This is a genomic window from Rhodanobacter thiooxydans (assembly GCF_021545845.1).
Classification (GTDB): Bacteria; Pseudomonadota; Gammaproteobacteria; order Xanthomonadales; family Rhodanobacteraceae; genus Rhodanobacter.
Genome location: NZ_CP088923.1, coordinates 112915 through 170585, shown reverse-complemented (window position 1 = coordinate 170585; position 57671 = coordinate 112915). Strand labels below are relative to the sequence as shown.

Genomic DNA, 57671 nt, shown 5'->3' with positions numbered 1-57671 from the left:
ACTGCTGTGGGAGCGCCGTGCGGTGACCCACCACGAGCGGTTGACCGAACACATCACCGCTTACAGCCCGACCACGCAGGCCGCGCTGCACCAGCTCGGCCAGGGCGACCAGCAGGCCGCTGCCGGTGTGCTCAACGACATCATCACCCAGCAGGCCTACCAGATCTCGTTCAACGAGGTGTTCCACGCGCTGGGCTGGATCTTCCTGGCGCTGGTGCTGGTGATCTGGCTGGCCAGGCCGCCGTTCACGCCGAAGGCCAGACCGGTCGCCGGCGGCCACTGAAACCGATGGCAATCACCGGAACGAGCACGGCCCCGAACGGGGCCGTGCTCGTTCAACGGATCGGCCATGCGCCAGTCAGATATCGAAGGCGACACCGACCAGCGCCATCGTCTCGCCGGTGTTCGGGCGATGCAGCCCGCCGTTGGAGATGTGTCGGATCGCCACGCTGAAATGCTTCGCCTGCCAGCCCAGCGTGCTGACGAACTGGTAGTGGCTGGAGAGCGCGTGGGTGGCGTGGTTGGTGGCGGCCAGTTGCTCGCTGAAGAACAGCGGCTGGTACCAGTCGCCGGCGTCGCCGAAGTGGAAGCGTGCACCGGCGGCCAGCAGCGCTACCGAATCGCGCATGGTGTAGCGGCCGTTGTCGTTCGCCAGGCGGCGACCATCGATCCAGCCGAGCGAGACATCCGGCGACCAGCTGAAGCGGGTCGTGCCGATGCGATGCCCGTCGAACACCGCCTCAATGAAGGCGGTGTTCGCACCGTGACTATTCGAGTTGCTGCGGCCGGCCTGCACTTCGAACCGGGTGGCGGCCGCCGGCAGCGCGGCGGTGACCAGGGCCAGCACAAATGCGCTGCGGATGAGGGGATGGAGAGACATGGGGGGCGACCTCGCGGTAGTGATTCTTTTTGTGTACCGCATAGTTTACTAAGCAGTCCGTGCCGGGCGAAGCCCCGACCTGGGTCGATTTCGGCAACAGATTGTTGCGCCCACGATGTCAAAACCCCGGCACGATGGCCGGGGTTCGGTGATGGCACGGTCAGGACGGTTATTTTCTGCTGCCCGCCGGCTGCAGGGTCGGGCTGTCCAGATCCAGCGCGGTCGACTGCAGCAGCGCGGCCTGCGGATGCGCCTTGCGGATGTCAGCGGCGAACAGCACGGCGTCGCCGACCACCACCACCGTGCCGGCGCCGGCGGCCAGGTGCCGCTTCGCGTACTTCTCGATCTGCTTCGGCGTCACTGCCTGCACCCGCGCGACGTACTTGCCGATCTCGTCCAGCGGCACGCCGTACACCGCCAACTCGCCAACCTGCCCGGCCAGGCCAGTGGTGGTTTCCAGGCTGCGGCCGTAGCCGCCGATCAAGGTGGCCTTGCGCGCGGCCAGTTCGTCGACGCCGATGCGGCTGTCGCCGAGGCGCTTGAACTCGCCCAGCATCAGCTCGACCACCGGCGCCGCGGAAGGGTTCTTGGTCTGCGCCGAGGCCAGCCACAGGCCGGCGTCGCGCAGCGGTTCCAACCGGCTGGTGGCGCCGTAGGACAGGCCGCGCTTGATGCGGATTTCCTGGTTCAACCGCGCCGAGTACGAGCCACCGAGCACCGCGTTGGCGAGCGTGCCCACGTAGTAGTCGCCGTCGCCGCGTGGCGGCGCGGCATGCGCCGCCACCACGCCGGCCTGGCCGGCGCCGCGTTGGTCGATCAGCAGCATCCTCGGCAGCTGGCTGGCGGCCCTGCCCGCCGGCCGCGCCGGCAGCGGCGTGGTCGGCTTGCGCCAGTCGCCGAAGCTGGCCTGCGCCAGTTGCTGCGCCTGCGCCGGGGTGATGTCGCCGGCCAGCACCAGGATCGCGTTGTCCGGCCGGTACAGCGCCGCGTGCAGCCGCTGCACGTCGGCGCGGCCGATGCGCGCGATCGAGGCCGGCGTGCCGCCGCGCGAATGGCCGTAGGCGCCAGCGCCGAACACGCCGCGGCTGGCGGCGAGCGAGGCCAGCGCAGTGGGCCGGCTCAGCGTCAGGCGCAGGTCGTCGAGCGCCTGCGCCTGCGCCCGCTTTAACTCCTCGGCGCTGAAATCGGGCTGCCTGACCACCTCGGCCAGCAGGCCCAGCGCCTGCGGCAGTTTCGGCGTGGTCACGGTGATGCCCACCGCGCTTTCGTCCCAGCCGGCGGCGGCATCCAGCGAGCCGCCCAGCGCCTCGGCGGCGGCGGCGATCTGCGGCGCGCTCCTGCCGGCGGCGCCCTTGGTCAGCAGATTCGCGGTGAGGTCGGCCAGGCCGGCCAGCGCCGGCGGATCCATCTCGCCGCCGCGGCGTACGATCAGCTGCGCAGTGACCAGCGGCAGGCCGCCGCGGCGCACGCTGACCACCTGCAGGCCGTTGGCCAGGGTCTGCGTCGTCGGCGTCGGCACGCTCAGTTGCGGCGCGGGGCCGGGCGCGGGCGGCGTGGCGGGAAAGTCGGCAGCCGCCACGTTGCCGGTGGCAACCAAGATGGCCGTAAAGACGGCCAGACGGCAGGCGTTCTTGCGGCAGCTCATTTCGCTTCTCCCGATGCCTTCGCTGCGCCGGCGGGTTGCGGCAGATAGTCGATGGTGACGCTGTGCGCGCCGGTCACGTACTTCTGCAGCACGCAGTGCACGTCCTGCTCGGTGACTTTCTGCAGGGTGGCCAGGTCGGTGTTGGCGTGTTCCGCGCCGCCGTCGATCAGCGTCGCCTGACCCAGCGCGAAGGCCAGGCCCTGCGCGGTCTGCCGTTGCTTCAGCTCGCTGGTCAGCAGCTGCGTCTTCACCTTGTCCAGCTCGGCGGCGGGGATCGGCTGGGTAGCCAGCCAGATGATCTCCTCGTGCAGCAGCTTCTCCGCCTCCGCCGGCCGGTGGCCGCTGGCAAGGATCGCGTAGGCGGTGAACAGCCCTGGCCCGACCCGGCCGTCGGCGTCGGCGCCAGCCTGCTGGGCCACCTGGTGGCGGTACACCAGGGACTGGTACAGCCGCGAGGAATCACCCTTCGCCAGCAGTGCAGCGGCGACCTTGAGCGGGATGCTGTCGGCCGTGTCGGAAGCCGGCGGCAGCAGCCAGGTGATCGCCACCGCGGGCAGCGGTGCGGTCTCGCTGGTGACGGTGTAGCGCAGGTTCTTCCCGCGCTTCGGTTCCCACACGGTGACCTGCGGGATCGGTGCGGCCGGTTTCGGGATCCAGCCGAAGTACTGGTCCACCCAGGCGTCGAGCTGCTTCGGGTCGAAATCGCCGGCGACGATCAGGGTGGCGTTGTCCGGCCGGTAGAACGTCTGGTGGAACGCGATCACGTCCGGCAGCGTGGCCGCGTCCAGGTCCTCGATGCTGCCGATGGTCGGGCGCTGGTACGGATGCACCGTGTACGAGTGCGGGTCGATCGCGTTGAACAGCTTGCCGTATGGATTGGCCAGCACGCTCTGGCGGTATTCCTCCTGCACCACCGCGCGCTCGGACTTGAAGTTCGCCTCGTCCACGTTGAGGTTGGACAGCCGCTCGGCTTCGGCCCACAGCAGCGTCTGCAAATGATTGCTGGGCACCACCTCGAAGTAGTTGGTGACGTCGTCGCCGGTGGAGGCGTTGTTGGCTCCGCCCACGTCTTCGGTGAGCCGGTCGAACTGCTCGGCGTGCATGTGCTTGGTGCTCTTGAACATCAGATGCTCGAACAGGTGCGCGAAGCCGGAGCGGCCCTGCGGGTCGTCCTTCGAGCCCACGTGGTACCACACCTGCACCGCGACGTTCGGGCTGGCGTGATCCTCCACGCTGAGCACCTGCAGACCGTTCGGCAGGGTGCGCTGGTGGTATTGGATCGGCGGAATGGTCAGCTCGGCCGCGATCAACGGCGACGAGGCCAGCGCAGCCAGCAGGACGAGCGGAGCGAGCAAGGCAGCCGGACGCAGACGCATGGGCGGTCCCTTCGTTGGAAAGGGTCAACCTTAGCAATTCCGACGCAGCTACACAGCCACGGGTCGGATCACGCCGCCTGGGTCCCGCCCAGCGCCTTGAGCCGCTTCTTCTCCGCCTTGCGTTCGCGGCGCGCCGCCTTGCGGATCTTGCGGTCGTGGTTCCACAGGTAGATCGCAGGCGTGCTCAGCAGGGTCAGCAGCTGCGACACCAGCAGGCCGCCGACGATGGCGATACCGAGCGGCTGGCGCATTTCCGAGCCGATGCCGAAGCCGATCGCCAGCGGCAGCGCCGCGCCCATCGCCACCAGGGTGGTCATGGTGATCGGGCGGAAGCGCACCAGCGCCGCCTCGCGGATCGCTTCCGGCGCGGGCAAGCCGCGTTCGCGTTCGGCCACCAGGGCGAAGTCGACCATCAGGATCGCGTTCTTCTTGACGATGCCGATCAGCATCAGCACCGCGATGATCGCCATCAGCGAGATCTGCGTCTGCGTCACCAGCATCGCCAGGAACGCGCCGGCGCCGGCGGCCGGCAGGGTGGAGAGGATGGTCAGCGGATGGCCGAGGCTTTCATAAAGAATGCCCAGCACGATGTACATGGCCAGGATCGAGCCGAGCAGCAGCACCATGCCGTTGGACTGGGCCTGCTTCAGGCGCTGGTTGGCGCCGGTGAAATCCACCCGCATGCCGGCCGGCAGGCGCGCGGCGTAGGCGGCCTGCTCGACCAGCTTCACGCCCACGTCCTGGGTGACGTCCTTGGCCAGGTTGTAGCTGATCGTGGCTGCTTCCAGCTGGTTGTGGTGGCGTATGCGCAGCGGACTCAGGTTCGGCGCGATGGTCGCCAGCGCGGACAGCGGGATCATCCGTCCCTGCTCGTTGCGCACGCGCACGTCGAGAAGCGACTCCGGGCTCACCCGCTCGGCCGCGCCGGTGCTCAGCACCACCGCGTACTGGTTGATGTCGGAGTAGATCTGCGACACCTGGCGCTGGCCGAACGCGTTGTACAGCGCCGAGTCGATGGTGCCGACGCCCACGTGCAGGCGCGCGGCCGCCTCGCGGTCGATCTTCAGCAGCTGCTGTTTGCCGACCTGGTCGAAGTTGCTGCTGACGTCGCGGAACTCCTTCATCGCGCGCAGCTGCCGCACCATCCTCAGCGCCCACGGCTGCAGGTCGCCGCCGTTGGTGCTGACCAGCTGGAATTCGTACTGCCCGCCCTTGTCGCCGCTGCCGCCGCCGCCGAGGAACTGCGCGGCGCTCACCGAGACCTTCACGTTGGCCAGCTTGTCGTACTGCTTGGACAACCGCTCGACCACCTGCTTGATGCCCTCGCGGCGCTCGCCCGGCCCGCTGCCGCGCGGTTTCAGGTCGACAAACATCTGCGCGTTGTTGCCCACCGCGCCGCCACCACCGCCGTCGCGGCCAAGCATGGTCAGCTGGTCGAGCACGGCCGGATCGGCCTGCATGATCTTGGCCACCGCCAGCGCGCGCGCGGTCAGCTCGGCCGGCGAGATGTTGGCGTCGGCGCTGATGTCCACCTGCAGCTGGCCGGTGTCCTCGTCGGGCATGAAGGTGCCGCCGGCGGTCTTGGCCACCGCGAAGCCGAGCACGAAGGTCAGGATCAGCAGGGTCAACGGTTGCCAGCGCATGATCCGGCGATGGTGCATGGCCCAGTCCAGCGCACGCTCGTAGATGTGCAGCAGCCGGCGGTCGAAGCGTTCCACCGCCTGCTCGATGCGCCCGGGCTGCCTGGTGTGCTCCGGCTCGTGGCTCAGCAGCCAGGCGCACAACGCCGGGGTGAGCGTGAGCGAGACCAGCGCCGAGATCACCACCGCGGCGGTCAGCGTCACCGAGAACTCGCGCAGCAGCATGATCAGTATGTTGTTGCCGAACAGCAGCGGCGCGAACACCGCCACCAGCGACAAGGTGATCGAGACCACGGTGAAGCCGATTTCGCGCACGCCGGCCAGCGCGGCCTCCATCGGTGGCTCGCCGCGCTCCATGTGGCGCACGATGTTCTCGATCACCACGATGGCGTCGTCCACCACGAAGCCGATGCACAGCACCAGCGCCACCAGCGACAAGGTATTGAGCGTGTAGCCCAGCGTCCACATCACCACGAATGCGCCGGCCAGCGACAGCGGCACGCTGAGTGTGGCGATCAGCGTGGGCCGCAGCCGGCGCAGGAACACCAGCATCACCAGCACCACCATGGCGATCGAGATCAGCAGCGCCACCTGCACCTCGTGCAGCGCCGACTTGGTGGTCTGGGTGAGATCGAACACCGGCGTCATCGTCACGCTGGACGGCAGCGAGGCGCGCAGCTGCGGCAGGCGCGCGCGGATCGCCTCCACCGTGGCCACCGCGTTCGCCTCCGGCCGCTTGCTGATCTGCAGGCCGACCGCGCGCGCGTCGTTGAACCAGGCCGCCTGGTATTCGTCCTGCTGGCCGCTGTAGACCTTCGCCACGTCGGACAGCCGCACCGGCGTGCCGTTCCTCACCGAAATCAGCAGGCGGGCAAACTCGGCTGGCGTCTGCAGGCTGTCGCTGGCGCTCACCGTCATCTGCGTATGGCCGTCGCTCAGCGTGCCCTGCGGCGAGGTGACGTTGGCCGCGCGCAGCGCGTTGGCCACGTCGTTGGTGGTGAGGCCCTTGGCCGCCAGCGCGCCGTTGTCCAGCTCGATCCGCACCGCATGCGGGGTGCCGCCGAACACCTGCACCTGGGCCACGCCGTCGATCTGCGCCACCGCCGGCTTCAGCATGGTGTCGGCAAGATCGAACAGCTGGTCCTGTGGCAGGCCGGTCGAGGTCAAGGTGAGGAACAGGATCGGGATCTGCGAGGTGTCGAACTTGAAGTACTGCGGCAGCGACGGCATGCCGGTCGGCAGGTCGACCGCGGCCGCATTGATCGCCGCCTGCACGTCGCGCGCGGCGCTGTCGGCGGTGCGGTCGAAGGTGAAGCGCACCATCACCGAGGCCTGGCCCTCGCTGGCGTTGCCGTACATCTCGTCGACGCCGGGAATGCGCCCCAGGTGCCGCTCCAGCGGCGCCAGCACGGTGTTCGCCATGGTCTGCGCGCTGGCGCCGGGCTGGCTGGCCACCACGTAGACGCCGGGGAAATCCAGCGACGGCAGCGCCGCCACGCCGAGCAGCAGGTAAGCCCACAAGCCGGCCAGCATCAGGCCGAGCGCGAGCAGCGAGGTGCCGACCGGACGGCGGATCAGCGGGGCAAAGATGTTCATGGCGCTTCCGCCCGCGCGCGCGGCGGGCGTGGGGAGGTCGGGGAAGTGGCGGGCAGTCCGTGCATGCCCACTTTATGCCCTTTGGCACGTCCCGGTGTATGTGCCTGAAGTCCACCCCGTGCCGGAAGGCAGGGGTATCCGGTTTTCTGTAGGAGCGCACCTTGTGCGCGATGCCCTTCGTAACGTGGCGAAGAGCATCGCGCACAAGGTGCGCTCCTTAGATCTTGATGTCCGACCTGTCAGGGTCGAGCATTCCCGACGGATCATCGGGGGAACCGGGGCTATTTTGGCAGCGCCGGCATCTGCTGTTGCACCTGGCGCTGGCGCCGGATCTCCGCGCGCAGCTGCTGCCGCGCCGCCTTGCGCTCGCGATGGTCGTGCTGCCACAGGTAGATCGCCGGGGTGCTCAGCAGGGTCAGCAGCTGCGACACGAACAGGCCGCCGAGGATGGCGATGCCCAGCGGCTGGCGCATTTCCGAGCCGTAGCCGAAACCGATCGCCAGCGGCAGCGCCGCGCCCATCGCCACCAGGGTGGTCATGGTGATCGGGCGAAAGCGCACCAGCGCCGCCTCGCGGATCGCCGCCGGCGGCGACATGCCGTGGTCGCGCTCGGCCACCAGCGCGAAGTCCACCATCAGGATCGCGTTCTTCTTGACGATGCCGATCAGCATCAATACCGCGATCACCGACATCAGGGTCAACTGGGTATGCGTCACCAGCATCGCCAGGAACGCGCCCATGCCGGCGGCCGGCAGGGTGGAAAGGATCGTCAGCGGGTGGATCAGGCTCTCGTACAGGATGCCCAGCACCACGTACATCACCAGGATCACTGCCAGCAGCATGATCAGCGCATTGTTCATCGCGTCGACCAGGTTCTTGTTGTCGCCGCTGTACTTCCTGTGCACGCCCGGCGGCAGCTGCGCGGCGAACATCGCCTGCTCGACCAGCTTCAGGCCATCGGCCTGGGTGACTCCCTTGGCCAGGTTGTAGTTGATCGCGGCCGATTCGAGCTGGTCGAAATGGCTGATGGTGACCGGCGCGATGTGCGGCTGGATCTGCGCCAGCGCGGACAGCGGAATCATCCGCCCCTGCGTGTTGCGCACGTAGGTATTGAGCAGGGCGGCCGGGCTCAGCGACTCGGCGCTCTCGGCGGTGATCACCACGCGGTACTGGTTGATGTCCGAGTAGATGGTGGAGACCGGGGTCTGCCCGAACGCGTTGGCCAGGGCGGTGTCGACCTGGGCCACGCTCACGTGCAGCCGCGCCGCGGCGTTGCGGTCCACCTGCAGCATCTGCTGCTTGCCGATGCTGTCGAAGCTGGTGCTGACGTTGCGGAACTGCTTCATGCCGCGCATCACCTGCGCCAGCTTGAGGGTGGGCTGCTGCAGCGGCACGCCATCCACGCTGTCGAGCTGGAACGCGTACTGCCCGCGGCCGCCGCCACCGCCACCACCGCCGCTGATGAACTGGTTGACCGAGAGCGACACGTCCAGGTCCGGCACGTTCTTGAAGACCTTGTCCAGCCGGTCGACCACCGCCTGGGAGCTGACCTGGCGGTCGCCCGGCCGGTCGCCCGGCGGCTTCAGGTCGACGAACAGGCTGGCCTGGTTGCCGACCGCGCCACCGCCGTTGTTGCTGCCGAGGAAGGCGGAGACGTCGCGCACCGCCGGGTCGGCCTTGACCTTCGCCGCCACCTCCTGCGTGCGCCACGCCAGCAGCAGCGGCGAGACGTTGGCGTCGGCGGTGATGCTGGCCTGCAGCAGGCCGGTGTCCTCCTTCGGCATCAGGCCGCCGCCGGCGGTCATCGCCACCGCCACCGCCAGGCCAATGGTGAGCGCCAGCAGGATCAGCGGCTGCCAGCGCATGATCCGGCGATGGCGCACCGCCCAGTCCAGCGCGCGCTCGTAGCTGCGCAGCATGCCGCTGTCGAAGCGTTCGGCCAGGCGCTCCAGCCGCCCCGGCACGCGTGCGCCCGCCGGCTCGTGCGCCAGCCAGGCGCCGCACAGCGCCGGGGTCAGCGTGAGCGAGACCAGCGCGGAGATCACGATGGTGGCGATCAGGGTCACCGAGAACTCGCGGATCAGCATGGTGAACATGTTGTTGCCGAACACCATCGGACCGAACACCGCGATCAGCGACAGGGTGATCGACAGCACGGTGAAGCCGATCTCGCGCACGCCGGCCAGCGCGGCCTGCAGCGGCGGCTCGCCGCGTTCCATGTGGCGCACGATGTTCTCGATCACCACGATCGCGTCGTCCACCACGAAGCCCACGCACAGCACCAGCGCGATCAGCGAGAAGATGTTCAGGGTGAAGCCGAGCATCCACATCGCCACGAACGCGCCGGCCAGCGACAGCGGCACGCTGAACATGGCGATCACGGTGGGTCGCAGCCGACGCAGGAACACCAGCATCACCAGCGCCACCATCGCGATGCCCATCAGCAGCGCCACCTCCACCTCGTGCAGCGCCGACACCGTGGTCGGGGTGAAATCGAAGATCGGGGTGATGGTGGCGTCGGCCGGCAACACCCCGCGCAGCTGCGGCAGGCGCGCGCGGATCGCCTGCACGGTGGCCACCGCGTTCGCCTCCGGCCGCTTGTTGATCTGCATCACCACCGCGCGCTGGCCGTTGAACCACGCCGCGGCATACTTGTCCTGCTGACCGCCGCTGATCGTCGCCACGTCGGCCAGCCGCACCGGCACGCCGTTGCGGCTGGCGATCACCAGCGCGGCGAAATCCCGCGCCGTATGCAGCGCGTCGTTGGCGCTCACCGTCATGCGCATGGCGCCGTTGCTGAGCGTGCCCTGCGGCGAGCTGACGTTGGCGGCGCGCAGCGCATTGGCCACGTCGTTGGCGGTAACGCCCATGCCCACCAGCGCGCGGGTGTCCAGCACGATGCGCACCGCGTGCGGCGTGCCGCCGCCCACCTGCACCTGGGCCACGCCGGGAATCTGCGCCACCGCCGGCTTCAGCAGGGTATCGGTGAGGTCGTACAGGCGATCCGGTGGCAGGCTGGAGGAGGTCAGCGAGACCAGCAGCACCGGAATCTGCGAGGTGTCGAACTTGAAGTAGCCGGGTGGGCTGGGCATGCCGGGCGGCAGGTCCGCCGCCGCCGCGTTGATCGCCGCCTGCACGTCGCGTGCGGCCTTGTCGGCGCCGCGGTCCATGTTGAAGATGACCTGGATCTGCGCGGCGCCTTCGCTGGCGCTGGAGGCCATCATGCGCACCCCGGGAATGCGCCCCAGATGCCGCTCCAGCGGCGCGACCACGGTGGTGGCCATGGTCTGCGCGCTGGCGCCGGGCATCTGCGCGAACACCGCCACGCCGGGGAATTCGATCGACGGGAACGCCGCTACGCCGAGCAGCAGGTAGGCCCACAGGCCGCCCAGCAGCAGGCCGATGGCAAGCAGCGAAGTACCCACCGGGCGGCGCACCAGCGGTGCGAAGACGTTCATGCAGCCACCCCGGTCCATGGGCGTGGCGAATGGGCCGTGAGCACGGCCCGAGGCTTGGCGAGAGTTCCCTTCATGTCGGCTTTATGCCAGCTGCCGCCTCCCTTGTGTATGTGCCTGAAGTCCACCCGCCTGCAGGAAACCCGCGGCCGGGCTTCCTGCATGCATGGCACGGCTCAGCGTGCCGCGGGGCTGTAGCGCAGGGTCAGGAACGCGCCGCGACCGGGCTGGTTGAAGTACCACACGGTCTCGTAGCGGTGGTCGAACACGTTGGCCAGCCGCGCCTCCACCTGCCAGTCCGGCGCGAAATGCCAACTGGCGCGCAGGTCGGTGGTGGAGTAGCCGCCGAGCCGGTGCCGGTTGGCCGCATCGTCGAAACCGCGCCCGGCGGCGAAGACGGTGGCGCCGACGCCGAAGGCGCCGAAGCGCCGGTCCAGGTCCACCCGCGCGGTGTGCTCGCGCCGGCGCGGCAGCAGCTTGCCGTCGTTCGCGCCGCCGTCTTCGTTGCGCGGCTGCAGCCAGGTCAGGTAGCTCTGCAGCTGCCAGCCGGCGAGGTTGGCGCCGAGCTGGCCTTCCACGCCGCGGATGCGGGCCTTGCTCACATTCCGCGGCACCCAGTTGCTGTCCAGCGCGATCAGCTGGTCGATGCGGGTCTGGTAGGCGTTCAGCGCCCAGTTCCACGTATCCTGCTGCTGACTCAGGCCCAGTTCGGCGCTGCGCGACTTCTCCGGCCTCAGCTTCGGATTGCCGCTGCCGTACGGGTAGTACAGGTCGTTGAAGGTCGGCGCATGGAACGCGCTGCCGTAGCTGGCGGAGAGCTTCAGCCCACCGTCGAAGTGATAACCCCATGCCGCCGCGCCGGTGTTGTGGTTGCCGAACTGGCTGTTGTGGTCGCGCCGTGCCGACAGCTCCACTTCGTTGCGGCCGAACGTGCCCTGGTACTGCGCGTAGCCGCCGGTATCGTTGCGGTGATTGGCGAGGAAGCCGGTGTCGCTGTCGATGTGTTCGCCCTGCCAGTCGATGCCGAGCGTGAGTAGCTGGTTGCTGGCCACGCTGATGTCGTTCTGCCACGACGCCTGGTTGCGCCGCGAGTAGATGTAGCCGACGAAGGCCTGGTTCTCGTAGTTGTCGTAGCGGTCCAGGTTCTGGCCCACGCTCAGCGTGGTCTTCCACGCCTGCAGCGGGTTGAAGCTGAGGTGGCTGCCGGCGACCTGCTGCACGGTGCGGCTGCGGTTCTGGTAGCTGCCGTCGTAATGGATCTCGCCGAGGCTGCGCAGCCAGGTGCCGCTGAGCTCGGCGCCGTTGTCCCAGCGGTAGCCGCCGCCGGCGCTCAGGTTCCTGTTGCGGAAGGCGTCGCGGTCCGGCTCGTCGGCAAAGCAGCCGGCGAAGGCCTCGGCCGCACCGACGCGACAGGCGTTGATGCCGCGCGTGTACTGCGCGCCGACGCTGAGGTGGTACCAGGCATGCTCGTCGCCGCCGGCCAGGCCGGCCTGCCCGCGCAGCAGATGGTTGCTGCCGGTGGTCACGCTGAACGTGGGTTGCAGGCCGCCGCCCGGCGTACCGCGCCGGGTGAAGATCTGGATCACTCCACCGATCGCGTCGGCGCCGTACAGGCTGGAACGCGGGCCGCGTACCACCTCGATGCGCTCGATCTGCTCCACCGGAATCTGCTCGAACGCCGCCAGCCCGGCGCTGACCGAGGCCACCCGCACACCGTCGACCAGCAGCAGGGTGTGGGTGGAGTTGGTGCCGCGCATGAACAGCGAAGTCTGTTCGCCGTAACCGCCGGTGTTGGCGAAGCTCAGACCGGGCAGGCCGGCCAGCAGATCCGGCACCGACAGCGGCTGCAGCCGCTCGATGTCGGCGCGGGTGATCACGGTCACCGAGGACAGCGCGTCGTCGGCGGTGATCGCGGTGCGCGTGGCGGTGACGATCACCGGGCTCAGCGACGAGGCGTCGTTCTGGTCGGCCGCGTGGGCGGCCAGCGTGCAGCCGAGCAGCGCCGCGGTCAGCAGGGTCTTCTTCATGTTCGTTCCTCTACGCCGTGCACCCGCGCACGACTCATGTGTCCAATGAGCTGGCGACAGGCATGGGAGGAAGACGGAACGACGGGCGGGCAGGATCGACCGACACGTGGTTCGGCCTCGCCCACCGCGAGCCACCAGGAAAGCGTTCCGGCCGGTCTCCGGGCTGGCGAGTGGCGTGCGGCGATCCGCATGCCCCGAGCGGCGCCTTCCCGTGCCATGCACAGTGGCGTCCGCCGCTCGTGATCTCGCTTACCGTTGCGGGGGCAGCGCCGGCCTTGCAGTGCGTTTGCGCACCACGCACCGGCTTCCCGTTTCATCCCTTGGGCGCTGGGCCGTCGGGACACCTGAACCGCGCTACTTTAGCTTCGGACGGCTATTTGGGCAATGCGCTCCTACCCGCTTTTCCCGCCGACCCAGCTCTGTTGCACGCGGTATTCCGCGTCCAGCACCACCAGGTCGGCGCGGTAACCGGGCGCGATGCGGCCGTGGCTTTCGCCCAAGCCGAGGAACTCGGCCGGCCAGGTGCTGGCCATGCGCACCGCCTCGTCCAGCGGCAGGCCGAGCATCTGCACGGTGTTGCGCACGGCGCTGGCCATGTCCAGCGCGGAACCGGCGAGCACGCCGCCGGCGGTCTGGCAGATGCCGTCCTTCACGATGATGGTTTCGCCGTTCAACACATAGTCGGGGCGGTCCGCACCGACCGGCGGCATCGCGTCGGTGACCAGCAGCATCTTGCCGCGCGGCTTGGCGGCGATCGCCACGCGCAGGCTGGCCGGATGCACGTGGTGGCCATCGACGATGAGGCCGCACCAGCTGCCGGGGTCGTCCAGCGCCGCGCCGACCACGCCGGGTTCGCGGCTGCCCAGCGGAGTCATCGCGTTGAACAGGTGGGTGAAGCCGCGCACACCCGCGGCCAGTGCGACGCGGGTGGTGGCGTAGTCGGCCGCCGTGTGGCCGGCGTTGACGAGCACGCCGGCGGCAGTCAGCCGCGCAATGACGTGGTGCGGCACGCGCTCGGGCGCCAGCGTCAGCAGCCGCACGCCGCGGTGCGGTGCGCACAGCATGGCGAGTTCTTCCTCGCCGGGCACGTGGAACCACTTCGCGTCGTGCACGCCCTTGCGCTCAGGGGCGAGGTACGGGCCTTCCAGATGGATGCCGAGCAGGCCCGGCACGCCTTCCTCGAACGCCTGTTCCACTGCGGCCAGTGCGGCGCGCATGATGTCGACGCTGTCGCTGATCAGGGTGGGCAGGAAGCCGGTGGTGCCGAAGCGGCGATGCGCGGCGCCGATGGTGCGGATCGTCTCCACCGTGGGCGCGTCGTTGAACAGCACGCCGCCGCCGCCGTTGACCTGCACGTCGATGAAGCCGGGCAGCAGCATGGCGCCGCGCAGGTCGTGTTGTTGCGCGGTGCGCACGCGCGGGTCGGATGGCGGCAGCAGGTCGACGATGTGCGCACCGTCGAGCAGCACGGCGAGGTCGTCACGCCAGCCGTGGGCGGTGAGTACGCGGGCGTGGGTGAGCGACTTCATGCGTGATCGACCATGGACGCGAAACCTCACGTAGGAGCCCGCTCGCGGGCGATGCTCTTGCTTTTGCGAATCCCGAATTCCGAATCCCGAATCTCGGCTTTCAAGGCATCGCCCGCGAGCGGGCTCCTACCCATGCCATCGGATCAAACGGTTTCGGTGACCTTGTTCAGATGCGGCGGCAGGTCGGGGTTGAAGCCGCGGCGCAGCGCCAGGGCGCTGGCCGCGCGGTAGAAGCTCTGGATGGTCAGCAGCGGCGTGCACAGCGCCGGCAGGCCGCCGGCCACCGGCAAGCTGCCAGCGCCATGCAGCCCGGGCGCGGCCACGAACACCTGCGCGCCGCGGCCGCGGAATTCGCGCGCCACCGCCAGCGTGCTGTCCAGCGTGTCGTCGTCCTGAGCGAAGCACAGCACCGGAAAATCCGGGCCGACCAGCGCCATCGGGCCATGCTTCACCTCGGCCGCGCTGAACGCCTCGGCGTGCAGGCCGCAGGTTTCCTTGAACTTCAGCGCCGCCTCCAGCGCGATGCCGAGGCCGTAGCCGCGACCGACCACGAACAGGTTGTGCGCCCCGGCCAGGCCATCGACCAGCGCCGACCAGTCCGCGTCCCAGCCGGCGCGCAACGCATCCGGCAGCGCCTGCAGGGCGGTGCCGAGTTCGGCGTCGCCGCGCCAGCGCGCGCACAGGTGCAGCACCGCGGCCAGCGCGGCGATATAGCTCTTGGTGGCCGCCACGCTGCGCTCGGGGCCGGCGTGCAGCGGGATCACCGTGTCGGCCAGCGCCGCCAGCGGCGAATCGGCCACGTTCACCAGCGCCACCACGCGCGCGCCGGCGACCTTCGCGGCCTGCGCATTGCGCAGCAGGTCGGGGCTCTTGCCCGACTGCGAGATCGCGATGAACAGCGCGCCCTGCCAGCGCTGCTCGGCCGCGTACACCGAAGTGACCGACGGCGAGGCCGAGGCGGTGACGATGCCCAGCTGGGTCTCGAACACGTACTTGGCGTAGGCCGCCGCATGGTCGGAGCTGCCGCGCGCGCAGGTGACGATGAAGCGCGGCGGCTGCGCGCGCAGCTCACGCGCCAACGCGGCCACCACCGCCTCGTTCGCGGCGAACTGGCGCGCCAGCACCGCGGCCGACTCGTGCGCCTCCTGGAACATCAGAGTGTCGCGGGCGTCCATGGCGTTCCTTCAGTCGGTCTGCAGTTCGGCGACGAAATCGTAGATGTCGCCGCGGTACCAGGAGCAGGTGAACTCGACCACGCGGCCGTCGTCGAGGAAGCTGCGCCGCTCGATGTTCAGCCCGGCGCTGCCCACGCCGACGTGCAGCAGCCGCGCCTGCTGCGCGTTCAGCGACACCGCGCGCAGCCGCTGCAGCGCGCGGCGCGGGCGTGCGTTGAGTTTTTCCAGCGCCTCGTACAGCGAGTCGTGCACCAGCAGCGGGTCGGGCAGCACGCTGGCCGGAACCACGCTGCGCTCGATCGCCAGCGGCTCGTCCTGGCCGTAGCGCACGCGGTGCAGGCGCACCACCAGCGAGCCGGGCGACAGGTTCAGTGCCATCGACTCCTCCGGCGTCACCTCGCCGATGCCGCGCTCGAAGAATTCCGAGCGCGGCGACAGGCCGCGCTCGCGCAGGTCCTCGGTGAAGCTGGTCAGCCGCGACATCGGCTTGACGATGCGCTCGGCGATGAAGGTGCCGGCGCCGTGGCGCTGGGTCAGCAGGCCTTCCTCGACCAGGCCGGCGATCGCCTTGCGCACGGTCACCCGCGACAGCTTCAGCGTCTGCGACAGATCGCGCTCGCTGGGCAGCGCCTGGCCCGGCTCGATGTCACGGTGCCCGATGATGTTGCGGATCGCCTGGCGCAGGCGCAGGTAGGCCAGCGGCTGGTGCGTGGCCGGGTCGTGGCAGATCCGGCGGTATTCGTGGGCAAGGGCGGCTTCCATGCGCGAACGATACCAATAGCGAACCACTGGCCGCAAGCCGCCCGGTACGTCTCTCGACCCTGGAGTGCCCGGCGGCTCGAATCCGTCTGCATGAGCCTGGTTCGCCTCGGCGGGCGGACCCGAAGTGCCCCACGGACTTGGCTAATCCCAGCGATTACGGCCCGTAGCCTGCACTCGGGACGAACGGGATGGCGAGTGCGCCCGCGGCTGCCCGATCGAGCCTCCGCATGAATTCGTATGCAATGCGGTAGTCGATCTGGTATTTCACTGGTACGATCAAAGCCAACCCGGGCAAGCGCGCCACCGGCCGCCCTGCCCACCATCCGGCATCGAGTCGAGGTAATCGCGTGACTGCTTCCTCCCAAACGGTCGAACCGTTCGACCTGGTGATCTTCGGCGGCACCGGCGACCTCGCCGTGCGCAAGCTGCTGCCCGCGCTGTTCCACCGCTTCCTCGACGGCCAGATCCCCGGCAGCAGTCGCATCGTCGGCGTCGCCCGCGAGGCGCTGGACGACGCCGGCTACCGTACGCACCTGCGCGAGGCGATGATCGGGGTGTGCGCGGCGGCACAGCTCGACGTGTTCCTGCAGCAGGTGTTCTACCACCCGCTGGATGCGCGCAAGGACGAGGGCTGGGACGACTTCGCCGCGTTCATGCGCAAACAGCCCGAGCACGTGCGCGTGTTCTACCTGTCCACCTCGCCCGAACTTTTTGTCGACATCTGCACCCGGCTGGGCCACTACCAGCTCAACCAGGGTGCCTCGCGCGTGGTGCTGGAGAAGCCGATCGGCCGCGACCTGGCCAGCGCGAACCAGATCAACGACGCGGTCGGCAAGGTGTTCAGCGAATCGCAGACCTTCCGCATCGACCACTACCTCGGCAAGGAGACGGTGCAGAACCTGCTGGTGCTGCGCTTCGGCAACGCGCTGTTCGAGCCGCTGTGGAACGCCGGGCACATCGACCACGTGCAGATCACCGTGGCCGAAACCCTCGGCGTGGGCCACCGCGGCGCCTACTACGACCGCGCCGGTGCGCTGCGCGACATGGTGCAGAACCACATGCTGCAGCTGCTGTGCATGGTGGCGATGGAGCCGCCGTCCTCGCTGGCGCCCGACGCGGTGCGCGACGAGAAGCTGAAGGTGCTGCATTCGCTGAAGCCCATCGACGACAGCAACGCCGCCCAGCTCACCGTGCGCGGCCAGTACCGCGCCGGCGTGGCCGAGGGCGCCAGCGTGCCGGGTTACCCAGAGGAGCTGGGCAACAGCAAGTCGAACACCGAAACCTTCGTCGCGCTGAAGGCGGAGATCGCCAACTGGCGCTGGGCCGGCGTGCCGTTCTACCTGCGCACCGGCAAGCGGCTGCCGAGCCGGGTGTCGGAAATCGTGGTGACCTTCAAGCCGGTGCCGCATTCGATCTTCAGTCCCGACTCCGGCACGCTGTCGCAGAACCGGCTGGTGCTGCGGCTGCAGCCGGACGAGGGCGTGAAGCTGTGGCTGACCATCAAGCATCCCGGCCCGGGCGGCCTGCGCCTGCGCCACGTGCCGCTGGACATGAGCTTCGCCGAGGCGTTCGGCGTGCAGCAGCCCGATGCGTACGAGCGCCTGCTGCTCGACGTGGTGCGCGGCAACCCCACCCTGTTCATGCGCCGCGACGAAGTGGAAGCGGCGTGGCGCTGGGCCGGCCCGATCCTCGCCGCCTGGGCCGACAGCGGCGAGGCGCCGCGACCGTATACCGCCGGCAGCTGGGGGCCGAGCGCCGCGGTGGCGCTGATCGAGCGCGACGGCCGCACCTGGAACGAAGACAGCGAATAGGCCGCGTTTACCGATGCTTCACCCGATCACCCCGATGCCTGCGGCAGACTGGCCGTCCCCTCACCACGATGCGCGCGGCCACGCCTGGGTGCCCGGCGCGACAGTTCTGCCATGACTCCCCACCTGAACGTCACCACGCACAGCTTCACCGACTGCAAGGCGCAGGCCACGGCGCTGGCTGAACGCGTCGCCGAGCGCCTGCGCAGCGGTGTGGCCGAACGCGGCCATGCCGTGCTGGCGGTCTCCGGCGGCAGCACGCCGAAGGATTTCTTCGACCGCCTCGCGCGCGAGCAGCTCGACTGGGCCCGGGTGCAGGTGACCCTGGTCGACGAACGCTGGGTGCCTGATACCGACGAGCGCTCGAATGCACGGCTGGTGAAGGCGCGCCTGCTGCAGCACGCCGCCGCGGCCGCGCCGTTCGTGCCGCTGTATACCGGCGATGCCGCCCCCGAAGCCGGGCTGGCCACCGCCGCGGCGCGCATCGACGCGCTGCCGCTGCCGTTCGACGCGGTGGTGCTGGGCATGGGCGACGACGGCCACACCGCCTCGTTCTTCCCCGGCGGCGACCACCTGGCCGAGGCGCTGGACCCGGACGGCCGCGCCCGCGTGCTGCCGATGCGCGCGCCCGGCGCCGGCGAGCCGCGTATCACGCTGAGCCTGCCGACGCTGCTGGAAACGCGCGCGCTGTACCTGCTGGTCGCCGGCGAGAAAAAGCGCGACCTGCTGGCCGACGCGCGGCTCGGTCTCGGCGCCGCGCAGCATTACCCGGTGCGTGCGGTGCTGACCCAGCAGCGCGTGCCGGTGGCGGTGTACTGGTGCCCGTGACTACCACCAACGGCATCCCCGTAGGAGCGCACCCTGTGCGCGATGCTCTTGCGGTTGCCTTGCCACACCACAGGCGGGCTGCGCCCGCCGTTCGCGCACAGGGTGCGCTCCTACCTGACCGGAACGAATCATGACCACGCTCCATCCCGTCGTCGCCGAAGTCACCGAACGCCTGCGCGAGCGCAGTCGCGAGACGCGCGCGGCCTACCTCGCACGGATCGACGCGGCGGACCGCAGCGGGCCGCGCCGCGGGCACCTGTCCTGCGGCAACCTCGCGCACGGCTTCGCCGCCTGCGGCACCGAGGACAAGGCCGCGCTGCGCAGCGGCCAGCACGCCAACCTCGCCATCGTCACCGCCTACAACGACATGCTGTCGGCGCACCAGCCGTACGAGCGCTACCCCGCGCTGATCCGCCAGATCGCCCGTGACGCCGGCTTCACCGCGCAGGTCGCTGGCGGCGTGCCGGCGATGTGCGACGGCATTACCCAGGGCCGCGCCGGCATGCAGCTGTCGCTGTTCTCGCGCGATGTGATCGCGCTGGCCACCGCGGTGGCGCTGTCGCACGACATGTTCGATGGCGCGCTGTTCCTCGGCATCTGCGACAAGATCGTGCCGGGACTGCTGATCGCCGCACTGAGCTTTGGCCATCTTCCCGCCGCCTTCGTGCCCAGCGGCCCGATGCCCAGCGGCATCCCGAACGAGCAGAAATCGAAGGTGCGCCAAGCCTTCGCCGACGGCAAGGCGAGCAAGGCCGAACTGCTGGAAGCCGAAGCCGCTTCCTACCACGCGCCTGGCACCTGCACCTTCTACGGCACCGCGAACTCCAACCAGATGCTGATGGAGATCATGGGCCTGCACTTGCCCGGCGCCAGCTTCACCCCGCCGGACACGCCGCTGCGCGACGCGCTCACCGCCGAGGTGGTGCGCCGCGTCGCCGACCTCAGCGCGCTGGGCGACCATTACCTGCCGCTCGGCCACCTCATCGACGAGCGCGCGATCATCAACGGCGTGATCGGCCTGCACGCCACCGGCGGTTCCACCAACCACCTGCTGCACCTGGTGGCGATCGCGCACGCCGCCGGCATCCAGCTGCGCTGGGATGACTTCGACGCGCTGTCCGGCGTGATCCCGCTGCTGGCGCGCGTGTACCCGAATGGCTACGCCGACGTGAATCAGTTCCACGACGCCGGCGGCATGGCGTTCCTGATCGACCAGCTGCTCGGCGCCGGCCTGCTGCACGCCGACGTGCAGACCATCTTCGGCACCGGCCTGGAAGGCTACACGCGCGTGCCGCAGCTGGACGAGGCCGGCGACATCGCCTGGCTGCCGGTGGCCAAGCAGAGCGGCAACCGCGGCGTGCTGCGCGGCGTGGACGAACCGTTCCGCGCCGACGGCGGCCTGCGCATGCTCGACGGCAACCTCGGCCGCGCGGTGATCAAGGTCTCCTCGGTACCGGACGACCGCCTGCTGATCGAGGCGCCGGCGATCGTGTTCAACGACCAGGACGAGGTGGCTGGCGCGTTCAAGCGCGGCGAGCTCAACCGCGACTTCGTGGCGGTGGTGCGCTTCCAGGGTCCGCGCGCGAACGGCATGCCCGAGCTGCACAAGCTCACCCCCACGCTGGCGCTGCTGCAGGACCGCGGCCACCGCATCGCCCTGCTCACCGACGGGCGCATGTCCGGCGCCTCCGGCCGCGTGCCGGCGGCGATCCACGTGACCCCCGAGGCGGTGGCCGGCGGCAACCTCGCCAAGATCCGCGACGGCGACCTCATCCGGCTGGACGCGGCGAACGGACGTCTGGACGTCCTGATGGAAGCGCACGAACTGGACGCCCGCCTGCCGCACGTCGCCGACCTGTCCGGCGAGCACAGCGGCATGGGCCGCGAACTGTTCGGCCTGTTCCGCCAGGCAGCCGCCAACGCCGACCTCGGCGCCGGCGTGCTGTGAGCTCGTGCCCCTCCCCTGCGCAGCAGGGGAGGGTTGGGGTGGGGTCGCTCTTGACCTATCCCGCCAACCTGAGCAACCCCCTCCCAACCTCCCCCTGCTCTGCAGGGGGAGGAGCCAACAGTCCGGAGCCCACGTGACCAGTCCCATCGAACACAAGCAGCAGCAAGTCGAAGCCCTGATGCGGCTGGCGCCGGTGATTCCGGTGGTGATCATCGACGACGCGAGGGCCGCGGTGCCGATGGCGCGTGCGCTGGTCGCCGGCGGCATCCCGACGATCGAGGTCACCCTGCGCACGAGCGCCGCGCTGGACGCGATCCGCGCGATCGCCGCCGAGGTGGAAGGCGCGGTGGTCGGTTGCGGCACCGCGCTGTCCGCGCGCGACCTGGCGGCTGCGCAACAGGCCGGCGCGCGCTTCGCCGTGTCGCCCGGCACCTCGCCTCGCCTGCTCGACGCCGCCGACGACAGCGAACTGCCGCTGCTGCCCGGCGTGGCCACCGCCAGCGAGGCGATGGCCCTGCTCGAACGCGGCTACCGGCATCTGAAGTTCTTTCCGGCGGTACCGGCCGGCGGCCACAAGCTGCTCGGCGCCTGGGCCAGCCCGCTGCCGCAGATCCGCTTCTGCCCCACCGGCGGCATCAGTCTGGCCAGCGCGCCGGATTTCCTGGCCCTGCCAAACGTGCTCTGCGTGGGCGGCTCCTGGCTCACTCCCGCCGACAAACTCGCCAGCGGCGACTGGGCCGGCATCGAGCAGCTGGCGCGCGAGGCAGCGGCGTTGCGCTGAGTCCGCTGGCGCGCGATACCGGGTAAGGTGCGTTCCTGCACACGCTCGCCGATCCCGCGGCGGCCCCGGCAAGGAACCATCACGTTGAACATCGGACCGCTGGCACTTTCGTCGGCCGTGCTGGCGCTGCTGTTCGGCGTCATCGCTGCGCTTGCCACCGTCGGCTTTCTGCGCCGACGCGGCCATGCCGACGCCGGCAACGCGCTGTACCTGGCACTCGGCTTCGGTTTGCTGGTGGCGCGCATCGCCTACGTGGCCGGCTGGTGGCCGCAGTATGCGCAGCAGCCCTGGAGCATCTTGAACATCCGCGACCAGGGCTTCGACCGGATCGCCGGTCTGCTCGGCCTGCTGCTGGCGACGACCTTGATCGGCTGGCGCCGGCCGCCGCTGCGCCGGCCGCTGGCCGCCGGCGTGGCGGTCGGCATCGCGGCCTGGGCCTTCGCCGGGCTGGCCGCGTACAAGCTGGCCACGACCACCCATCCCGGCCTGCCGGCCTTCGTGCTGAGCGACCTGGACGGACGCGAGGTGCCGCTGCAAACGCTGCGCGGCCAGCCCACCGTGATCAACCTGTGGGCCACCTGGTGCGGGCCGTGCCGGCGCGAGATGCCGGTGCTGGCCGAGGCGCAGCGTACGATGTCGCAGGTGCGCTTCGTGTTCGCCGACCAGGGCGAATCGGCGGCGGCGGTGCGGCAGTTCATGCAGGTGCAGCGGTTGACGCTGCAGCACGTGCTGATCGACGGCAACCTGCAGCTGTCGAACCAGTACAACGTGCGCGGCTACCCGACCACGCTGTTCCTCGACGCCGACGGCCGCCTGCGCGAGCTGCACATGGGCGAGCTGTCGCGCGCCACGCTGGCCGAACGACTGCAGCGGATCACCCCGCCCCCCACGCACTGACCGGCGTCCGTGGGGGCGCACCCTGTGCGCGATGCTTTCCGTCACATGACGAAGAGCATCGCGCACAGGGTGCGCTACATCAGTTCAATTGGCCGGCTCGGCGTCCAACCTTGCCATCACCGCGTCGGTGACGCGCGCGCAGCGCTGGCCCATGAACGGGAACGCCCCGCTCATGGTTTCGGCCAGGCTGCCGTGCAACGACGTGCGCAGCAGCCGGCGCGCGCGATACAGGCGGGTTTTCACCGTCTCCGGCTTGATCGCCAGCAGATGGGCGGTTTCCTCGACCGAACACTCCTCCACCTCGCGCATCATGTAGACGGTGCGGAATGCCGGCGGCAGGTCGTCGATGGCGTGTTCGAGCAGGTGGCGGATCTGGCTGCGGGCAGCCGCGACGGCCGGATCCTCGCTACCGAATTTCGAGGGGAACTGGATGACCTGGTGGGTATCGTCCACCGCCGCGTCGACCTGCTCCAGGTCGACCATGGTGTGCCGTTTGCGCAGGCGCCCGCGCGCCTCGTTCAGCACGATGCTGGTCAGCCAGGTCAGCAGGGTCGAGTCGCCTCGAAACGAATCCAGCTTGTGATAGGCACGCATATACGATTCCTGCAGCACGTCTTCCGCTTCCGAATCCTCGCCGAGCACCGCGCGCGCCACGCGGAACAGCCGCTGGTTGCAGCGCTGCATGATGTGGCGGAACGCCTCGCGATGGCCGTCGCGGACCAGCGCCACCAGCGCGTGATCGTCCAGTGCGGCGACATCGACGGGTGAAACATGGGCATGGGCTGACATGGCTTTCTCCTTTTACACCTGATCCGATGCATCGGGGTGACTTGAGGTTCCCGGGTCAGAGCCTGTGAAGAAAACCACTCCCTGTGGTTTTCTTCTATCGCGAGTCCGGTACACGCCCGGACTCGCTCACGCGAATCAGGCACCTGCGTGCCCGATCCGCGACCGGCCATCCCTGGCCGGCTGAGAGGTTGAATAGCCACAACCTCTCAGCCGGCCAGCGTCGCCAGGATCTCGCCACGCCGCGGTTCCCGCGCAAATTCGCCGAGCAGGCGCCGGGTCTGCATCGACACCCCGTGCAGGCGCACCCCGCGCGAGGACAGGCAGTCGTGGCTGGCTTCGATGATCACCGCCACGCCGCGCGGCTGCAGCACCTTGGCCAGCGTGTCGGCGATCTCCACGGTGAGCCGCTCCTGGATCTGCAGGCGCCGGCCGAACGCCTCGACCAGCCGCGCCAGTTTGGAGATGCCGACCACGCGCTGGTTCGGCAGGTAGGCGATGTGCACCACGCCGCGGATCGGCGCCAGGTGGTGTTCGCAGGTCGACTGCAGCGGAATGTCGCGCAGGATGACCAGTTCGTCGTAGCCGCCGACTTCGCCGAAGGTGCGGCTGAGCAGGCTGGCCGGATCCTGCCGGTAGCCGGCAAACCATTCCTCGTACGCACGCACCACGCGCGCCGGAGTGGCCAGCAGGCCTTCGCGCGCGGGGTCGTCGCCGGCCCAGCGGATCAGCGTGCGCACCGCGGCTTCGGCCTCGGCGCGGGTCGGGTGCGGAGTTTCGGCCGCTGCAGGCAGCATGGCGCGCAGGGCAAAAGCCTGGTCAAGGTCGAGCATCGGAGAGCCTTTTTCGGTAGTGGTCGACCATCCGATGAACTGGATGCGCCCGAGGTTCCCGCGCGCGCAGCCGATTCACCCGGAACCTCTCGCGGGCTGATCGCATCCCATGCGCACTGGTACGTCTATAGCGTGCATCCGTTCGCTGGCGCTACCCATCTGAAGGAGTGATCACCATGAACAAGACCGTCTTCGCACTCGCCCTCGCGTTGGCCTTCGGCGGCACCGCCGCCGTGCAGGCGCAGCACGCCCCAGCCACCCCCGCGCACAGCATGTACGCCTCGCAGATGAACTGGTTCGGCGGCGGCACCTACAGCGGTGCGCCCGCGCTGAACGTCACCGCCGCCCTGGTCGAAGCCGGTGGTGGCGCCAGCCACTTCGACTTCGCCACGGCGCTGGTTTCGATGCTGGGCCAGGACACCGTCAACGCCGAAGTGGCCAAGCTCACCAAGCAGTACGGCAAGACCGCCACCGACAACTTCATCGCCGGCATGACCTTCGCCGTCAATGACGGCCTGAAGCGCGCCACCGAAGCGGGAGTGAAGCTGCCGGCCGCGCCGGCCGACCTGAAGGGCGCGAAGCTGGCCAGCACGCTGGTGACGGCCGGCACCACCACCGACGGCACCTGGTGGTCGGGCTATCTGTTCGACAAGGCCCTGTCGCACGACATCCACGTGCAGGTGATGCAGGACATCGACGCGAAGTTCGGCCATGGCGCCGACGAGAACACTCACAAGATCCTCAACCAGGCGATGTACGACGTAGCGCAGGCGCTGAAAGTGAAGGGCGTGAAGCTGGCCTCGCTGCACTGAGCCGGTTCGTTCGACGGCACTGTCCCGGGCACCTCGCGTTGCACGCAACGCGGGGTGCCCGATGACTCAGGCCACTTCCTGCCAGTTGAAGTACCGTCGATCAGCGATGCCCAGCAGGTCAAGATCCTCGCTGGTGTCGCCGTAGGCGTAGACGCAGTCGAAGTCGCCGGGGTCGTACTGCTGCAGCACCCGCCGTGGCTTCTCGGCGCCGACGCACTGGCTTCCACGATAGCGACCGCTGTAGCGGCCATCGACCACTTCCAGCTCCGAGCAGATCAGCGCCAGCCCGTGCCGGCGGCACCAGTGCTGCAGATAGGCGTCGAGCCCGCCGGAGACGACCACGACCACGTCGCCCTGCGCCTTGTGCCAGGCGATGCGTTCCATCGCCTGTTCGCGCAACACGCCGGGCAGTACCTCGCGCGCGAACCGCTCACCGGCCTGGTCCAGTCGCGCCATCGGCTCGTCGCGAAAACCGAAGCGCACCACGTGCGAGCGGATCGCATTGCTGGAAACGAGGCCGAGCTTGTAGCCGATCACCACCGGCGCCAGCAGCCACTTGCCGACAGCCAGCCGCCGCGGCGTCACCGCGAAATGCATGAAATCGGCAAACATCTCGCGGGTGGTGATGGTGCCGTCGAAATCGAACAAGGCAAGATTCATGCGTCGATACCTCCTTTCGTCATCGGAAGTTCCTTCTCACCAACGCCAGCCATAACGCTTTTCGCGTATCTCGTGCATCGGTCCGCATACCCGCATAACTGCCCGTAGGAGCGCACCCTGTGCACGATGCTCTGATGCCGGGCAGAGCCAAGAGCATCGCGCACAGGTGCGTACCTACATCAGCGCGACGGGCAACGACGCGCGATCAGTGCCTCGACTCATCCCTCACCGGCTTCACGTACGTTCCGAACAACTCGTCGATGCGCCGGTATTCGTCGTACCAGGAATCGGCATGCACGAAGCCGTGGCGTTCCAGCGGGTACAGCGACATCCAGAAGTTCTTCTTGTGCAGTTCGATGAAGCGCTGGTACAGGCGGATCGAATCCTCGGCGAACACGTTGTCGTCGATCAGGCCGTGCTGGATCAGCAGCGGGTCCTGCAGCTTTTCCGCGTATTCGATCGGCGAGCTGGCCCGGTACGCCGCGGGATCGAGCTGCGGATCGTTGAGGATGTTCGAGGTGTACTCGTGGTTGTACAGCGTCCAGTCGCTGACCGGGCGCAGCCCAGCGCCGGCGGCGAATTCGCCGGGCGCGCGCAGCAGCGCCATCTCGGTCATGAAGCCGCCGTAGCTGCCGCCGTAGATGCCCACGCGCCGCGGATCGACGCCATGGTTTTTCACCAGCCAGGCCTTGCCGTCGAGCAGGTCCTCCAGCTCCGGGTGGCCCATCTGGCGGTAGATCGCGGTGCGCCAGGCGCGGCCGTAACCTTCCGAGGCGCGGTAGTCCATGTCCAGCACCACGTAGCCCTGGCTCACCAGCAGGTTGTGGAACATCTGCTCGCGGAAATAGTACGTGGACGACAGCTTGACGTTCTGCAGGTAGCCGGCGCCGTGGACGAAGATCACCGCCGGTCGCGAGGCGGGCGCATCGGTTTCATTGGCCGGGCCGTAGTACTTCGCGTAGATCGAGCCGGCGCCGTGCGAGGACGGCACCTCGACGATCTTCGGCGCGATCCAGTCGTGCGCCAGGTAGGCCGGCTTCATCGTCCGGGTCAGTTCGCGCGGCGTGCCGCCGGCGGACGGCTGCACCGCCAGTTGGGCGAACAGGTACGGCGCGGAATGCAGCACGGCCAGCTGCGTGCCGTCGGGAGACAGCGCGAAGTCGTCCATACCCTGGTAGTTCGTCACGCGCGCCAGCTCGCCGCCGGCGGACGGCACGCGGTAGACGTCGTAGCTGTACGGCGCCACCTTGTTGGTGCGCAGGTAGAACCAGCGACCGTCCTCGCCGAGCTGCGGATGGCTCACCTCGAACCGGCCAGTGGTCAGCGCCTTCGGCTTGCCGCCCAGCGGCTTCGCATACAGCTGCGACCAGCCGGTTTCCTCGGACAGGTACCACAGCGTGCGGCCGTCCTTCAGCCAGCCGAAATCGTTGAAATTCCAGTTGATCCACGCCGGGTCGGTGAGCCGGTGCTGCGGCACCAGCGCGTGCCTGTCGAAGTCCACGCTGGCGATCCAGCGGTCCTTGTTGTCGATCGCGCGCAGCTGGATCGCCAGCTGGCCGCCGTCGTCGCTCCACACGATGCCGCCGCCACCAATGTCATCGGTGCCGGCGATGATGCGCACCGCGCGCACGTCGGGCGCCTTCAGCGCCTTCGCCTCGTCCTGCTTGCCGGCCTTTTCCAGCGCGGTCACGGCCTGCGCACGCAGCGCCTTGAGCGGGTCGTCCTTGATACCCGGCAGGCCGTCGGTCTTCAGCGGGTACTGCTGGTGCCCACGCAGGTCCAGCAGCAGCAGCGACTGCGGCGCAGGATCGTTGCGCCCGACGTAGATGCGCGCGTCCTGCGGCTCGGTATAGCCGCTCTCGGTGACGTAGTGGTTGACCTTGGGCGCCTCGCCCTTGGCGTAGTCCCTGGGCACGGTGACCAGCAGCATCCAGCGGCCGTCCGGCGACAGTTCGGTATCCACCGCAGCGATCTTGTCGCCGAGGTAAAACGGTGGCGGCGCACGGCCCGGGTCGGCCGCATCCTGCGCCTTGTCCTCGTCGCGCGCGGCCTGCTTGTCGGCCTTGATCTCGCGCAGCGTCTTGAACAGCTCGAGCTGGCGCCTGCCCAGCGCATCGGGCTGCTTCGCCTGCGGATCGTCGGCGAATTTCAGGATCGCCGCCGGCGCCGCGACGCCGCTGGCCAGGTCGTAGCTGTACCAGTCGTTGCCGGTGCGGTACTGCAGCGCGCGGCCGTCGACAGAGAAGCGCGGTGCGACTTCGTCCTGCGGCGTGCGCGTGACCTGGCGGCGCCGGCCGCTGGCCAGGTCGACCACGAACACGTCGCCATGCAGGATGAAGGCGGCATGCCGGTGCGCGCGGTCGAACACCGCCGGACCATCGGCCTGCGCCCGCTCGGTCGGGTCGAGCTTCACGCTCTGGCCGGTCGCCGGGTCGACCCGGTACAGGTCGCGCAGCGGGCTGCCATCACGCTTCATCGAGTAGTACACATGGCGTCCGTCCACGCTCCAGTACGGCTGCTCCACCGCCTGGCCGATCCAGTCGGGGTTGGCCATCACGGTTTCCAGGTCCAACGGCGTCGACGCCGGCGCGGCGGCGGCCGGCGCAGCAATGAAGGCGACGAGGGCGGCAAGCAGCAAACGACGCATGGGTTCTCCCCTGGCAAAAAGGCCAGCATACCCGAGCCGGCCGCAGGTACGCGGCCACCCTGCCGATAGTCAGCGGTCGTCGGCTGCAATGGCGGCGGCGCGTTGCTACTCTCCCGGGCCTCCACGTCTTTCCATGGAACCCGCCATGCGCCTCGCGTCCTTTGCCGTCCCCCTGCTGCTCGCCGCCGGCGGCACCATCGCGGCCCAGCTGCCGCCCGTGAATCCGTCGCCGAAGCCACCACGCGAAATGGCGCTGATCGGCGAATCGCAGCCGCTGCCGCCGCCGACGCCGCGGCAGGCCGCGTCCAGCGAGTTCCACGGCGTCAGCGTGGCCGATCCGTACCGCTGGCTGGAAAACCCGGACGCCCCGGCGGTGCGGCAATGGATAGCCGCGCAGAACGCGTACACCGAGGCGACCCTGGCCGCGATGCCGCAGGGCAAGGCGCTTACCGCGCGGGTGCAGCAGTTGGCGATCACCTCGACCACGCGCTCCGGCCCGACGCTGGCCGGCGGCACCTTGTTCTACCTGCAGCAGATCCCGCCGCAGCCGCAGCCGGTGCTGATCGCACAGGCCTGGCCGGACGGCGCGGCGAAGGTGCTGGTGGACCCGAACGTCGAGCACGGCGGCACCGCGATCACCGCCTACTGGCCGTCGCCGCGCGGGCGCTACCTCGCCTACGGCACCGCCGAGGGCGGCAGCGAGCTGACCACCATCCGCGTGCTCGACGTGGCCAGCGGCAAGACCCTGCCCGACACCCTGCCCTGGGCCGGCGGCGGCACCACCCCGCAGGGCCTGGCCTGGGACGCCGACGAGCACGGCTTCAGCTACGTGCGCTTCGCGCCGCCAGCGGCCGGGCAGGAAGTGGAACAGTTCCACGCCACGCTGGTGCACCACGCGCTGGGCCAGGCCGCCGCGACGGACCACGTGGTGTTCGGCCAGGGCTATTCGAAAACCGCCGAGTACGTGCTGGTGAATGCGCCGGCCAGCGCGCAGGCCGCGGTGCTCACCTACGACGGCGATGGCGGCCCGGCCGAAGTGTTCCTGCAGCACGACGACGGCTTCGCCCGCGTGCTCGACCGCCACGCCAACGTGCGCACGGCGGCTTGGGTGAATGGACGTCTATATGCCGCCGCATTCCAGGATGCGCCGCGCGGCCGCATCGTGGCCATCGGCAGCGACGGCAAGGCTGTGCCGGTGCTGGCCGAACGCGCGGGCGCGATCCAGCAGATCGCCCCGCTCGGCGACGGCTTCCTGGTGGTGCGCAGCTGGGGTCCGGACTGGTGGGTCGAGCAGTACGCCGCCGGCGCGAAATTCGTGCGCCGGCTGCCGCTGCCGCCGCACGGCATCGGCATCGGCGACATCGCCGCCGAATCCGGCAGCGACAAGGCGCTGGTGAGCTACAGCGGCTGGACCACACCCACGCGCTGGGCCGAGTACGACGGCAAGAACGGCACGCTGAAGACCGTGTTCGAGGTGAAGCCTGCCGCCGACTACTCGAAGGTGGTGGTGCAGCGCATCGACGGCAGCTCGAAGGACGGCACCAAGATCCCGGTGACCGTGCTGTCGCTGCAGGGCACCACGGCGAACGGCAAGCGGCCCACCATCCTGTACAGCTACGGCGGCTTCGACCTGCCGGTGAAGCCCGGCTTCATCGGCGCCAGCCTGGCCTGGCTGGAACGCGGCGGCGTACTCGCCTACGCCAACCTCCGCGGCGGCAACGAGAACGGCCAGCCATGGCACGCGCAGGGCCAGAAGCTGCACAAGCAGAACGTGTTCGACGACTTCCACGCCGCCGCGCTGGCGCTGATCGACGCGCGCTGGACCGACCGCGGCCATCTCGGCATCCTGGGCGGCAGCAACGGCGGCCTGCTGATGGGCACGCAGATCGTGCAGCACCCCGGCGACTACCGCGCGGTGGTGGCGCGCGTGGGCATCTACGACATGCTGCGCCACGAGACCCACTTCGCCAACGGCCCGTACAACATCCCCGAGTACGGCAGCATCGCGGACCCGGCCCAGTTCAAGGCCACCCTGGCCTACTCGCCGCTGCAGCACGTGCAGGCGAACACCGCCTACCCGGCGGTGCTGCTCACCACTGGCGAAAACGATCCGCGGGTGGCGCCATGGCAATCGCGCAAGTTCGCCGCCGCGCTGCAGAACGCCAGCTCGTCGACGCAGCCGATCCTGCTGCTGACCCGCACGAACGCCGGCCACGGCATCGGCGCCCCGTTCAGCCAGCGCGTCGGCGACACTGCGATCGGCCTGACCTTCTTCGCGCACGAGCTGGAGCTGGACATCGAAAAATAAACCACCCACCCGTTGTAGGGGCCGTTGGCGGGCGATGCGGTTGCCTTTGCGAATCCCGAATCCCGAATCCCGGTTTTCAAGGCATCGCCCGCCAGCGGGCTCCTACGCGTCGAGGCGGGGAGCAGGACTGCTACGATGACACCCGTCTTCCACCATCGATCCATGCCATGTCCCTGCCCACCGTCGAACACGAAACCGGCCCTTCGCCCCGCTACAGCGTGATCTGGCTGCATGGCCTCGGTGCGGACGGCAACGACTTCGCGCCGATCGTGCCGGAGCTGGTGGACCCGGCATGGCCGGCGTTGCGTTTCGTGTTTCCGCATGCGCCGGTGCGACCGGTGACGATCAACAACGGCATGTCGATGCGCGCGTGGTACGACATCATCGGCTTCGACGCGCATGCGCGGCAGGACGAAGCCGGCATCCGCGTCTCGATCGCCGCGGTCGAGGCGCTGATCGAACGCGAGCACGAGCGCGGCGTGCCGAGCGGGCGGATCTTCCTCGCCGGCTTCTCGCAGGGCGGCGCGATCGCGCTGGCCGCGGGGCTGCGCCATGCGGAAAAGCTGGCCGGCATCGTCGCGCTGTCCACCTACCTGCCGATCGCCAGCGCGCTCGCCGCCGAGCGCAGCGCGGCAAACGCCGCCACGCCGATCTTCTGGGGCCACGGCACCGCCGACCCGGTGGTGGTGCTGCCGCGTGGCAGCGCTTCGCGCGATGCGCTGCTGGCGCTGGGTTACGCGGTGGACTGGCACACCTACCCGATGGCCCACGCGGTCTGCGCCGAGGAGATCGACGACCTGCGCCGCTGGCTGGGCCAGCGGCTGACGTAAGCGCGACCGCGCTGCGGCATACTTGCCCGCATGCGCGAACCCACCTCCCGCCGCGCCGCACGCGGCCGCACCGAACAAAGTCCGCTGCCGGACTTCTGCCAGCTGCCGGCGCTGTTCGCGCTGCTGGTGGTCGGTGCGCTCACGGTCACCGTGATGTGGCTGGCTCGCGACGACCCGCGCGACTGGTCGGCCTACAGCGTCGGCATGCTGTTCGCGACTCTGCTGGGCATGGTGGCGGCGGTAGTGCTGTGCGCGCTGCGGCCATGGCTGCAGCGCCTGCCCGGGCACCTGCCGTATGCGGGCGTGTGGCTGCTGCTGCTGCTGATCGTGCTGCTCGGCAGCCTCGCGGCGCACTGGTTCGACGGCGCGCTGCAGATGCACCTGGTGCGCGGCAGCCTGCCCGTGTTCGTGTGCGACAACCTGTTGATCACCGCCCTGCTCGGCGCCGCGATGCTGCGCTATTTCTACGTGCTGGCGCAGTGGCAGGTACGGCTGGCAGCAGTGAGCCGCGCGCAGGTCGAAGCACTGCAGGCGCGTATCCGCCCGCACTTCCTGTTCAACAGCATGAACACCGTGGCGGCACTGATCCGGGTCGATCCCGCCGCCGCCGAGCGCACGGTGGAGGATCTCTCCGAACTGTTCCGCGCTGCGCTGGGCCAGCACGATAGCGCCGACGGCACGCTGGGCGAGGAGCTGGCGCTGGTCGAACGCTATCTGGCGATCGAGCAGTTGCGCCTGGGCGAACGCCTGCGCGTGCGGCGCGAACTGGACGAGCTGCCGCGCGATTTCCCACTGCCGCGCCTGCTGCTGCAGCCGCTGGTGGAGAACGCGGTGCGCCACGGCATCCAGCCGCTGCGCGAGGGCGGCGAAGTGACCCTGCGTGGCTGGCGCGATGGCCGCGACGTGCGCATCGAGATCGGCAACCCGCTGCCGCCCACCCCGCCTGCCGCCGGCAACGGTCATGGTCTGGACAGCGTGCGCCAGCGCGTGGCCTACCGCTATGGGCCGCAGGCGAGCGTGCAGGCCGGCGCGCAGGGCGAGCGCTTCGTGGTACGGCTGCAACTGCCGGGGGGAAAAGGCTGATGCGCGTGCTGGTGGTCGACGATGAGCCGCTGGCGCGCGCGCGCCTGACCGCCCTGCTGGCCGAATGCGCCGAAGTGGAGGTGGTCGGCAGCGTCGGCGACGGCGAGGCCACGCTGGCCGCACTGGACGAACTGCAGCCGGACGCGCTGCTGCTGGACATCAACATGCCCGGCACCGATGGCGTGGCGCTGGCGCAGCGCCTGGCCGGCCGCGCACGGCCGCAGGTGATCTTCTGCACCGCCTACGAGGCACACGCGCTGAAGGCGTTCGAGCTGGGCGCGGTCGACTACCTGCTGAAACCGGTGCGGCTCGACCGCCTGCGCGACGCGCTGCAGCGCGCGCAACGCCGCCTCGCCGACGCCCCGCGCGAACCGCCCGCCTACCTGCACGGTCGATTGCGCGGCGAGCAGGTGCGCATCGCGCTGGACGAGGTGATCTGCCTGCTCGCCGACGAGAAATACGTGGTGGTGCAGCACCGCCGCGGCGAGCTGCTGATCGAGGAATCGCTGCGCCAGCTGGAAGAAACCTACCCCGACCAGCTGATCCGCCTGCACCGCAACTGCCTCGTCCCGCCGCCGCGCCTGCTCGGCCTCAAGACCCTCGCCGACGGCCGCGTGCTGGCCCGCCTCGACGGCAGCGAACTCAACCCCGAGATCAGCCGGCGCAACCTGCCGGCGGTGCGGAAGCTGCTGCGGCTGGGGTGAATGTCCGAGCTGCCGAACTCAACAAGCAATCCAGTATGACGATACTTGCCATCGCAGATGGTGGATGACAAGACATGGCACCGCGATCCCTGAATATGCCATGCGGCAGCGTTGTTCCGGCTTGAGGGCTTTCCGCACGACCCGGTGTTCGCTCTTTGCCGCCATCCTTGAATCGGGGCTGGTGCTTTCGTGCGTGTTCATGCCGGCACGCCATCCGGGGAGGCGTCACGATCCTGTGCCGGGGATTAACGGACGGCCGCTTCAAGGCAATCGGCGATGTCCGCGGTTGCAAGAGCCAAGGAGAAACGCCCCGCTTATGCCAGCATCACGGGCACCCTGGCCCAGCCGCCCACCGGCGCCACCTCGCGTTCGGCCGGCGACTGTGGCGCCAGCGTGATCGAGGAAGTCGCCGCCAGCAGCGCCTGCATCGCGATGCGCAGTTCCAGCGTGGCCAACGGGCGGCCGGGGCAGGCGTGCCGGCCAATGCCGTACACCAGGTTGTACGTGGCGTTGCGCTGCGGGTCCATGGCGTCGGGGTTGCCGAACACGCTTTCGTCGCGGTTGGCGGACGTCCAGTTCAACTTCACGCGCGCCCCTTGCGGCAGCTCCACGCCGCCGATCGTGACCGGACAGGTGGTCACGCAGCGATTGGACACGAACGGGTCGTCGATCCGCAGGATCTCATCGACGATGGCGTCGAACTCGACGTCGGACACGCCCGCACGCAGCCGATCCTGCATGGCAGGTTGCGTGGCCAGGCGATGCACGAGCACGCCGACGCACAGTGCGATGGTGCCCAGGTCACCGCCGGTCCAGTTGCGCAGGACCGAGACGATCTCCTCATCGGTCAAAGGCCAGCCGTCCACTTCGGTCCGCATCAGCCGGGCGGTGACATCGTAGGCGGCGTCCGGGGGCGCGACATCACGGCGCCGCGCGAGTACGTCGCGGATCAGCGCATCGAAGGCCTCCGCCACTTGCCGTGTCCGCGAGCGGTCGCCCAAGCGTGTGGCGGCGTGGTTCTCGGCCACCCAGTCCACCAGCCGGTCTTCCAGATCGCTCGGCCAGCCCAGCCACGCACTCTGTGCACGGACGGCAAACCGGCTGCCGAACCCGCCCACCGCGTCCACTGCAACCCCTCTGGGCAGCAACGCGACCACGTCGACCGCCGCCCGGTGGAATGCCCCCCGGAAGGGGGCGAGTGCCCCCGGGGTGAGAAAGCGGTCGAGCGCCGCGCGGTAGGCGCTGTGCTCCGCGCCATCCAGCCCATTGGGAATATGCAGGTGGCGCGACACCGCGCTCGAGAAGCGCTGGTCGTCCCGTGCGGCCTGCAGGACCAGGTCGTGACTGAGCAGCACCCAGTCCCCCTGCACGTTGCGGACCACGCCATGCCACGGGCGCAGCTCGTCGGTGTAGGCCCTCAGGTCCCTGCCGATGGCGGACAGGTCCTCAGGCATGTGGTCGGTCATGCGTAACCTCTGCGGGCGGGGAAGCCGCTGGCAGTTGCCATTATCGCCGTTCCGCGTACCAGGCCACAGCCGGCACACGCAACGGCCATCCAGGGGCGGGTAGCGCCGCCGCGGTCCCGCGTTGGCTCGTCACTCCACGGGCGGTGACGTAGCATGGGGCCACGGATGATCACTCTGCCAACAGCGCGCCTCCGCACCGAAAGGTCGAGGTCAGGGCCACCGTGCTGCTGTTCGGGCTGGCCTGGGCGCTGCTGTGCGGCAGTTTCGGCATGAGCAATTACCGGCGCGACCACGGCCGCCTGCCGGGACAACCGGCCCTGCTGTGCTGGTGGCTGTTGTTGCTGGCCCAGCCGTTCGCACTCTACGTGCTGTGGGCCGATCGCAGCGACCTCGATGTATGGCGGTCCCTGCCGCTCGCCCTGCATGTGCCGTTCTTTGGCATCTTCGGGAGGAACATGAGCACCAAGTAGCCGGACCGGGATGTTCCGCCGCCACGAGGCCTCTCTCCACCTGGCGTGGACGAAGCGCATGCGTCAATGGTCGGTAAACATGCATGAGGAACCGCCATGAGCCATCCCTTCAAGGTCGGCGATCACGTGCGCTGGAATTCGGAGGCCGGCTATGTGACTGGCCGGATCACCGCAGTGCACACGCGCGATACGGAATACAAAGGTCACCTGCGCCACTGCAGCGAGGCCGACCCGCAATACGAGATCCAGAGCGACAAGACCGACCACGTCGCCATGCACAAGGGCGCGGCGCTGCACAAGATCGACTGAGCGATGCCCATCGATGATCCCGCCACGATCTGGACGATCGGCCATTCGACCCGCACGTTGGAGGAATTCCTCGGCTTGCTGGATGAATACCGGATCGAGGCGATCGCCGACGTGCGCCGCTTTCCCGGTTCGCGCCGCTACCCGCATTTCGCCAGCGACGCGCTGGCCGCCACGCTGCCCGCGCATGGCATCGCCTACCAATGGATGCCCAGACTCGGCGGCCGGCGCAAGGTGCAGCCGGGCTCACCGAATACGGGGTGGCGCAACGCCTCGTTCCAGGGCTACGCGGATTACACGGCCACCGCGGAGTTTGCCGACGGCCTCGCCGAGCTGCTGGCGCTGGCCGCCGGCAAGCGCACCGCCATGATGTGTGCCGAAGCAGTGTGGTGGCGCTGCCACCGCTCGATCGTTTCCGACGTGCTGAAGCTGCGCGGCATCGAGGTCATCCACATCATCGACGCCACGCACAGCACGGTGCACCCGTACACCTCGCCGGCGCATGTCGTGGACGGCCGGCTGAGTTATGCGCCAGCGCAAGGTGGCTTGCTGTAGCTGGGCACACTTGGCGAAACCCCGTCCGCGGTTGAAGTTCGCGCATGCTTCCCAGCGTGCGCTGCGGGCGACTTTCCCAGAGCCAGTCAAGAGTGCCCCTCACCCTTCCCTCTCCCCGGCGAGACCGGGGAGAGGAGGTCGAGGACCCCGGCGTGGCCGCAACGGGTGAAGTGCGATGCCTGCCTTCGCCGGCATGACGGGATGAGGGTTCGATGCCTGCCCGCGCGCTAACGGTGGAGAGGAAGCGAGCCGTTCGGGCAGCAGGCATGGGAGCGGCAAGGGCATCGCCCGCGAGCGGGCTCCTACGGGAGCATCGGGGGACCGATGCGGACCACGCTACTCCTTCTTGATCGCATGCCCGCCGAACTCGTTGCGCAGCGACGCCAGCAGTTTGTCGGCGAACGAGTCGCTGTCGCGCGAGCGGTAGCGTTCCATCAGCGACAGGGTGATTACCGGGGCGGACACGCTCAGTTCCATCGCCGCATCCACGGTCCAGCGGCCCTCGCCCGAGTCGACCACGTAGGGTGCGATGCCGTCCATGTTCGGGTTCTTGCCGAGCGCGTCGGTGGCCAGGTCGAGCAGCCACGAGCGCACCACGCTGCCGGTGCGCCAGATCTCGCCGACCTGGTGCAGGTCCAGGGCGAACTCCTGCTTGTGCTTGAGGATCGCGAAGCCTTCGGCGTAGGCCTGCATCATGCCGTACTCGATGCCGTTGTGGACCATCTTGGTGAAGTGGCCCGAGCCGACCGGACCGACGTGACCCCAGCCCTGGTCCTTCGCCGGCGCCAGCGTCTCGAAGATCGGCCGCAGCGATTCGACGGTGGGCTTGTCGCCGCCGATCATCATGCTGTAGCCCTCCTTCAACCCCCACACGCCGCCGCTGGTGCCGCAGTCGACGTAGCCCAGCTCGCGCTCGGCGTAGCGCTGCGCTCGGCGCAGGGTGTCCTTGTAGTTGGAATTGCCGCCGTCGATCAGCGTGTCGCCCTTGGCCAGCAGCGGCAGCAGCGCGCTGACGGTGTCGTCGGTGACCTTGCCGGCGGGCACCATCAGCCAGATCACGCGCGGCGCGGGCAACGCGGCGACCAGCGCGGCCAGCGAGGCGACCGGCGCGATGCCGTTCGCCGCCGCGGCCTGGCGCGCGTCGGCGCTGGGGTCGAAACCGGTGACCTTGTGGCCGCCCTTCACCAGGCGTTCTGCCATGTTCGCGCCCATGCGCCCGAGACCCACCATGCCAAGTTCCATCGTGCTCACTCCGTAACGGGAAAGGTTGTCGTGTTCATGCGTGCCGTTTGCCGGCATCCAGCCAGCCGCCGTCGAAGCCGGCGCGGCGCAGCCCGTCGACGATGGCGCGGCAGCCGCGCATCAGCTGCCATGGCATGCCGCTGCGATGGTTCTCCACCATCAGCATGATCGGGCCGAGGTTGACACCGAAACAGTACGGCGATACCCAGCCGTCCAGCGGCTGGCCGGGCTTGTCGACCCAGGTCTGGTTGAAGCTGGCCTTGAAGCCGTAGGGATGCGCGTCGTGCAGCTGCAGCGTGTGGATGAAGTAGTGCACCGTCGGCAGCACGATCTCCGGCGCGAACGGCAGCGACGCCACTACCGCCCACGGCGCCAGCGTGCCGTCGTCGATGCCGTACGGCGCGCCGCGGCCGACGTAGTCGTAGAACCGGCGCTCGATGCCGTCGATCTTCAGTGTCGCCGGGCCGGGCCCGTCGCTGGCGGTGATGCCCCAGCAGTGCTCGCCGTAGCCCTTGAAGCCCAGCGGGTTGTCGCTCGCATAGCGCTGCTGGACCAGGGTGGCGCGGCGGCTGTTCTCGAAATAGTCGATGCCCTTGCCGCGCATGAACGCGTCCCGGATGCCGCGAAAGTCGATCCACACCTGCGACAGCTGGTGGGTGAACAGTGGGCCGCAGTACAGGTAGTCGATGTCGTAGCAGCGCTTCCACTCGTAGGTGGACGACCAGGCCGCATAGGCTGCGGGCGGCAGCGGATGTGTCGGCGAGCCGAGCGCCAGCACGTACAGCAGCAGGCCCTCGTCGTAGCCCTGCCAGCGATGCGGGATGAAGCCGCTTTCCGGGTGCCAGCCGTGGCCGATGGTGCCGTCCGCGGCCTGCGCCCACGGCCAGTCGGCGCGCTGATAGAGGAAGTTCGCCGTGTCGCGGATCTCCTTCTGCTCGGCGCTGTCGTCGTCGAAGTACGCGGCGGCGGTCAGCATGCCGGCGAACAGGAAGGCGCTGTCCACGGTGGACAGTTCGCACTGCCACACGCGCCGGCCGGTCTGCATGTCGAGGAAGTGGTAATAGAAGCCGCGGTAGCCGCTGGCGTCAGGTTCGGTGCCCTGCGGACTGTCGCGGAAGAAGCGCAGCGCGGCGAGCGTGCGCTTGATCGCCTCGTGCCGGCTCATCAGCCCGCGTTCGACCGCCACCGGGTAGCAGCTCAGCGCCAGCCCGGTCGCGGCGATGCTGGCCGGCCAGTCCGGCGCGGTCTTGTCGGAGACCAGGCCGTTCTGCAGGTTCGTCTCGTACTGGAAGTAGGCGAACGCCTTGTTCTGCAGGCGCTGCAGCCGCGTATCGGATCCGAGCGGATGGCTGGGCGGGTGGGAACGCATGGATCTCGTCGTGGCCTGTCGCAGTGAGGGCACCCGGGCGCGCTAGACGCCGCGCCTCGGCGCCGGACCCGCATGCTCGATGGATGCGGCATGCATCCTACTCCGCGGCAGGGTGAAGCGCGGATTGACGCCGCCTATGCTTCGCGCGGCGCACGCTGGAACTTTCGTCGCCGTCGACGGAGTCGCCATGCCATCGCCTTCCTCGCGCAGCATCGATGCGGAGCAGCGCTGCCTGCTGTCCAACGGTCGCTACAGCGTGATGCTGGGCGCGAACGGCGCCGGCTTCAGCCGCTGGCGCGGCCTGGCGGTGACGCGCTGGCGCGAGGATCCGGTCGGTGACGGCTGGGGCAGCTACCTGCTGCTGCGCGACGAGGATGACGGTGAAGCCTGGTCAGCCAGCCGGCAGCCGTATGGCACGCACAGGCCGGACGACGCGGTCGCGTTCGACGCCGGCTGCGCCCGTTTCAGCCGGCGCCACCACAGCGTACATAGCGTGCTGGAGGTGGCGGTAGCCGCCGACGCCGACATCGAACTGCGCCGGCTCAGCTTGAGCAACCACGGCGACCGCAAGCGCACGCTGTCGCTGACTTCGTACGCAGAGTTGGTGCTCGGCCAGATCAGTGCCGACGACGCGCATCCGGCGTTCTCCAAGATGTTCGTGCAGACCGCGCGGGACGCCACACACGGCATGCTGCTGGCCACGCGGCGGCGGCGCGACGCCAGCGAGGCCGAGGTGTGGGCCGCGCAGGCGATGCAGATCGCCGGGGCGGAAGGCGGCGATGCCGGCGAATGCGAAACCGACCGTGCGCGCTTCCTCGGTCGCCTGCGCACGCTGCGTGATGCGCAGGCGATGCAGCCGGGGGCCGCGTTGTCGAACACGGTCGGCTGCGTGCTCGATCCAGTATTCAGCCTGCGCCGACGCTTCACGCTGGCGCCGGACAGCAGCGTGACCCTGCTGCTGTGGACGCGATTGGCCGATTCGCGCGACGGCGCCATGGCGCTGACCACCCAACTCGGCGATGCGGACGCCGCCGAGCGGTTGTTCGACGGCGCCGGGCAACAGGCCGAAGCCGAGCGCCGACGACTCGGCATCGGCGCCGCGCAGGCGGCGCGATTCACCGGCTGGATGAGCGCGCTGCTGTACAACGATCCGCGCCAGCGCGCGGCGCCCGACGCGCTGGCGCGCGGCCGCGGCGGCGCGCCAGTGCTGTGGTCCGCCGGCATCTCCGGCGACCGGCCGATCATCCTGCTTCGCCTCGGCGAAGCCGACGACCTGGCGCGCGTGAACGAGGTGCTGCAGGCACAGCAGTATTGGCGCAGCCAGCAACTCGCCGTCGACGTGGTGTTGCTGCACGGCGCCGGCGACGCGTGGCAAGCCGCGCTCGATCCGCTGGTGAGTGCGCAGCAGGCGCGCCTGAAAACCGGTGACCGGTTGCCCAAGGCCGAACTGTTCGCGTTGCGCGACGACGCGATCGGCGAGGACCTGCGCAACGGCCTGCTGACGGTCGCGCGCGTGGTGCTGGATGGCGCGCCGCCGGCGCCGGCCGCGCCCGGGTCGACGCCCGCCCCCGCCGCGCCATCGGCGATCCGCGCAGCCACCACGGCTGCGGCTGCCGCCGTCACCGCCAGCACCGACGCGCCGGAATTCGCCAACGGCTACGGCGGCTTCGTCGATGGTGGCCGCGCCTACCGGATCGAACTCGACGAACAGCGCCCCACGCCCGCACCGTGGGTGAACGTGATCGCCAACCCCGCGTTCGGCTGCATGCTGTCGGCCGAAGGCGGCGGCTACGCATGGTCGCTCAACAGCCAGCAGAATCCGCTGACGCCGTGGCCGAACGATCCGGTCAGCGACAGCCCGCACGACGTGCTGTACCTGCGCGACGAGGACACCGGCGTGCTGTGGAGCGCCACCGCGCTGCCGATCCGCGTGGCCGGCGCGCACTACGCGGCCACCCACGGCAAGGGCTGGACGCGCTTCGAGAACGACGCGCACGGCATCGAACTGGAGCTGCTGCAGTGCGTGCCGACGGACGACCCGCTCAAGCTGTCGCGCCTGCGCCTGCGCAATCGCTCGCCGCGCGCGCGGCGGCTGTCGGTGACCGCTTACGTCGAGTGGGCGCTGGGCGCGAACGGCAGCACGCCGGCGCCGTTCGTGATCACGTCGCGTGACGAGCGCACCGGCGCCTTGTTCGCGCGCAACCGCTGGCGGCCCGACTTCGGCGACCGCGTGGCGTTCATCGACCTGGCCGGACCCGCGCATTCGATGAGCGGCGACCGCTACGAATTCCTGGGGCCGCTCGGCACGGTCGCGCTGCCGCTCGCGCTGCGCGACGGCGCGCCGCTGTCCGGCCGTCTCGGTGCCGGACTGGAACCGTGCGGCGCCCTGCAGGTGCGCATCGAACTGCCGCCGGGCACGCAGCTCGACCTGCGGCTTCTGCTCGGCGAGGCCACCGACGAGGCCGCCGCGCAGGCGCTGGTGGAGAAATATCGCGTGATCGACATGGACGACGTGCACGCCGACATCGCCGCGCAGTGGAATGGCCTGCTCGATGCCGTGCAGGTGCGCACGCCCGATCGTGCGCTGGACATCCTGCTCAACGACTGGCTGCCGTACCAGGTCGCCGGTTGCCGGCTGTGGGCGCGCACCGCCTACTACCAGGCCAGCGGCGCCTACGGTTTCCGCGACCAGCTGCAGGATGTGATGGCGCTGTGCGTGAGCCGCCCCGATCTCGCCCGCGAACACCTGCTGCGCGCCGCCGGCCGCCAGTTCGCCGAAGGCGACGTGCAGCACTGGTGGCTGCCGCCGCACGGCCAGGGCATCCGCACGAAAGTCAGCGATGATTGCCTCTGGCTGGCGTACGTGGCCATGCATTACGTCGAGGTGAGCGGCGATGCAGCCGTGCTGGACGAAGCGCTGCCGTTCCTCGCCGGCCAGCCGATACCCGACGGCGCCACCGACGCGTTCTTCCAGCCCGAGCCCTCCGAGCGGCAAGCCAGCGTGTACGAGCACTGCGCGCTGGCGATCGACACCAGCCTCGCCTGCGGCGCGCACGGCCTGCCGCCGATCGGCAGCGGCGACTGGAACGACGGCATGAACGCGGTCGGCGCCGAGGGACGCGGCGAGAGCAGCTGGCTTGGCTGGTTCCTGCTCGCCACCATCGGCGCGCTGGCGCCGTACGCCGAACGACGCGACGAGCAGGAGCGCGCGCAGCGCTGGCGCAGCCATGCCGACGCGCTGCGTGCCGCGCTGGAACGGGCGTGGGACGGCCAGTGGTATCGCCGCGGCTACTACGACGACGGCACGCCGCTGGGTTCGCACGCAAGCGACGAGTGCCGCATCGACGCCATCGCGCAATCGTGGAGCGTGCTGGCCGGCATCACCGATCGCGCGCACGCGGTGCAGGCGATGGACTCGGTCGATCGCCTGCTGCTCGACCACGACAATCGCATCGCGCGCCTGTTCACCCCGCCGTTCGACCACAGCCGCGAGAACCCCGGCTATATCAAGGGCTACCCGCCCGGCGTGCGCGAGAACGGTGGCCAGTACACGCACGGCGCGGTCTGGTCGATCTTCGCCTGGGCCGGCCTCGGCGACGGCGACCGTGCCGGCGGACTGTTCAACCTGCTCAACCCGATCCGCCACGGCGACAGCCCCGAAGCGATCGAGCGCTACAAGGTGGAACCCTACGTCGCCTGTGCGGACGTCTATTCGGTGGCGCCGCACCTCGGCCGCGGCGGCTGGACCTGGTACACCGGCTCCGCCGGCTGGCTGTATCGCGCCGGACTGGAGGCATTGCTCGGCTTCCATCTGCATGGCGAGCGGCTGCGCATCGAGCCGTGCATGCCGAAGGACTGGCCAGGTTTCCGGCTCAGCTACCGCCGCCACGGCGAACGGCATGTCACCTGCTACGAGATCGAGGTGGAGAACCCGCAGCGGGTTTGCCGTGGTGTGGCGAAGGTTGAACTGGACGGCCAAACGCTAGTTGCCAGCGAGGAGGTGCCGCTGGCCGATGACGGCGGCACACACCGCCTGCGCATCACCCTTGGACCGTAGGGCGGGCACCGCCCGCCATTCGCCATGCGACGCCTACGCAGAAGCGGCGGGCAGTGCCCGCCCTACGCGGGAGGACGACACAAGGAGGAGGAGGCGTCGCGGGCGTCACCCGCGCCGGGTGCGCGAGGCGCCGAGCTTGCGGGTCAGCGTATTGCGGCCCACGCCCAGCGCCTGCGCCGCGTTCTGTCGGTGTCCCTCGTGCGCCTGCAGCGCGGCTTGCAGCAAGGTCTGGTCGAGCGCCGCGCGGGCGCGCGCGTGGATGTCCGCCTCGCCGTCGGCCAGCGCCTGCGCGGCCCACTCGCGCAGTGCGTCGGTCCACTCGCCGCCGCGCGCCGCCTCGGCGCTGCTGCCGAGGTCGGTCGGCAGGATCTCGCTACCTGGCGCGATCACCGCCAGCCGCCGGCACAGGTTCTCCAGCTCGCGCACATTACCGGGGTAGTCGCGCTGGGCGACCAGCTTCAGCGCGGCCTTCGAGTAGCGCTTCGGCGGCAGCTTCAGCTCTTGCGCAGCGGCGGCAAGGAAGTGGCGGGCCAGCAGCGGAATGTCGTTGCGGCGCTCGCGCAGTGCAGGGAGATGGATGCGAACCACGTCGAGGCGATGCATCAGGTCGGCGCGGAACGCGCCGGCGGCGACGCGCGCGGCGAGATCCTGGTGGGTGGCGGCGACGATGCGCACGTTGCAGCGGATCAGCTCGCGCCCACCCACGCGGTAGAACTCGCCGCCGGCCAGCACGCGCAGCAGCCGCGTCTGCAGGATCAGCGGCATGTCGCCGATCTCGTCGAGGAACAGCGTGCCGCCCTCGGCCTGCTCGAAGCGCCCGGCGACGCGGCGGGTGGCGCCGGTGAACGCGCCGGCCTCGTGGCCGAACAGTTCGCTCTCCAGCAACTCCGACGGAATCGCCGCGGTGTTCAGCGCCACGAAGGGCTTGTCGCGGCGCGCGCTTTCCTCGTGCAGCGCGCGCGCCACCAGTTCCTTGCCGGTGCCGGTCTCGCCGGTGACCAGCACGTTGAGGTCGCTGGCGGCGACGCGGCCGATCAGCCGGAACACCTCGCGCATCGGCGCGCTTTCGCCGAGCAGCGCATGGTTCGGCGCGAGCGCCGGGCCGGCGGGCACTGCCGGCCCGGCCACGCTGGCCAGCGCGCGCTGCACCGCGGCCACCGCCTGATCGAGGTCGAACGGCTTGGCCAGGTAGTCCACCGCCCCAGCGCGATACGCCGCGGCGGTGGTGGCCACGTCGGTGTACGCACTCATCACGATCACCGGACCGATGCCCTCTGCCTTGAGCCCGCCGAGCAGGCCCAGCCCGTCCTCGCCCGGCATGCGCACGTCGGTGAGCAGCAGCGCGGGGCGCGCCTCGCGCAGCGCCGCGCGCACAGCAGCCACCGCATCGAACTCGCGCACCGCGAGCCCGGCGTCGCGCAGCGCCTCGGCCAGCACGAAGCGCACGCCACGGTCGTCGTCGAGTATCCAGATTTCGTCAGTCATCGCTCATCTCTACGGATTCCTCCCCCTGCCTGCAGGGGGAGGTTGGGAGGGGGTAGCGCCGGGTGGCGGGGAAGATCGAGAGCGCACCCCACCCCAGCCCTCCCCTGCTACGTAAGGGAGGGAGCACGTGCGGGACATGGCTCGCTCCGCCGAGCTCCTCCCCCTGCCTGCAGGGGGAGGTTGGGAGGGGGTTGCGCCGGGTCGCGAGAGAGATCAAGAGCGCACCCCACCCCAGCCCTCCCCTGCGACGCAGGGGAGGGAGCAGAGCGTGCATGCGCGAATCAGTCATGCGGGCGCTCCATGGGCAGGTACAGCGAGAACACGGTGTGGCCGGGGCGGCTGGCGTAGCGCAGTTCGCCACCGTGTTCGTGGGCGATCTCGCGCGACAGCGCCAGGCCCAGGCCAGTGCCGTCGGCGCGGCCGGAGACCAGCGGCTGGAACAAGGTGTCGCGCAGCGCGGCGGGCACGCCGGGGCCGTCGTCGATCACGTCCACGCGCAGCGCCATGCGCAGCATCCGCTCGCCCACGCGCACGCCGTGCTCGATCCGCGTGCGCAGGGTGAGCGTGCGTGCGCCGGCTTCCAGCGCGTTGCGCGCAAGGTTCAGCAGGATCTGCTGCAGGCGATCGGCGTCGCCGTGCAGGTCGGGCACGCTGGGGTCGTAGTCGTGGCGCAGCTGCGGCGGCGCGGGTTCGGCCAGCAGCAGGTCGGCGAGCCGCTCCAGCAGGCGATGGATGTTGACCGGGCCGAGCTGCGCCGCGCCGTCGTGATGCAGCAGGCGGTTGGCCAGCGCACCGAGGCGGTCGGCCTCGGCGATGATCATGCCGGCCAGCGCCTGCAGGTCCTCGCCCTCGATCCGTCGCTGCAGCAGCTGCGCCGCGCCGCGCAGGCCGGCCAGCGGGTTCTTCACCTCGTGCGCGAAGCCGCGCAGGGTGGCCGACAGCGGCGAGGTGGCCGGCGACGGTTCGGCCAGCACGTGCACTTCCAGCAGCAGGCCGTCGCCGAACGGCTGCAGCGCGATGTCCGCGCTGAGCTTGCGGTCGTCGGCCGTGGCCAGCGCCACGGCGCGCCACTGCGTCGACCGCTGCTCCGCCAACACCTTTGCCGCCTGCGCCGCGCCCTCGTCGGCATCGTCCAGCAGCAGGCCGAGCGACTGTCCCACCGCGTTGCGGAAACCCAGCCCCAGGCCTTCGACCAGCGCGGGGTTGAGCCAGCGCAGACGCAGGTTCGCGTCGACCAGGGCCAGCCCGGTCGCCGTCTGTTCCGCCCACGTCCGCCACACCAGCTCGTTCATTGCACCATCATGGGCAATGTCTCGTCTTGGTGCAAATCGACTTTCAGCTGAGCGGTGATGCTTTTTCGAGAAGCTTGGACGATCCGGCCACCGCCACACCACGAACCGGCCGCCCAGCGACCGTGGCGACGAGGTCGCTGCCGATGGTCAGGTACCGGTCGGCGATCGCCGCCACGCCGGGGCGGTGCGACACGACGACCAGGATGGTCTGCGGCAGGCGGCGCCTGATCGTGGCGAGAACGGCGGTTTCCGAAGCGGCGTCGAGGGCGCTGGTGGCTTCGTCCAGCACGGCCAGGAACGGCTGGCGCAGGATCACCTGGGCCAGCAGCAGGCGCTGCAGTTCGCCGCCGGAAAGCCGGCTCGACGCGCCGCGCAGTTCGGTATCCAGCCCCTGCGGCGCCTCGGCCAGCCGTTTGTCGAGGCCGACGTCGGCCAGTGCATCGCACAGCATCGCGTCGGTGGCGTCGGGTGCCGCCCAGCGCAGGCATTCGCGCACGGAGTGCTGCCACGGCCGCACGTCCTGGCTGACGTAGGCGCCGTGGCGCACCAGCTCGCGGTACGCGCCGAAGTCGATCGGTCGGCCGTCGCGGTGCGCCACGAAAACCTCGGGCGTCATCATGCCGGCCAGCACGTCGACCAGGCTGCTCTTGCCGATGCCGGAGTCGCCACAGACCAGGGTCAGCTCGCCGGGCCGCAGCACCAGCCCGCCGATCTCCAGCCCGCCGGGCGGCGGGGTCAGCCGCATCCGCTCGATGTGCAGCGCGGCGCCCGAAGCGTCGGCCTGCGGCGACGCCGCGGAGGCGTACACCGGCTCCAGGTTCATGTAGCGCTGCCACAGTTCGAACGCCGGCGCGGCCGAGCGCAGCTGCTGGAAGCTCTGCCGCGTGGTCACCAGGTAGGGCAGCAGGCGCCCGAGCAGCAGGCACACCGCGATCAACTCGGCCTGCTCGACGCCGTGCCAGCGATGGGCCAGCACGAACAGCGCGGCGATCCCGGCCGCCGCCAGCAATTCCAGCAGCAGCCGCCCGGACGCCACCAGCTCCAGCTGGCGCCGGTAGCCGTGGCACAGCCGCCCGGAAATGGCGCCATAGCTCGCCTGCTCAGCCGCCTCGCGCTCGAACGAACGAACGTGGCGCAGGCGCCGCGGGAAATCCTCGCTGTGCCAGAACAGCCGGGTCATGTCGACCACGTACTGGCGCGCGACCAGCGACTGCTCGCGGCCGTAGGCGCGCGATGCCAGCAGGCCCAGGCCCATCAGCACCGGCGCCGCCAGCATCAGCGGCGGCGAAACCCAGAACGCAAAGCCCAGGCTGACGGCGGCGCTGACGCCGGCGATCAGCAACTGCTGCAGGGCACTGAAGCCCTGCACGATAAGCTCGACGTTGTGGGTGAGCACGTTGGCGATTTCGGCCGAGGTCGCATCGGCCAGCGAGCTCAGCGGCGCCTCGATCAGCCGCGCATGCGCCGCGCGCCGCAAATGCATGCCGTAGCGGCCGACCAGGCGCGCACCCAGCCGTGCCGCCTGCCAGCGCAGCAACGCGAACGCGCCGGTCGCGGCGACGAAGGCAGTGGCCTGCAGCTCGACGCTGCGCCGTGGATCGAACAGCACGCCACCGAACGGCAGCGCCTGTCCCGGCTGCACCAGCGGCACCAGCAGCAGGGCCGCGAGGCTGCCGGCAAACGCCGCGCCCAGCGACAGCAGCACGTACGCGACCGTCTCCACCCGCTCGACGCCGCTGAGCGTGCGCGCCAGCGAGCGCAGCAGCGCCGCCGGCCGATCCGCCGCCCGCAGCGACTCAGCCGGTTTCACGACGGCTCCGCGTGGCCAGCGCGGCCGCGGTTTCGACGTGCGGCGTGGCGGTTCAGGGCAACACCTCTTCGGGTGCGGAAGGTCCGCGCCGGGTGTGTGCGGTGCGCCGGAGAAAAGGTTGCAGCAGCGAGCGCGGGAACGCCGCACGCGCGGCGTTCCCGCACCCGCTTTCAGGGCGCCTTGGCCGCCTGCATGCGCTGCACGATGGCCAGCGATTCCTTCACATGCTGGTCGGGCCTGAGGTGGTCGGTCTCGGACGACAGCGCGGCGACGATGCGGCCGTCGCCGGCGATCACGAAGGTGGTGCGCGGGATGAACACGTGGTCAATTTCCACGCCGTGCACGTCCTTCATGCCCGGCTTGGCCGCGACCGTCTCCAGATCGTAGGAGGCGGCGACCTTGCCGTCGGCGTCGGAGGCGACCGGGAACTTGCCGGCGCAGTACTTGGGGTCGGCCGAGAACGCGTCGAGCCGCTCGATGCTGTCGGCCGACACGCCGATGATGGTGGCGCCGGCCGCATCGAACTTGTCCTTCTGGGTCGCGAAGGTGTGTGCTTCGAGATCGCAACCGCCGGTGAAGGCCGACGGGTAGAAGTACACCACCACCGGCCCCTTCTTCAGCGCCTCGCCGAGGGAAAAGCTGAAGTGCTTGCCGGCCAGGCTGGCCGCGGCGGTGAAGTCGGGCGCCACGGCGCCCGTTTTGAGCGCGGCAACAGCCGGCAGCGCCAGGGCCAGCGCCACCAGTGCACCGGCCACCGCTCCCGCAAGACGTTTTTTCATTCTCGTGATCCTCGTGAAGGGCATCGACCGGCACGCAACCCATCCGCGCCGTCTTCTGCCTGTTGAACGAACCATCGGGTACGCCTGGCAAGCTACTCCCAAGTGCTTCGCCACACACCTGCCCATCGTTACCTGGCCGGCGCAGCGCGGCGGCATCAGTCGAGCAGCCGGCACAAGGCAGTGACGGCATCGCGCGGATGGCGCCCGCGACGCAGCTGGTGCACGCCCTGCCGCGCCAGCCGTCGCGCGAAGTGCTGCCAGCCCGGCTGCCCGCAGGCATAGGGCTGGTCGGCACACAGCCTGGCGGCGATCTCGGCGGCGGGCACGGCCTCCAGCAGCGCGGCGGGGTCGTCGGCCGTCTCGCCGCAGACGAACACCGCGCCGGCCAGCGCCAGCGGCGTCGGCGCGAGGCGACCACCGCCGTGGCGCAGGTCGGCCTCGAATTTCTCCACGCCGCTGCGGCGACGGATCACCGGCGCCGCCCCGATCCAGCGGCGCACCTCCGCGTCGTCGACGCGGCGCAGCGCATCGGCCCGCACGTGCAGGTAGTTGGCGACGCCGGTGGCGAGCAGGCTGTCCGGCTGCACGAACACCGCGTCCTCGGCGAGGAAATCCAGGCCGTGCAGCAGACTGTGCAGGGCGAGCGTCGACTTGCCCGTGCCGCTGGCCCCCAGCAGCAGGATGCCGCGCCCCTGCCGGCCCACGCAGGCCGCATGCAGCGGCACCAAGCCAAGCCCGCGCGTGGCCAGGGTGAACACGGCGAACTCGATCAGTTCGTAGCGCAGGTGGTAGGGGCGATCGAGCATGTCCGCGGAAGCCACCACCAGCGCCTGCCGCTGCGCTGGCGCCAGCACCACGTAGTTCGACGCGTCCATCACCCCGCAGATCAATCCGGCGCCCGACTGCATCTGCACCGGCGGCGGCTCGGCGACAGGCGGCGCCGCGCGGCGCGGCAGCAGGCGCAGTTCGATGCGGAATTCCGGCACGGCCATCGGGAAGCGGTGCGGCGGCAGGCCGGCGTAGGCGGTCTCGACCAGAGACAGCAGCGCCGCGCTGGCGCTTTCGAAGCGGAAGTTCCCGCCCATGATCTGCCGGCACAGCGAAACCTGCCGGCGCGGGCGCTCGCCGAACGGATCGGAAGCGGCGTCCCAGGCATCGTGGTGTGGGTTCAGGGTCATCGTCGCCGATCGCGGGTCCAGCCTCGTTGGGCACGCCGAATGGTAGGTGCGGCTGCGACGGGCAAAGGTTGCGCGGGCCGGGTCCCGCCCACCGAATATTTTCCTGCTTAACGCCGAGCCTCAGCTACTTGAAGCCCCTCTCCCACCGGGAGAGGGGTTGGGGAGAGGGTCCGGGCGAAGCACGACATCCAATTTCTTGGCATGCCGGTGACTCGTTGCTTCGCCCGGGCCCTCATCCGGCCCTGCGGGCCACCTTCTCCCGAAGGGAGAAGGGATCGACCAGCCGAGGCTCGCCGTTCTTCAGGAATTTTTGCCGCGCCAGGCAACCGATGCCCCGCGCCGGGGCACTTACGCCCGGCAGCGTCGAGCGATGGCGCCGCACGTCGGCCCCTGGCCATGATCGAGGCTACCGCACGATGCTGAGGATCCACGTCGGCCACTGCTATTTCCTGCGGTTGGACCCGAAGCAGTGGGAGCGCGGCAAGCCGTATCCGCCGCTCGCCACCATCCAGGTCGCCGCGCTGCTGCGCCAGATGGGGCACGCGGTGAGCCTGTTCGACGCCATGCTCGCTGACGGCGTCGGCGACTTCGAGGATTCGCTGCGCACCACCCGGCCCGACCTGGTGGTGCTGTACGAGGACAACTTCAACTTCCTCACCAAGATGTGCCTGGGCCGCATGCGCGAGGCGGCCTGCCAGATGATTGCCGCGGCGCGCGCCGGCGGCGCGCGGGTGATCGTCGCTGGCTCCGACGCCTCCGACCATCCCGATGCCTTCCTCGCTGCCGGTGCGCATGCGGTGCTGGTCGGCGAAGGCATCGCCGCGCTGGCCGAACTGGTCGGGCGGCTGCAGCGCGATCCGGCAATCGGCGACGACTGGGCCGCCGGCCTCGGCGGCGTCGCCACGCTGGCCGGCGGGCAGCTGCGGCTGACCCGCCTCGGCGCGCTGCCGCCGGACCCGCGGCTGGTCGGCCACCCCGCCTGGGACCTGGTCGACATCGAGCGCTACCGCGCGCTTTGGCACGAACGGCACGGCTACTTCAGCCTCAACATGGCGGCCTCACGCGGCTGTCCGTTCCGCTGCCACTGGTGCGCCAAGCCGATCTGGGGCAACCATTACAACCAGCGCCGCGCCGAGGACGTGGCGGCGGAGATGAGCTACCTGAAGCGCACGTTCCAGCCGGATCACATCTGGCTGGCCGATGACATCTTCGGCTTCCGCGTCGACTGGGTGACGGCGTTCGCCGCGCACCTGCACGCCGCCGACGGGCCGGTACCGTTCACCATCCAGACCCGCGCCGACCTGATCAGCGAGCGCATGGCCGCCGCGCTCGGCGAAGCCGGCTGCGCGGAGGCGTGGATCGGCGCGGAAAGCGGCAGCCAGCGCGTGCTCGACGCGATGAACAAGGGCACTCACGTCGCCGACCTGGTCACCGCGCGCGCGCGGCTGGGCGAGCACGGCATCCGCGTGAGCTTCTTCATCCAGCTGGGCTACCTCGGCGAGCAGCTGGCCGACCTGCTGGCGACCCGCGAGCTGATCGCGCAGGCCGCGCCGGACGACATCGGGGTGAGCGTGTCCTACCCGCTGCCGGGCACGAAATTCTACGAGCAGGTGAAGGCGCAGCTGGGCGCGAAGACCCACTGGCAGGACAGCGGCGACCTGGCCATGATGTTCCGCGGCGCCTACGACTCGGACTTCTACCGCCGCGTGCGCGATCTGCTGCACGAGCAGGTCGCCATCCAGCAGGCGCAGCCCGCCGCACCGGACCAGCGCCATGCCGCGCTCGACGCGCAGTGGACGGCGCTGATCGCCAGCGAAGGCGCGCACCGCAACCGGAATGCCACCTCGCCGCCCCCCGCACCGGCGCGCCACGTCGCCCTGCCGCTGTACTGAGCGCGCCATGCTGCCGCCACTCAGGATCGTCCGCCATGGCCTGCGCCGCATCACCGAGGCGTTCGCCGCGGAACTGGCCGGGCCGGGCCGCGCTACGCCGGCATGGAGCGAACTGGATTGGCGGCTGGCCACCGCGGTCGCCGTGGCGCACGGCGTGTCGCCGCTGCTGTGCCACTGCTGCGCGTGGAAGCACGAGTCATGGCGGCGCTTCCTGGAAAGCCAGCGCGACCACGTGGAGCGACGCCACCAGCGCATCCACGCGCTGCTGCAACAGATCGACGCCGACGCCCGCACCACCGCTCTGGCGGTGGTGCCGCTGAAGGGTGCCGCACTGCACGCACTGGGCATCTACACGCCGGGCGAGCGGCCGATGGCCGACATCGACCTGCTGGTGCGCGAGGACGATGCCGCCGCGGCGACCGCGCTGCTGCTCAAGCTCGGCTACGTGGAGTCGTTCGCACAATGGAAGCACCGCGTGTTCAAGCCGGCCAGCGGCCAGCCGTTCGCCGGGCTGGGCGAGCACCACGACACGCCGGTCAACATCGAGCTGCACACGCGCATCCGCGAGCGGCTGCCGGTGTCGATGGTCGACATCACCGCGCGCATCTATCCGCGTACCGCCGAGCCCGGGCTGAACCCCTACCCGTCGCCGGGCGCGCTGATGAGCCACCTGCTGCTGCACGCGGCGGGCAACATGTGCGGGCGCAGCCTGCGCCTGCTGCACCTGCACGACATCGCGCGGCTGGCCACGCACCTGGCCGCCAGCGACTGGGCGGTGCTGTGGGCCGACGCCAGCGAGCCGCCGTGGTGGGCGCTGCCGCCGCTGCGGCTGGCTGCACGCCACTACCCCGAAGCGATTTCCGCCGCCGTGCTGGCTCGGCTCGAACGCGACTGTCCGCGGCTGCTGCGGACGATCTCGCACCGGCAAAGCCTGACCCGGGTGTCGTGCTCGGAACTGTGGCTGCATGCCTTCGCCGGCATCGAATGGGCGCGCTCGATTCGCGAAGTCGGGCGCTATCTGCGGAACCGCGTGAGCCCGCCGGACGAAGCGCGCCAGGAACGCGCCGACATGGTGCGCACCCAGCTCTGGCTGCAGGGGCAGAGCTGGGTCACCACCGCGCACCGCCGGCGCATCCTGACCTGGCTGACCCGGCCAGTGCCGCGGATGGACATGCTGTATGTGGTGCGCGCGGCCCTGGAACCCCTCGCTTCCCGTGAGAACACGGAGCACACGCTGGTCGCGTCGGGATAGGTCCACCTGGTCGACGCAACATCTTCCCGCTGACTCGATCGGCCCGCTGCAACGCAGCGGACCGTTCTCGCTTGTGCTGCGCGGCATCAACATTTCCGTGCCGATCATGTGGGAGGCGAGTACACCGGACTGGTGTCCGGCAGTCCGCGCCGCTAAGGTGACGGCTGTTTCGGCTGGTGGAAGTCGCAATGCCATCGGGAGCAACTCCGGAGCTCGCGGAACGCATGCAGGCGGCAGTGCACAAGGAGTGTGCGGCGATTCTTCGCGCGCTTGCCTCGCGGCACCACATCCACGTTTCCATCCATGGCGCGAGAAAGGCGATCCGGCGTCTGCGCGCGCTGTTGTTCCTGGTGGAGGACCGCCTGCCGGATACCACGGCGGTCGACCGGACGCTGGAGCGCCTGGGCGACAGCCTTTCGACGCTGCGCGATGCGCACGTCATGGTCGACACGGCCGAAGGCCTCGCCGCCAGGGGCAAAGCGAAGCAGTGGGCAGCAGCGATCAAGCGTCTGGTGCGCCGGCGCGACGAGCTGATTCAACAGGCGCTGGCGCGGGACGTGGACTTCCGGCGCCGGCGCCGCGTGGTCGAGCGAGCCGCGCAGCAGCTGGGCGACATGCCATGGCACGAACTCAAGACCACGGACCTGCGGCAGGCACTGGAGCGCAGCTGCCACCGCGTGACCAAGGCAGAGGCGCGAGCCAAGGCCGACCCGCTGCCGACCAACCTGCATCGCTGGCGCCGCCGCGTGCGCAAATTGCGTATGCAGATGGAAGCCCTGGCCAGGATCGAACCCGACATCGCGAAGGACGCGGCGAAAGAATCCGCGAGCAAAACCGCCAAGGCACTGCACAAGCTCAGCGACCAGCTGGGCGCGTTCCAGGACCAGCAGATGCTGCGCAACGTGCTGCGGCGAATGCGCGGCCTGCCGCATCGGGCGCAGATAGGGCGGCAACTCCGCGAAGAACTTGTGGCGAACCAGTCGATGCTGGTCGGGCAAGGCGTGTCTGTCCCGGGTCGATAGTCGGCGCTCGAATCAAGGGAGACGGAGATAATTGACTCAGGATGATTGCCTCCGAAAGGCTACTCTGCCCCCCCGTTTCCGCCGTCGGATTCAGCCTGTCCCCCCATTGATGCCATCATCGATGGCCTCATGACGCACCTCATGCATCCGCAAACCCTCGCCATCCACGCCGCCGACGGCTATCGCCTGCACGCACGCTGGTGGCATCGGCCGGATCACGCCGATCCGGCGCGTCCGGTCGCCGTCATTGCACCCGCCACGTCGGTGCAGTCCAAATACTATGCGCGGTTCGCTGCCTACCTGTTCGACCACGGGTACGACGTCGTCACGTTCGACTACCGGGGCATCGGTGGGTCGCGTTACGGCTCGCTGCGGGGTTTCGAGGCGGGCTGGCTCGACTGGGGGAGCGACCTCGACGCGGTCCTGGCCCATGTCGTGTCGGCATGCCCCGGCCGCCCGGTCGATGTGGTCGGCCACTCGATCGGCGGGTTCCTCGTCGGGGTGGCGCCAACGGCCGCGCGGGTTCGCCGCATTTTCACGGTGGGCGCGCAGTACGCCTACTGGCGCGACTACGCCCACTGGGCCCGTCGGGGCATGCTCTGGCGCTGGCACGCGCTGATGCCGCTGCTGGTCGCGCTTTGCGGCTATCTGCCGGCCAAACGGTTCGGCTGGATGGAGGACACGCCCAAGGGTGTCGCCCGGAACTGGTCGCGCATGGGGCCGTTGTTCGAGCGCAGCCTCACGCGCCATCGCTCGCCGGGAGCGGACGCGGCACGGCTGGTGCATCGCTTCGCTGCGGTGACGGCACCCATCCTCGCGCTGGGCCTGGACGACGATCCGTTCGGCACCCCCGCCGCCATCGACCGGCTGCTGGCGTACTTTACGGGCGCGGAACGGCATCACCTGCGCCTTGACGCCGCCGCGCTTGGCTTCGACGCGATCGGACACTTTGCATTCTTCAACGACCGCTTTCGGGATGCGCTCTGGCCACTCGCGCTGGACTGGCTGCGCGACCAGAAAATCACCACGCCGCCCGGCGCCACGCTGACGACTCGAACCGGAGCACGCGGACCATGACGCCCTATGCCCCTCAAAGGGGGACGGGGATAGTTGCCTCCGACCCCTTTGCGGGAGTCTTTATTGGGTCCAACATAGGGCTACCGCTAGAACTCGGCGATCAGCGAGCCGGCAAACCGATCGTGCCCTCCGAGCCCCAGTGATCCACCATGTTGGTGTGCGCCGTATCGCAGGACAAATCCAGCCCAATGCCCAATACGCTCACTCTACCCTTCACTCCCCTGCCGCCACCAACCGCAAATACAACGCCTCAAACGCCCGCGCCGTATGATCCGCGTCTTCGCGCAGCGCCCGGCACTGCGCAGCAGCCGCCAGCTGCAGGCGCAACGCCTCATCGGTCAGCACCCGGCTGATCGCGCTCGCCAGGGCGGCCCAGTCGCCGATGGGCACGGCCAGCGCGGCCGATGGCGTCCACTCGGCCAGGTGGCCGACGGCGGTGCCGACCGTGGGTACGCCGGCTACCGCCGCTTCGAGCAGCACCAGCGGGCCGGCTTCGTGCAGCGAGGACAGCACCAGCAGGTCGGCCGAGGCCATCAGCGGGCGCAGTTCGCGCTGGGTCTTGAAGCCGTGGAAGCGCACCTGGTCCTGCAGTCCGAGCTGGCAGGCCAGCCGTTCCATTTCGCCGTGCAGCGTGTCCACGCCGACGATGTCCATGCGGAAGGCCAGCCCCGTGCTGGCCAGCGCGGCCAGCGCGCGCAACAGGGTCGGCTGGTCCTTCACACGGTTGAGGCTGGCAACGTGGATCAGCCGCGCCGGCCCCGTGCCGCGCGCATGCGGCGCCAGCGGCGGCCACCCGCGCAGGTCGACGCCGAGCGGCACGCGCCGAGCCTTGAGCCCGAGCGCAGCCAGCGCGTCGACGATCGGCGCGCTGGCTGCGGTGATTGCATTGGCACCGCGCAGCACCACCGCCTCGCGCAAGCGCCCTTTCCATTTGCGCCGGCCGCCGTAGCCGATCGCGTGCAGCGCGACCAGTTCGCCGCCGGCGACGTGCACCAGGCTCGGCCGCCGCAGCGATTTCGCCGCGGCCACCGCGACCAGGCTGCACGAGCCGGAGAAGATCGCCTGCACCACATCGAACGGCGCGCGGCGATGCTCGGCGCGGATCGCCGCGATCGCGCGCAGCCGGGTCCAGCCCTCGCCGATGTTGTGCACGGTGGCGCCGGCCAGTTCCCAGCGGCCCGCCGTTGCCTCCTGCTGCAGCGCGAACACATGCACCTCGTGCACGCGCGCCAGCCGCCCGATCAACGCCAGCAGCACCGGGATCACGCGGAACTCGCCGCTGCGGTCCACCCCGCCCGGCACCACCAGCGCGAGTTTCATCCCGGCCCCCACAGCCGGTCGGCGCGCACCTGCGCATAGGCACCGGCCCAGCGGCGGCCCAGCGCGGCGAACGACAGCGTGGCGTCGAAGTGTGCGCGCACCTGCGCCGGCGATGGCCCGTTCGTCGCGACATCAACCAGCGCCTCGGCCAGCTGCGCGGCGTCGCCGCAGGGCCACAGGCGGCCGATGCGGCCGTCGTCGGTCAGCGCGCGGAACGCAGGAATGTCGGTGACCAGCGGCGCCACGCCGCAAGCCAGCGCCTCCAGCAGCGAGTAGCCGCAGCTCTCGGCATGGCTGCCGGCGACGAACAGGTCCGTGGCGCGCATCAGCGCCTCGATCCGGGCGTGAGCCACCTTGCCGAGCAAGTGCACGCGCCCGGCCAGCCGCGGATCGCCCGCGATGCGCTGACGCACCGCCTCGAGCAGTGGCGCGTTGCCGAACACGCACCACAGCTGCAGACCGGGCAACCGTTGCACGGCGCTGGCCACGCCGTCGAGCACCGCCAGCGGGTCCTTGCCCGAGTTCAGATGGCCGACCCACAGCGCGCAGGGCTCGCCGTGCAGGCCGGTTTCGGCGCGCACGCGGGCGCGATCGCCCGGCGTGAAACGGCTGCTGGATTCGGGTATCGCGAACAGTCGCGTGTGCGGCGCGAACAGGCCGGCGCGGGTGAACGGCTGCGCTAGCTCGGCGGCGGTGAAGGCGATGCCCGCCGCGGCGGCATACCGGCGCCGCCACCATGGCCACCGCCAGCGGCGCGGCGGGCGGTCGGCATGGTCCTGGATCACGATCGGCAGCGACGGCAGGCGTTGCGCCAGCGCGAACGCATCGGCGGCGAAGCCTAGGCTGTGCAGGTGCAGCACGTCGGGCCGGATCTCGCCCAGCAGCTCGGCGAGGCGACGCGTCCGTTGTGCGCCGCCGGGCACCGGAATGAAGCGGTAGTCGATGCCATTGCGCTGCACGCGCTCCGGGCGCGTCGCCAGCTGGATCACCGACACGCGGGTGCCGGCGCTGGCCACCGCTTCGGCCACGTCGGCCAGCGTGGGCCACTGCTCGAACACGTCGGCCGAGGCGAGGCCTGCCGGCACCGGCAGGAAATTGATCTGCGCCACGTGCACGGCCGGCACCGGCCTAGAGACCCGATACCTGCGGCATGCGCAGGCGCACGAACCGGTTCGCCAGGTTCAGCTCCCACGGTCGGTCGTACTTGCGGAAGCGGTAACGCCAACCGGCCATGGCGCTCAGGTTGCGCTTGGCCCACGGCGGCGCGCGCAGGTCCTGCACCGTGGGGTAGCGGCAGCGCAGCACGGTGACGAAGTCGTTGATGCGCTGGCGCAGGCGGTCGCTAAGCCAGGGCGCGTCGACGTGGCAGGCGTAGTGCACCCAGCGCGGCTCGGTCCACTCGTCCGGCGTGGTGGGAAACACCACCGGCGCGCCATCGAGGTCGAGCAGCGGCGCGCCCGGCCGCTTGCGGCGGTCCTGCTCGTGGCGGCTGTGCTCCGGCAGCGGCGTGTAGATGTAGATGACGACCTCGGTCTGCGGGTTGATCCGCTTCAGCTCGCGGATGAACTCGAAGGTGTGCTCGGTTTCTTCCTCGGTGTTATCGGGCGGTGCCACCATGAACGACAGCTCGGGGATCACGCCGTAGCGGCGGCACTGCTCGACCACCGCCAGCGTCTGGTCCGGGCGCGTGCCCTTGCGGATGTCGTGCAGCATCTGGTCGTTCGGCGATTCCGCGCCGATGTAGGCCATGCGCAGCCGGCTCTTGCGCACCAGTTCCCACGAGCGCTCGGACAGGTTCAACAGCGCGTCGGCGCGGGCAAAGCACCACCACGGCAGTTCGAAGCGGGCCATCACTTCGAGCAGCGGCACCATGTCCGCCTCGCGGTCGAAGAAATTGTGGTCGAAGTACTGCACCGAATCGGCGCCCAGCGTGTGCTTGAGGTAGGTGAGCTCGCGCTCCAGCCGCGCGGCGGCGGGCAGGAAGGTGGCGCCGCCGAACATCGCGGCCACGCCGCAGAAGGTGCAGTGGTAGCGGCAGCCGATCGCCGCCTGGTGCGCCACGGTGCGCTGACCGAGGTAGGTGCGCGCA

43 protein-coding genes and 1 riboswitch (2 of these 44 only partly in view) are annotated in these 57671 nt (G+C 69.8%); of the genes, 19 read left to right on the top strand and 24 right to left on the bottom strand.

Annotated elements, in window-relative coordinates:
* Nucleotides 1-283: the 3' portion of a DHA2 family efflux MFS transporter permease subunit gene (locus LRK53_RS00725; RefSeq protein WP_027491294.1), read on the top strand. It extends 1244 nt beyond the left edge of the window; only the last 283 of its 1527 coding nucleotides appear in the window; its start codon lies off the left edge, out of view; it ends in the stop codon at nucleotides 281-283.
* Nucleotides 284-358: 75 nt separating this feature from the next.
* Here the strand turns inward: LRK53_RS00725 and LRK53_RS00720 are convergent, their stop codons facing one another.
* The 9 genes from LRK53_RS00720 to LRK53_RS00680 form a co-directional block, all read right to left on the bottom strand.
* Entirely contained in the window at nucleotides 359-880 is a 522-nt protein-coding gene (locus LRK53_RS00720; RefSeq protein ID WP_027491293.1) for an acyloxyacyl hydrolase, read from the bottom strand.
* Between the two features lie 169 nt (nucleotides 881-1049).
* Complete coding sequence (locus LRK53_RS00715) at nucleotides 1050-2525, bottom strand: M16 family metallopeptidase (RefSeq protein ID WP_027491292.1); 1476 nt, start codon at nucleotides 2523-2525, stop codon at nucleotides 1050-1052.
* A complete protein-coding gene (locus tag LRK53_RS00710) occupies nucleotides 2522-3901 on the bottom strand; it encodes a M16 family metallopeptidase (protein WP_027491291.1) in 1380 nt (459 codons plus the stop codon). The genes LRK53_RS00715 and LRK53_RS00710 overlap by 4 nt, the downstream gene beginning before the upstream one ends.
* 68 nt (nucleotides 3902-3969) lie before the next feature.
* Nucleotides 3970-7137 carry an efflux RND transporter permease subunit gene (locus LRK53_RS00705; protein ID WP_027491290.1) on the bottom strand — a complete coding sequence of 1056 codons (3168 nt, stop codon included), beginning with the start codon at nucleotides 7135-7137 and terminating at the stop codon, nucleotides 3970-3972.
* Between the two features lie 281 nt (nucleotides 7138-7418).
* Nucleotides 7419-10595, bottom strand: a complete 3177-nt coding sequence (locus LRK53_RS00700; RefSeq protein WP_027491289.1) for an efflux RND transporter permease subunit — start codon at nucleotides 10593-10595, stop codon at nucleotides 7419-7421.
* A gap of 173 nt (nucleotides 10596-10768) precedes the next feature.
* Entirely contained in the window at nucleotides 10769-12619 is a 1851-nt protein-coding gene (gene btuB / locus LRK53_RS00695) for a TonB-dependent vitamin B12 receptor (RefSeq protein WP_027491288.1), read from the bottom strand.
* A 132-nt stretch (nucleotides 12620-12751) separates the two neighbouring features.
* A riboswitch (cobalamin riboswitch) is annotated at nucleotides 12752-12982 on the bottom strand.
* Between the two features lie 29 nt (nucleotides 12983-13011).
* The gene (nagA, locus tag LRK53_RS00690; protein WP_235642441.1) at nucleotides 13012-14148 is read right to left on the bottom strand and encodes an N-acetylglucosamine-6-phosphate deacetylase; all 1137 of its coding nucleotides are present in this window, start codon (nucleotides 14146-14148) and stop codon (nucleotides 13012-13014) included.
* Between the two features lie 143 nt (nucleotides 14149-14291).
* Nucleotides 14292-15323, bottom strand: a complete 1032-nt coding sequence (locus LRK53_RS00685) for an SIS domain-containing protein (protein WP_027491286.1) — start codon at nucleotides 15321-15323, stop codon at nucleotides 14292-14294.
* A gap of 9 nt (nucleotides 15324-15332) precedes the next feature.
* A complete protein-coding gene (locus LRK53_RS00680) occupies nucleotides 15333-16085 on the bottom strand; it encodes a GntR family transcriptional regulator (protein WP_027491285.1) in 753 nt (250 codons plus the stop codon).
* A gap of 347 nt (nucleotides 16086-16432) precedes the next feature.
* Here LRK53_RS00680 and zwf point away from each other — a divergent pair, with 347 nt between their 5' ends.
* The 5 genes from zwf to LRK53_RS00655 all read left to right on the top strand — a co-directional run bounded on the left by zwf (nucleotide 16433) and on the right by LRK53_RS00655 (nucleotide 22347).
* On the top strand, nucleotides 16433-17896 hold the full coding sequence (gene zwf / locus LRK53_RS00675; protein WP_027491284.1) for a glucose-6-phosphate dehydrogenase: 1464 nt from the start codon (nucleotides 16433-16435) through the stop codon (nucleotides 17894-17896).
* A gap of 111 nt (nucleotides 17897-18007) precedes the next feature.
* On the top strand, nucleotides 18008-18721 hold the full coding sequence (gene pgl, locus LRK53_RS00670; RefSeq protein WP_027491283.1) for a 6-phosphogluconolactonase: 714 nt from the start codon (nucleotides 18008-18010) through the stop codon (nucleotides 18719-18721).
* Between the two features lie 130 nt (nucleotides 18722-18851).
* The gene (gene edd / locus LRK53_RS00665; protein ID WP_027491282.1) at nucleotides 18852-20669 is read left to right on the top strand and encodes a phosphogluconate dehydratase; all 1818 of its coding nucleotides are present in this window, start codon (nucleotides 18852-18854) and stop codon (nucleotides 20667-20669) included.
* Nucleotides 20670-20802: 133 nt separating this feature from the next.
* Nucleotides 20803-21450, top strand: a complete 648-nt coding sequence (gene eda, locus LRK53_RS00660) for a bifunctional 4-hydroxy-2-oxoglutarate aldolase/2-dehydro-3-deoxy-phosphogluconate aldolase (RefSeq protein ID WP_027491281.1) — start codon at nucleotides 20803-20805, stop codon at nucleotides 21448-21450.
* 84 nt (nucleotides 21451-21534) lie between these two features.
* Nucleotides 21535-22347, top strand: coding sequence for a TlpA disulfide reductase family protein (locus tag LRK53_RS00655; protein WP_027491280.1), 813 nt, complete (start codon nucleotides 21535-21537; stop codon nucleotides 22345-22347).
* 84 nt (nucleotides 22348-22431) lie between these two features.
* Here the strand turns inward: LRK53_RS00655 and LRK53_RS00650 are convergent, their stop codons facing one another.
* Complete coding sequence (locus LRK53_RS00650) at nucleotides 22432-23136, bottom strand: RNA polymerase sigma factor (RefSeq protein ID WP_027491279.1); 705 nt, start codon at nucleotides 23134-23136, stop codon at nucleotides 22432-22434.
* Nucleotides 23137-23342: 206 nt separating this feature from the next.
* Nucleotides 23343-23966, bottom strand: coding sequence for a GTP cyclohydrolase I FolE (folE, locus tag LRK53_RS00645; RefSeq protein WP_027491278.1), 624 nt, complete (start codon nucleotides 23964-23966; stop codon nucleotides 23343-23345).
* 176 nt (nucleotides 23967-24142) lie between these two features.
* Here folE and LRK53_RS00640 point away from each other — a divergent pair, with 176 nt between their 5' ends.
* On the top strand, nucleotides 24143-24778 hold the full coding sequence (locus tag LRK53_RS00640) for a hypothetical protein (RefSeq protein WP_027491277.1): 636 nt from the start codon (nucleotides 24143-24145) through the stop codon (nucleotides 24776-24778).
* 66 nt (nucleotides 24779-24844) lie between these two features.
* Here LRK53_RS00640 and LRK53_RS00635 read toward each other — a convergent pair whose 3' ends face one another.
* On the bottom strand, nucleotides 24845-25438 hold the full coding sequence (locus LRK53_RS00635; protein ID WP_027491276.1) for an HAD family hydrolase: 594 nt from the start codon (nucleotides 25436-25438) through the stop codon (nucleotides 24845-24847).
* 205 nt (nucleotides 25439-25643) lie between these two features.
* Entirely contained in the window at nucleotides 25644-28085 is a 2442-nt protein-coding gene (locus LRK53_RS00630; protein ID WP_027491275.1) for a S9 family peptidase, read from the bottom strand.
* Between the two features lie 145 nt (nucleotides 28086-28230).
* On the opposite strand from LRK53_RS00630, the gene LRK53_RS00625 reads away from it, so the two are divergent.
* The 4 genes from LRK53_RS00625 (at nucleotide 28231) to LRK53_RS00610 (ending at nucleotide 33010) form a co-directional block, all read left to right on the top strand.
* Nucleotides 28231-30393: a prolyl oligopeptidase family serine peptidase gene (locus LRK53_RS00625; RefSeq protein ID WP_027491274.1), complete on the top strand. Its 2163-nt coding sequence runs from the start codon at nucleotides 28231-28233 to the stop codon at nucleotides 30391-30393.
* Between the two features lie 167 nt (nucleotides 30394-30560).
* Nucleotides 30561-31223 carry an alpha/beta hydrolase gene (locus LRK53_RS00620; protein ID WP_027491273.1) on the top strand — a complete coding sequence of 221 codons (663 nt, stop codon included), beginning with the start codon at nucleotides 30561-30563 and terminating at the stop codon, nucleotides 31221-31223.
* Nucleotides 31224-31253: 30 nt separating this feature from the next.
* Nucleotides 31254-32306: a sensor histidine kinase gene (locus LRK53_RS00615; protein ID WP_027491272.1), complete on the top strand. Its 1053-nt coding sequence runs from the start codon at nucleotides 31254-31256 to the stop codon at nucleotides 32304-32306.
* Nucleotides 32306-33010 (top strand): LytR/AlgR family response regulator transcription factor, encoded by a 705-nt coding sequence (locus LRK53_RS00610; protein WP_027491271.1) that lies wholly within the window; start codon nucleotides 32306-32308, stop codon nucleotides 33008-33010. The genes LRK53_RS00615 and LRK53_RS00610 overlap by 1 nt, the downstream gene beginning before the upstream one ends.
* 314 nt (nucleotides 33011-33324) lie before the next feature.
* Here LRK53_RS00610 and LRK53_RS00605 read toward each other — a convergent pair whose 3' ends face one another.
* Entirely contained in the window at nucleotides 33325-34476 is a 1152-nt protein-coding gene (locus tag LRK53_RS00605) for a cytochrome P450 (RefSeq protein ID WP_037088768.1), read from the bottom strand.
* Nucleotides 34477-34697: 221 nt separating this feature from the next.
* On the opposite strand from LRK53_RS00605, the gene LRK53_RS00600 reads away from it, so the two are divergent.
* The 3 genes from LRK53_RS00600 to LRK53_RS00590 all read left to right on the top strand — a co-directional run bounded on the left by LRK53_RS00600 (nucleotide 34698) and on the right by LRK53_RS00590 (nucleotide 35807).
* On the top strand, nucleotides 34698-34946 hold the full coding sequence (locus tag LRK53_RS00600; protein ID WP_027491269.1) for a hypothetical protein: 249 nt from the start codon (nucleotides 34698-34700) through the stop codon (nucleotides 34944-34946).
* A 96-nt stretch (nucleotides 34947-35042) separates the two neighbouring features.
* Nucleotides 35043-35255 carry a hypervirulence associated TUDOR domain-containing protein gene (locus LRK53_RS00595; RefSeq protein ID WP_027491268.1) on the top strand — a complete coding sequence of 71 codons (213 nt, stop codon included), beginning with the start codon at nucleotides 35043-35045 and terminating at the stop codon, nucleotides 35253-35255.
* Between the two features lie 3 nt (nucleotides 35256-35258).
* Nucleotides 35259-35807, top strand: a complete 549-nt coding sequence (locus LRK53_RS00590) for a DUF488 domain-containing protein (protein WP_027491267.1) — start codon at nucleotides 35259-35261, stop codon at nucleotides 35805-35807.
* Between the two features lie 336 nt (nucleotides 35808-36143).
* Here LRK53_RS00590 and gnd read toward each other — a convergent pair whose 3' ends face one another.
* Both gnd and LRK53_RS00580 read right to left on the bottom strand, forming a co-directional pair.
* Nucleotides 36144-37049, bottom strand: coding sequence for a phosphogluconate dehydrogenase (NAD(+)-dependent, decarboxylating) (gene gnd, locus LRK53_RS00585; RefSeq protein WP_027491266.1), 906 nt, complete (start codon nucleotides 37047-37049; stop codon nucleotides 36144-36146).
* Between the two features lie 34 nt (nucleotides 37050-37083).
* The gene (locus LRK53_RS00580) at nucleotides 37084-38418 is read right to left on the bottom strand and encodes a glucoamylase family protein (protein WP_027491265.1); all 1335 of its coding nucleotides are present in this window, start codon (nucleotides 38416-38418) and stop codon (nucleotides 37084-37086) included.
* A gap of 187 nt (nucleotides 38419-38605) precedes the next feature.
* Here LRK53_RS00580 and LRK53_RS00575 point away from each other — a divergent pair, with 187 nt between their 5' ends.
* Nucleotides 38606-42475, top strand: a complete 3870-nt coding sequence (locus LRK53_RS00575; RefSeq protein WP_027491264.1) for a GH36-type glycosyl hydrolase domain-containing protein — start codon at nucleotides 38606-38608, stop codon at nucleotides 42473-42475.
* A gap of 105 nt (nucleotides 42476-42580) precedes the next feature.
* On the opposite strand, the gene ntrC is transcribed toward LRK53_RS00575, so the two are convergent.
* From ntrC to LRK53_RS00550, 5 genes are all read right to left on the bottom strand, one after another.
* Nucleotides 42581-43960, bottom strand: coding sequence for a nitrogen regulation protein NR(I) (ntrC, locus tag LRK53_RS00570; protein ID WP_027491263.1), 1380 nt, complete (start codon nucleotides 43958-43960; stop codon nucleotides 42581-42583).
* A 281-nt stretch (nucleotides 43961-44241) separates the two neighbouring features.
* Nucleotides 44242-45252, bottom strand: a complete 1011-nt coding sequence (locus LRK53_RS00565) for a two-component system sensor histidine kinase NtrB (RefSeq protein WP_027491262.1) — start codon at nucleotides 45250-45252, stop codon at nucleotides 44242-44244.
* Nucleotides 45253-45295: 43 nt separating this feature from the next.
* Nucleotides 45296-47062, bottom strand: coding sequence for an ATP-binding cassette domain-containing protein (locus LRK53_RS00560; RefSeq protein WP_081666521.1), 1767 nt, complete (start codon nucleotides 47060-47062; stop codon nucleotides 45296-45298).
* 170 nt (nucleotides 47063-47232) lie between these two features.
* A complete protein-coding gene (locus tag LRK53_RS00555; RefSeq protein ID WP_027491261.1) occupies nucleotides 47233-47841 on the bottom strand; it encodes a peroxiredoxin in 609 nt (202 codons plus the stop codon).
* 155 nt (nucleotides 47842-47996) lie between these two features.
* Complete coding sequence (locus tag LRK53_RS00550) at nucleotides 47997-49019, bottom strand: phosphoenolpyruvate carboxykinase (ATP) (protein ID WP_037088766.1); 1023 nt, start codon at nucleotides 49017-49019, stop codon at nucleotides 47997-47999.
* Nucleotides 49020-49435: 416 nt separating this feature from the next.
* Here LRK53_RS00550 and LRK53_RS00545 point away from each other — a divergent pair, with 416 nt between their 5' ends.
* The 4 genes from LRK53_RS00545 (at nucleotide 49436) to LRK53_RS00530 (ending at nucleotide 54262) form a co-directional block, all read left to right on the top strand.
* The gene (locus LRK53_RS00545) at nucleotides 49436-50911 is read left to right on the top strand and encodes a B12-binding domain-containing radical SAM protein (protein ID WP_235642440.1); all 1476 of its coding nucleotides are present in this window, start codon (nucleotides 49436-49438) and stop codon (nucleotides 50909-50911) included.
* A gap of 7 nt (nucleotides 50912-50918) precedes the next feature.
* Nucleotides 50919-52163, top strand: coding sequence for a nucleotidyltransferase family protein (locus tag LRK53_RS00540; protein WP_235642439.1), 1245 nt, complete (start codon nucleotides 50919-50921; stop codon nucleotides 52161-52163).
* Nucleotides 52164-52387: 224 nt separating this feature from the next.
* Nucleotides 52388-53185 (top strand): CHAD domain-containing protein, encoded by a 798-nt coding sequence (locus tag LRK53_RS00535; protein ID WP_051257465.1) that lies wholly within the window; start codon nucleotides 52388-52390, stop codon nucleotides 53183-53185.
* 129 nt (nucleotides 53186-53314) lie between these two features.
* Nucleotides 53315-54262 (top strand): alpha/beta hydrolase family protein, encoded by a 948-nt coding sequence (locus tag LRK53_RS00530; RefSeq protein WP_221174162.1) that lies wholly within the window; start codon nucleotides 53315-53317, stop codon nucleotides 54260-54262.
* A gap of 213 nt (nucleotides 54263-54475) precedes the next feature.
* Here the strand turns inward: LRK53_RS00530 and LRK53_RS00525 are convergent, their stop codons facing one another.
* The 3 genes in view from LRK53_RS00525 to LRK53_RS00515 are tightly spaced (at most 13 nt apart) and all read right to left on the bottom strand, a layout consistent with a single transcriptional unit that may run on beyond the window.
* Nucleotides 54476-55582, bottom strand: a complete 1107-nt coding sequence (locus tag LRK53_RS00525) for a glycosyltransferase family 4 protein (RefSeq protein WP_027491258.1) — start codon at nucleotides 55580-55582, stop codon at nucleotides 54476-54478.
* Nucleotides 55579-56697, bottom strand: coding sequence for a glycosyltransferase family 4 protein (locus LRK53_RS00520; RefSeq protein WP_027491257.1), 1119 nt, complete (start codon nucleotides 56695-56697; stop codon nucleotides 55579-55581). The genes LRK53_RS00525 and LRK53_RS00520 overlap by 4 nt, the downstream gene beginning before the upstream one ends.
* Nucleotides 56698-56710: 13 nt before the next feature.
* On the bottom strand, nucleotides 56711-57671 hold the 3' portion of the coding sequence (locus LRK53_RS00515) for a B12-binding domain-containing radical SAM protein (RefSeq protein WP_027491256.1). 548 nt of this gene lie beyond the right edge of the window; only the last 961 of its 1509 coding nucleotides appear in the window; the start codon falls outside the window, past its right edge — the gene reads right to left on this strand; the stop codon is at nucleotides 56711-56713.

What these genes read in the sequence shown, in the direction of transcription:
- LRK53_RS00535 (WP_051257465.1), top strand. Translation starts at nt 52,388, where the DNA reads ATGCAGGCGGCAGTGCACAAGGAGTGTGCGGCGATTCTTCGCGCGCTT.
- LRK53_RS00595 (WP_027491268.1), top strand. Translation starts at nt 35,043, where the DNA reads ATGAGCCATCCCTTCAAGGTCGGCGATCACGTGCGCTGGAATTCGGAG.
- btuB (WP_027491288.1), bottom strand. Translation starts at nt 12,619, where the DNA reads ATGAAGAAGACCCTGCTGACCGCGGCGCTGCTCGGCTGCACGCTGGCC.
- LRK53_RS00720 (WP_027491293.1), bottom strand. Translation starts at nt 880, where the DNA reads ATGTCTCTCCATCCCCTCATCCGCAGCGCATTTGTGCTGGCCCTGGTC.
- LRK53_RS00610 (WP_027491271.1), top strand. Translation starts at nt 32,306, where the DNA reads ATGCGCGTGCTGGTGGTCGACGATGAGCCGCTGGCGCGCGCGCGCCTG.
- LRK53_RS00565 (WP_027491262.1), bottom strand. Translation starts at nt 45,252, where the DNA reads ATGAACGAGCTGGTGTGGCGGACGTGGGCGGAACAGACGGCGACCGGG.
- ntrC (WP_027491263.1), bottom strand. Translation starts at nt 43,960, where the DNA reads ATGACTGACGAAATCTGGATACTCGACGACGACCGTGGCGTGCGCTTC.
- LRK53_RS00710 (WP_027491291.1), bottom strand. Translation starts at nt 3,901, where the DNA reads ATGCGTCTGCGTCCGGCTGCCTTGCTCGCTCCGCTCGTCCTGCTGGCT.
- LRK53_RS00620 (WP_027491273.1), top strand. Translation starts at nt 30,561, where the DNA reads ATGTCCCTGCCCACCGTCGAACACGAAACCGGCCCTTCGCCCCGCTAC.
- LRK53_RS00640 (WP_027491277.1), top strand. Translation starts at nt 24,143, where the DNA reads ATGAACAAGACCGTCTTCGCACTCGCCCTCGCGTTGGCCTTCGGCGGC.
- LRK53_RS00680 (WP_027491285.1), bottom strand. Translation starts at nt 16,085, where the DNA reads ATGGAAGCCGCCCTTGCCCACGAATACCGCCGGATCTGCCACGACCCG.
- folE (WP_027491278.1), bottom strand. Translation starts at nt 23,966, where the DNA reads ATGCTCGACCTTGACCAGGCTTTTGCCCTGCGCGCCATGCTGCCTGCA.
- LRK53_RS00635 (WP_027491276.1), bottom strand. Translation starts at nt 25,438, where the DNA reads ATGAATCTTGCCTTGTTCGATTTCGACGGCACCATCACCACCCGCGAG.
- edd (WP_027491282.1), top strand. Translation starts at nt 18,852, where the DNA reads ATGACCACGCTCCATCCCGTCGTCGCCGAAGTCACCGAACGCCTGCGC.
- LRK53_RS00715 (WP_027491292.1), bottom strand. Translation starts at nt 2,525, where the DNA reads ATGAGCTGCCGCAAGAACGCCTGCCGTCTGGCCGTCTTTACGGCCATC.
- LRK53_RS00685 (WP_027491286.1), bottom strand. Translation starts at nt 15,323, where the DNA reads ATGGACGCCCGCGACACTCTGATGTTCCAGGAGGCGCACGAGTCGGCC.
- LRK53_RS00700 (WP_027491289.1), bottom strand. Translation starts at nt 10,595, where the DNA reads ATGAACGTCTTCGCACCGCTGGTGCGCCGCCCGGTGGGTACTTCGCTG.
- LRK53_RS00590 (WP_027491267.1), top strand. Translation starts at nt 35,259, where the DNA reads ATGCCCATCGATGATCCCGCCACGATCTGGACGATCGGCCATTCGACC.
- nagA (WP_235642441.1), bottom strand. Translation starts at nt 14,148, where the DNA reads ATGAAGTCGCTCACCCACGCCCGCGTACTCACCGCCCACGGCTGGCGT.
- LRK53_RS00555 (WP_027491261.1), bottom strand. Translation starts at nt 47,841, where the DNA reads ATGAAAAAACGTCTTGCGGGAGCGGTGGCCGGTGCACTGGTGGCGCTG.
- LRK53_RS00545 (WP_235642440.1), top strand. Translation starts at nt 49,436, where the DNA reads ATGCTGAGGATCCACGTCGGCCACTGCTATTTCCTGCGGTTGGACCCG.
- LRK53_RS00650 (WP_027491279.1), bottom strand. Translation starts at nt 23,136, where the DNA reads ATGTCAGCCCATGCCCATGTTTCACCCGTCGATGTCGCCGCACTGGAC.
- LRK53_RS00540 (WP_235642439.1), top strand. Translation starts at nt 50,919, where the DNA reads ATGCTGCCGCCACTCAGGATCGTCCGCCATGGCCTGCGCCGCATCACC.
- LRK53_RS00625 (WP_027491274.1), top strand. Translation starts at nt 28,231, where the DNA reads ATGCGCCTCGCGTCCTTTGCCGTCCCCCTGCTGCTCGCCGCCGGCGGC.
- LRK53_RS00705 (WP_027491290.1), bottom strand. Translation starts at nt 7,137, where the DNA reads ATGAACATCTTTGCCCCGCTGATCCGCCGTCCGGTCGGCACCTCGCTG.
- gnd (WP_027491266.1), bottom strand. Translation starts at nt 37,049, where the DNA reads ATGGAACTTGGCATGGTGGGTCTCGGGCGCATGGGCGCGAACATGGCA.
- LRK53_RS00615 (WP_027491272.1), top strand. Translation starts at nt 31,254, where the DNA reads ATGCGCGAACCCACCTCCCGCCGCGCCGCACGCGGCCGCACCGAACAA.
- LRK53_RS00605 (WP_037088768.1), bottom strand. Translation starts at nt 34,476, where the DNA reads ATGACCGACCACATGCCTGAGGACCTGTCCGCCATCGGCAGGGACCTG.
- LRK53_RS00530 (WP_221174162.1), top strand. Translation starts at nt 53,315, where the DNA reads ATGACGCACCTCATGCATCCGCAAACCCTCGCCATCCACGCCGCCGAC.
- LRK53_RS00580 (WP_027491265.1), bottom strand. Translation starts at nt 38,418, where the DNA reads ATGCGTTCCCACCCGCCCAGCCATCCGCTCGGATCCGATACGCGGCTG.
- LRK53_RS00575 (WP_027491264.1), top strand. Translation starts at nt 38,606, where the DNA reads ATGCCATCGCCTTCCTCGCGCAGCATCGATGCGGAGCAGCGCTGCCTG.
- LRK53_RS00630 (WP_027491275.1), bottom strand. Translation starts at nt 28,085, where the DNA reads ATGCGTCGTTTGCTGCTTGCCGCCCTCGTCGCCTTCATTGCTGCGCCG.
- LRK53_RS00550 (WP_037088766.1), bottom strand. Translation starts at nt 49,019, where the DNA reads ATGACCCTGAACCCACACCACGATGCCTGGGACGCCGCTTCCGATCCG.
- LRK53_RS00525 (WP_027491258.1), bottom strand. Translation starts at nt 55,582, where the DNA reads ATGAAACTCGCGCTGGTGGTGCCGGGCGGGGTGGACCGCAGCGGCGAG.
- pgl (WP_027491283.1), top strand. Translation starts at nt 18,008, where the DNA reads ATGACTCCCCACCTGAACGTCACCACGCACAGCTTCACCGACTGCAAG.